We start from the raw sequence: 56,039 nt of genomic DNA on the forward strand, positions 1-56,039 counted from the left end.
AGCGTGAGTCGGGCGTGGGTGGTTTGTCGCAGCGTGAGTCGGCGTCGGGTGGTTTGCCGCAGCGTGAGCCGGGCGTGGGTGGTTTGCCGCAGCGTGAGTCGGCATCGAACGGCCTGCATCAGCGTGAACCGGTCTCGGGTGGTTTCCCGCAGCGTGAGCCGGGCGTGGGTGGTTTGTCGCAGCGTGAGTCGGCATCGAACGGCCTGCATCAGCGTGAGCCGGTCTCGGGTGGTTTCCCGCAGCGTGAGCCGGGTGTCAGTGGCCTGCCGCAGCGTCAGCCGGGATCGACTGGTTTGCCGCAGCGTGAGCGGGGAGCGACGGGTCTGCCCCAGCGGCAGTCAGCGCCGAACCTGCCGCAGCGTGACGCGACACCTGGTGGTTTGCCGCAGCGTGATTCGGCTCCGACTGGTTTGCCGCAGCGTGAGCCGAGTTCGGGTGCGTTGCCTGCTGTTCATGGTTTGCCGCAGCGTGATTCGGCTCCGACTGGTTTGCCGCAGCGTGAGCCGAACTCGGGTGCGTTGCCTGCTGTTCATGGTTTGCCGCAGCGTGAGCCGGCCGCGAATGGTTTGCATCGGCGCGATCCGGCCGACGGTGGTCTGCCGCAGCGGCCGTCCACGGCGGCGAGCCTGCCGCAGCGCGAGGCCGCGCCGACCGGTCTGCCGCAGCGGCGGCCGGGCGCCCAGGTTCCGCAACGAGAGCCGGTGCCGCCGGGCGTCGGCCTACCGCAGCGGGATCGCGACGCCGCGAACGCGAGCGGTGAGCAGTCCGCGGTCGCGCAGGGACGCGATCCAGGCAAGCACAGCTTCCGGTCCAACCCGGCGAAGACGGCATCTTTCTTCCAGACCAGGCTGCAGCCCGCGGCCGAGTCGGAGGCGTCGATGGGGACGCCGATCTTCGCGGAGATGATGTCGGCGTGGCTTTCCGATCCCAACGCCGACCGGTCCCAGGCAGCCGCGACCTTCGATTCGCCGGGTGACGAAGGCTGGCATGCGGCGCGCCGCGCGAGCGAGGTACAGCCCGAACGAAAGACGGCGGCGGGGTTGCCGCAACGCAATCCGGGCGGAAGGCTTGTCCCGGGCGCCGTCAACGGTGCGGTGGAGCGAGCTCCGCACCGCGACCCAGAAACGATCAGGTCCAGCTTGAGTCGTCACCAGCAGGGCGTCCGGGATGGCCGCGCAATGAGAGCAATGAACCTAACCGGAGATAAAGGAGACCGATGAACCCCGATCTAGGTGGTACGAATCGTCAGCTGGATTGGCTGGTTTCGAATTTTGCCAACGAGGTTCCTGGCGTAGCCCATGCTGTCCTGGTTTCGGCTGACGGCCTACTCATGGCCGCGAGCGCCCAACTGCCCGTCGACCGCGCCGAACAGCTCTCGGCCGTCACGGCAGGTCTGGCCAGCCTGTCAGTCGGCGTTTCGAACCTGTTCGAGGGCGGCACCGTGCTGCAGTCAGTCGTCGAGATGGAGCACGGCTACCTGCTGCTCATGGCAGTCGGCGACGGCTCGTATCTCGCGGTGCTGACCAACACGTCCTGTGACATCGGTCAGGTCGGCTACGAGATGGCTCTGTTGGTCGAGCGTGTTGGTCAGACTGTTCAGGCCACGCCACGCGTCACGATGGGTTCCTGATGGTGGGATGGACATAGAAGATCACCGCATGGGGAGCGTTGAGCCGAGCCTGGTACGCCCGTACTCGTTGACCGCGGGCCGTACCAGGCCCGCAGTGGAGTTGGCGTTGGAGGCGCTGGTCGCATCGCATCCAGTCGCCCTGGAGCGGCAGTTCGAGCTGACCAACATCGAGTCATCAATTGTGGAGTTGTGCAGAGAATCGCCATCCGTTGCCGAGGTAGCAGCCCGACTGGGTATACCCATCGGGGTGGCCCGCGTGCTCGTGGCCGACCTGATCGAGGCCGGGCACGTACGCGTGTCGGCAACTTTGAAAGACGATTCCAGCGACGATGAACGTCGCGAGCTGATCGAAAGGGTTCTCAGTGGACTCCGGCGTATTTAATTCGACGGCGCAGATGGATACCCGTACCAGCAAGCCGACCTCGGCGAAGATCGTGGTGGCGGGTGGCTTCGGTGTCGGCAAGACCACGTTGGTCGGTGCTGTCTCGGAGATCGTTCCGCTGCGTACCGAGGCATTGGTGACCAATGCCAGCACTGGTATCGATAATCTGACCGGTATTCCGATGAAGTCGACCACTACCGTGGCAATGGACTTCGGCCGCATCAGTCTCGCCGACGATCTGGTGCTGTACCTGTTCGGAACGCCGGGCCAGTACCGATTTTGGTTCATGTGGGACGATTTGATCCGCGGCGCCATCGGTGCGGTGGTGCTGGTCGACACCCGCAGGCTGGAGGACAGCTTCGCGGCGGTCGACTATTTCGAAGCGCGCGGCTTACCTTTCTTGGTGGCGCTCAACGAATTCGATGACGCACCGCGATACCCGATCGAGGACATCCGGCAGGCGCTGGCCGTTCCTGCCGATGTACCGATCATGTCCATCGATGCCCGTCGTCGTGATCCGGCCAAGCAGGCGCTGGTCGCGCTCACCGAGTACGCGCTGCGCAAGGTGATGCAGGGCTACTGACTTCTCGCGCGGCATCCCGAGCGCACCGGGTTCGTCCGGATAGGCTCGCCCGGTGCGTATGTCGGCGCGGGAACTGCTCGAGCAACTGCTCGATGCGGAGTCGTTCGTCAGTTGGGATCGGCCGCCGGTGGCGGTGGCCGCGACTCCGCAGTATCACGATGCGCTGCGGACGGCGTCGATCGCGGCGGGGACCGATGAATCGGTGCTTACCGGGGAGGGCCTGCTGCGTGGTCGCCGAGTAGCTGTCATCGCCTGCGAGTTCGGATTTCTGGCGGGTTCGATCGGGGTTGCCGCTGCGGAGCGGATCGTCCAGGCGGTCGAACGTGCCACCGGGCTCGGTCTGCCACTGGTCGCCTCGCCAGCCTCCGGCGGTACCCGGATGCAAGAGGGCACTGTCGCCTTCGTGCAGATGGTGAAGATCGCCGGTGCGGTTGCCGAACACAAGTCCTCCGGTCATCCCTATCTCGTCTACCTGCGTAACCCCACCATGGGTGGTGTCTTCGCGTCATGGGGGTCGTTGGGGCACATCACTTTCGCCGAACCCGGCGCGCTCATCGGGTTTCTCGGCCCCCGCGTCTACCAGGCTTTGTACGGCAAGCCATTTCCCGAAGGTGTACAGACCGCGGAGAATCTTTACCGCCGTGGTGTGATCGACGGTGTCCTCCCGGTCTCGATCTTTCGCCGAATCGCTCATCGTGCGATGAGTGTGTTCAGCGGCATCCAGCTGCCGGATTCCGTTGCAGCTCGGCGTGATACTGCGGCGGACCACGCACCGATCGCGCCGGGATCGCGTCTTGGGTGGCCGCGCGATGCCGGATCGCCAACGTCCGACGTGCACGTCGCCCCCGGCGACTACCTGGATGTCGGTGTGCCAGAACGGGATCAATCAGCGGAAATTCCGATTCGACCCATGGCCGAGACTGCGTGGCAGTCGGTTCTGATCTCGCGGCGCCCGGAGCGTCCTGGCATCCGTGAACTGTTACGTCATGTGACGCACCGGGTTCCGCTCAGCGGAACCGGGCAGGGCGAGTTGGATCGTACGGTGGTGCACGCCCTCGGGCGGTTCCGGGGAGAGCCATGCGTGGTGTTCGGCCACGATCGGCGCGGGCAACAGGGGGAGAACACCATGGGTCCCGCCGCGTTACGCGAAGCGCAGCGCAGTATGGCGCTCGCACAGGAGTTGCGACTGCCCTTGGTCCTGGTTATCGACACGGTGGGCGCGGCGTTGTCCAAGGAGGCGGAGGAGCATGGCCTCGCGCCCGAAATCGGGCGCTGCATAGCGGATCTGGTGACTTTGGCTACTCCGACCATCTCGGTACTGCTCGGCCAGGGTTCCGGTGGTGGCGCGCTGGCATTGCTGCCCGCCGACCGGGTGCTCGCCGCCACCCACGGCTGGCTTGCTCCGCTACCGCCGGAGGGTGCGAGTGCCCTCGTGTTCCGTGACACCGCGCATGCCGCGGAACTCGCCGTGGCGCAACGGATCAGCGCACCTGATCTGCTGGCCGACGGTGTGGTCGACCGTATCGTGCCCGAACTCGGCGACGCGGCCGACGAGCCAGTGGACTTCGCTCGCCGGATGGTGGCCGCGATCGCGAGTGAACTGGCGGACCTGCGCACTCGATCGGAACCGGAGTCGCTCGCGGCGCGGAAGGCGCGCTACCGCAGGTTGGGGATGCCCGGTATGACGGGTTGATCGAGGTGGCCGGAGGTATCGGGCGGCCTGAGTATTACCACTGGTAACTCCCGATGATCAGCAAACTATAAGACAACACGCCCGAGGGCGTGATTGACGGTTCGCCGCCACACTTCTACCGTCGGAATGTGACCTTCAAAAGCGAGACCAGCGCCGTTCCGTCGATCGTGCTGAACGACGGGAACGTAATCCCGCAGCTCGGCTTCGGGGTGTTCCAGGTGCCTGCCGAGGATGTCTTCCAGACCGTCAGCACCGCGCTCGAGACGGGCTACCGCAGCATCGACACTGCCGCGATCTACGGGAACGAAGAGGGCACCGGTCGTGCGATCCGCGAGTTCGGCCTGCCGCGTGACGAGATCTACGTCACGACCAAACTGTGGAACTCCGATCAGGGCTACGATTCCACGCTGCGTGCCTTCGACGCCAGCCTCGACCGGCTCGGCCTGGACTACCTCGACCTCTACCTCATTCACTGGCCGGTGACCGTCGCGGACCGGTTCGTCGACAGCTTCCGCGCCTTCCAAGTGCTGAGGTCGCAGGGGCGGATCAAGTCGATCGGCGTTTCCAACTTCACCATCGCGGCCCTCCAGCGGATCATCACCGAGACCGGTGAGATCCCGTCGGTGAACCAGATCGAGCTGCATCCCCGATTTGCCCAGGACGAACTGCGCGAGTTCCATGCGGCGAATGCGATCGCGACCGAGGCGTGGAGCCCGCTCGGGCAAGGCACGGTACTCGATGACAGCACCGTGGCCGCCGTGGCAGCCGCGGTCGAGCGCACTCCGGCGCAGGTCATCATCCGCTGGCACTTGCAACTGGGGAACATCGTCATCCCCAAGTCGGTCACGGCGTCGCGGGTCGCGGAGAACTTCGATGTGTTCGGCTTCGAGCTCAGTGCGGAGCAGATGGCGGCGATCAGCGCGCTGGACAGTGGCGCGCGTATCGGTCCCGACCCGGCGACGTTCACGGCGGGCTTGGTGAGCTGACCGGCGGACCACCGCTCGGCCCGTCAGCGCAAGCCGAGCTGGTCGGTGAGTTCGGCTGCCGCCGCGCGCCCCGCACGATTGGCGCCGACGGTGCTCGCCGAGGGCCCGTAGCCGATCAGATGAATTCGAGGATCGGCGGCCACCTGGGTGGCGAGTCGTCCGGTCATGGTGATCCCGCCGCCAGGTCCCCGTAGCCGCAGCGGCGCCAGATGGTCGAGTGCACTGCGGAATCCGGTCGCCCAGACGATCACCTCGGCTCGCTGGAACGAATTGTCTGCCCAGCGCACCCCGCCGGGCTCGATGCGCTCGAACATCGGTAGCCGCTCGAGCGCACCGCGCGCCTTGGCAGCCCGCAGCCGGTCGTCGAGTCGCAGGCCGGTGACCGATACCACCGAGCCGGGTGGCAGTCCGCGTCGCACCCGATCTTCGACCAGCGCGACGGCGGTGCGCCCGGCATCCTCGGTGAAGGTGGTCTCCCGGAAGCGCGGCGGCGTCCTTGTCACCCAGGTGGTCGTGGTGACCTGGGAGATCTCATCGAGCAGTTGCACTGCCGAGATGCCGCCGCCGACCACGACGACGTGCTTGCCCGCGAACTCCTCGGCGGTGCGGTACTGGCGGGTGTGCAGCTGGCGGCCGGCGAAGGTCTCCGCGCCCGGATAGTGCGGAATGAATGGATGCTCCCAGGTGCCGGTGCAGTTGATCAGGCCGCGTACCCGAATGGTGCCTGCCGTGTCGGTTTCGGCGTTGAGCACCGGACCACGTTGGGCGGGGCTGCCGTCCTCGGCGCGGTCGCAGACCACGGTGACCGACACCTGCCTGCGCACCCGTAAGTCGAACCGCTTCTCGTACAGCTCGTAGTAGTGCGGAACCGCGATCGCGGCCGGTGCGGTCTGCGAACCGGGTGGCAACGTCTCGGCGAATGACATGCCAGGCAGGTCGTGCACTCGGTTGACCATGTCCAAGGTCAGCGAGGGCCAACGGAACTGCCAGGCCCCGCCAGGGCCCGGGGCATGATCCACGATGAGAAAGTCACGTTCGCGACGCAGTCCGATGCGCTGGAGGTGGTAACCGGCCGACAGCCCCGCCTGACCAGCGCCGATCACCAGGATGTCGAAGTCTGTCGGCACAGCCGATGATCGTATCGCCCGGCATAGAATGGGCGGTCGACTGTGGCAGAGTGAAGAGACCAGATGGACTGTTCAGTTGGGGAGGTTGGATGCTCGGCGTAAGCCGCGATGGTGATGTGGTCACCATCGAACTTCAGCGGGAGGAGCGTCGCAATGCACTCAATGTCGAACTCGTGACGCTGTTGCGCGAAGCCGTCCTCGCCGCCGTCGCAGCCCAGGCGCGGGTCATCGTGTTGACCGGACGCGGCCCGATCTTCAGTGCTGGTGCGGATCTCTCCGGCGTGTACTCCGACGAGTTCGTCTCGGGGTTGGTGGCGATGCTCGACACGATCGAATCCGCGCCGGTACCGGTGATCGCCGCGATCAACGGCGGCGCGATCGGTGCGGGTGTGCAGTTGGCGCTCGCCTCGGATCTGCGGGTGCTCGCGCCCGAGGGATACATCGCGATCCCGGCCGCCAAACTCGGCATCTCGGTGGACCGCTGGACCATGCGCAAGCTGGTCTCGCTGATCGGTGGCGGACCGGCCAGGACCATGCTGTTCGGCGCCGAGCAGGTGCAAGCGGTCGACGCCTATGCCTTCGGGTTCGCCAACCGGCTCGGCAGTCTCGCAGATGCCCAGGTCTGGGCGAAGCACATCGCCGCGTTGGCGCCGCTGTCGCTGCGACACATGAAACTGGTGCTCAACGACGACGGCAGCCGTGACCCGGAGAACACCCGGCAGCGTGCGGCCCTGGAGGCGGCGTGGATGAGCGAGGACGCCAGGGAAGGGCGCCTGGCCAGACAACAGAAGCGTACGGCCGAGTTCAGGGGGCGATGATGGGCATTCGACGTATTGCCGGTGTGGCCGCGGGTGCGCTCGGTATCACCTGGGTGGTCCGGGCGGTATGGGGTATCCCGTCGGCGATGGGTGCTTCGATCTCGGCGATTCAGCCGTACGCGGCGGGCGCGACGACGTACCGCAACCGCCAGTTCCACAACTCCGAACCCAGCAGCCAGTTGGCCGCTGGTTCGGCACCTTCACTGCTGGTCTCGGCCCTGACCCGGCGCAACGTGGGCAGGCCATCGGGACCGGTTCCGCTGCAGACCACGCAAGCGCCACCGGAGGCGGCCGATCTTGCCGTCACCTGGTACGGCCACGCCACCACGCTGGTCGAGATCGACGGGTATCGGATTCTCACCGACCCGGTGTGGAGTGAACGGGTTTCGCCGTCGGCGATGGTCGGGCCGGCACGGCTGCACCCGGTGCCGCACCCGCTGTCCGAATTGCCGGTGGTAGACGCGGTGATCATCTCGCACGATCATTATGACCACTTGGACAAGGAGACGGTCCGAGAACTGATGCGGCGCCAGAGCGCTCCGTTTCTCGTGCCGATCGGCATCGGTGCGCATTTGCGGCACTGGGGTGTCCCGGAGGATCGGATCATCGAATTGGACTGGGGCGGTTCGGTGTCGCTCGCTGCTCTGGGGCGAGATCGGGACGGTGTCGATCTGACGATCACCTGTACCGAGGCTCGGCACTTCTCCGGGCGTGGTCTGCTCCGCAATACCACTTTGTGGGCGTCGTGGTCGATCGTCGGCCCGTCGCGGCGGGCCTATTTCGGCGGTGATACCGGATATACCAAAGCTTTCGGCGCGGCGGGCGCGGCGCTCGGTCCGTTCGATCTGACGCTACTGCCGATCGGCGCCTATGACGAGCGTTGGCCGGATGTGCACATGAACCCGGAGGAGGCGGTCCGAGCGCACGCCGACCTGTGTGGCGGCGATGGCGCCCACGGTCTGCTCGTGCCCATCCACTGGGCGACGTTCAATCTCGCTTTCCATGGTTGGTCCGAGCCGGTACAGCGGATGGTGGCGGCCGCGCGTGCCGCTGGTACCACTGTCGCGGTGCCGATGCCGGGCCAGCGTGTGGATCCGGCGGACGTTCCGCCAGGGGATGACTGGTGGGACAATATCGGCTGAACCAGTTCGGTTAGTTGGGCTACAGGAAGGAACGACGGCGATGAGTCTCGCGGACACTCTGAAGGGCCTGCTCGACAAGGGGAAGGAAACGGCGGCGAAGAACGCCGACAAGATCAACGACGCGGTCGACAAGGCCGGCGATTTCATCGACCAGAAGACGCACGGCAAGTACTCGGACAAGATCGAGAAAGGCAAGGAGGCCGCCAAGAAGGTGGTCCCGCCCGACCAGCCCGGGCCGCAAGCCTGAGGTCGTGGCGGGGGCCGAATAGCCGGTCCCCGCCTCTACACTGCGGCTATGGTGTCCCGCCGGAGGTTCGGTGGTGTCGAGGTTGAACTGAGCAACCTCGACAAGGTGCTGTATCCGGCGACCGGCACCACCAAAGGCGAGGTCATCGCTTATTATTCGGCGATCGCGCCCGCCATGCTCGCGCACATCGCCGGGCGGCCGGTCACCAGGAAGCGCTGGCCGAATGGCGTCGATGAGCCGTCGTTCTTCGAGAAGAATCTCGCGTCGCACGCGCCGTCTTGGCTCGAGCGGCACACGATGCAGCATTCCGACCGCAAGGTCGTCTACCCGGTCATCGATTCCGAAGCCGGGCTCGCCTGGATCGGGCAGCAGGCATCCTTGGAAGTCCATGTGCCGCAATGGCGCTTCGACGGAGATCGAGTGGGCCCCGCGACCCGGCTCGTGTTCGATCTCGATCCTGGGCCCGGAGCTGGGCTCGCCGAATGCGCCAGGGTGGCGCTGGCGGTGCGCGACATGGTCGAGGGGATCGGGCTGCCCGCATTTCCGGTCACCAGCGGTAGCAAAGGAATCCACCTGTACGTCCCGCTGGATCGGGAGCTGAGCCCGGGTGGCGCGTCTACGGTGGCCAAACAGGTGGCCGCGAATCTCGAGAAGTTGCACCCGGATCTGGTCACCGCGACGATGGCGAAGGCGGCGCGCGGCGGAAAGATCTTTCTGGACTGGAGTCAGAACAACCCGGCGAAGACCACCATCGCGCCCTACTCCCTGCGCGGACGTCAGCAGCCCAACGTCGCGGCGCCGCGGACCTGGAAGGAGATCGAAGACCGGAAGACGCTGCGACACTTGCGTTTCGATGAGGTCCTTGCCAGATACCGGTCAGACGGCGACTTGCTCGCCGGGCTGGATCCGCCGCTCGCGGCGAATAACTCCGCGACCGCGGAGTCCGGACCGGACGCGCTGGCGAAATACCGGTCGATGCGTGATCCGGCGCGCACACCGGAGCCGATTCCCGCCCAACGACCCGAACCGGGGGCCGACAACCGGTACGTCGTGCAGGAACATCACGCGCGGCGGCTGCACTGGGACGTGCGGTTGGAGCGCGACGGAGTACTGGTGTCCTGGGCGGTTCCCAAAGGCCCGCCGACTTCATCGGACCAGAATCGGCTCGCCGTGCACACCGAGGACCATCCGCTGGAGTATCTCGATTTCCACGGCGCCATTCCGAAGGGGGAGTACGGCGCCGGCGAGATGACGATCTGGGATTCCGGGACCTACTACACCGAGAAGTGGCGCGACGACGAGGTGATCGTCGAGTTCCACGGCAGGCGGCTCAACGGGCGGTACGCGTTGATCCAGACCAAGGGCAACCAGTGGCTGATGCACCTGATGCGGGAGCGGCAAGGGGATGCGGCGGACAAGGCGGACGACGCGGAGCACGCGGTCGCCGAAGTCGAGCCGTCCGGAGGGCACGTCATCCGACCGTCGAGCGGAGCGCCGGCGTTTCCGCGCGGCCTCGCGCCGATGTTGGCGACCCCGGGTGATGTCACGGAACTCGACGCCGACGAGTGGTGCTTCGAGGCGAAGTGGGACGGATTCCGCCTCATCGCCGAGATCAACTCCGGTGCTCTCACGGTGCGCAGCCGGGCCGGGAATGTGGTGACCGATCGCTACCCGGTGATGCGGGAGTTGGCCACGGAACTGGACGGACACCGTGTGGTACTGGACGGCGAGGCCGTGGTTTTCGACGAGCACGGGGTCGCCAATCTTGGGCTGCTGCAGGCTGGCGCGGCGCGGGCAGTCTTCGTCGCCTTCGATGTGCTGTATCTGGATGGCACCTCGCTGGTCCGCAAAAGGTATGCCGACCGCCGCCGGGTGCTGGAGGCACTGGCGGCGAACGCGCCGTCACTGCGGGTGCCGCCGCGATTGGACGGTTCGGGCGCCGACGCGGTGCGCTACAGCCGTGCGCAGCGGCTCGAGGGCGTGGTCGCGAAACGCAAGGACTCGATGTATCTGCCGGGCAAGCGCGGGCATTCGTGGGTGAAGCAGCGCAATTGGCGCACCCAAGAGGTACTGATCGGCGGGTGGCGGCGCAGCGCGGCCAGGAACTTCAAATCGCTGCTCGTCGGCATTCCGCACGACGGTCGGCTGTACTACGTGGGGCGGGTCGGGACCGGATTCGCTGAGCACGACTTGCGGGACCTGGCCGAGCGGCTGAGCAGACTGGAACGCAAGACCTGCCCGTTCGACAACGGCCTCACCGCCGAGGAGCGCAAGGAGGCGGTGTGGGTGACGCCGAAACTCGCTGGCACGGTGCGCTTCATGAACTGGACCGAAGCCGGGCGCCTGTGGCACCCGGCATGGCTCGGGTCTCGGACTGAGCGCTTTCCGCCGCGCGGTGACGCTGGGTAGGGTCGGTACGCGGTGGTACCCAGCGCGAGACCGAGGAGTGCACGGTGGATTTCAAGCATCTGGCCGGCAAGGCGATGGATTTGGCCCAGAAGAACGCGGACAAATTGGACGTGGTTATCGACAAGGCCGGAGACCTGATCGACGAGAAGACCGCGAACAAGTACACGAGTCAGGTCGACTCCGCCCAGGAAGCGGCCAAGAAGGCCCTGCGCGCGGAGTGACGCCGAACGGGGCACGGCATTCGCCGGATTCCGACCGGACCGCCGCGCCCCGTTCCCGCGTCAGTTCCTCGCGAGTAGCGGGGTGAGGGTGGCGATGTCGGTGACCAGTGTGTGGCCTTGGAATTCGAAGTCGTCGTAGGCCCGCGCCATGGCCGCTTTGTCCCGGCCGCCGCAGGCATCGCTGATCACCACCGGGATGAAACCGAGGTCGGTGGAATGCGTGACGGTCGGCGCGATGCCGATCTCCAGTGCGACACCTGCGATCGCATACGCGCCGATGCGCAGATCGCGCAGCATCGAGGTCAGCGGAGTGCCTTCGAACGCGGACATCGATGTCTTGTCGAACACCACCTCGTCCGGCCGCGGCTGCAACTCGGGAACCAGCTCGAAGGCGGGGGTGTCGCGCTGCAAGATGAAGCGCACGTCGTCCACCGAATCCACCTGTTGCCAACTCATGGCCATGCGCAGCGCGAAGGTGCCGCTGAGACGTTCGGGCAGGAAAAAGTGGCGTAGAAAAATTACTGGGTAGCCGCCGGCGCGCGCCGCGTCGACCACCCGGACGACGCGCTCGATGATCTCCGGTCCGTCCGGCAGCTGACTGAGCACGCCGATCTGCATGTCGTAGACGATCACCGCCAGCCGATCCGGTGCGCATACATCGGCGAGTCCTTCGGGAATATCCAGTCCGTTGCCATGACGCATACTCGGCTACTCCTCGTCGTCGCGCTCTCGTCGCGAGCGGAGCAGAGCCGCAGGGCGATTCGATTGCGCTAGGGACATTTTCGCACCACTGTAGCCAGCATCAGGGACATCCGCGGCGGTGGGCATGACCGGTGGTTGACCGTTGCCGCAGTGGTGACCCGAAAGTACGGTTGATGACCAGCTGGCCTGGAGTGACTCGGTGTGGACGATACCCGGCGCACTTTCGATCGCGCCTCGTCGGATTGGGGAGGCCCTGATGAGCAGGATCGATGGATCGCCCGCCGGCAGGCGGGCGAGGATCCGGGTTGCGCGCGTACTGATCTGGCCCACCGTGCTCGCGGCGCTGCTGTTCGTCTCGATGCCGTGCAACTCCCCCGCGGCGTCCGCCGACATCCCGCGTCCGGACGCCGACGCGTTCTACACGCCGCCCGCTGATCTCGCCGGGTATCCGAACGGCGCTGTCCTGGACTCGCGGTCGATCGCGGTGTTCGGTCTACCTCTTCCGATTTCAGCATGGCAGGTCGGCTATCGGACAACCGACGCGAGCGATCGTCCCGTGCACGGCATCGCGACCGTGATGGTGCCGATGCTGCCGTGGTTCGGGCCGGGCACGCGGCCGCTGCTGTCGTATCAGGTCGCCGAGGACAGTCTCGGTACGCGGTGCGCACCCTCGTTCGCACTTCGCGGCGGATGGGCGACCGGTGCGGTCAACACCCTGATCGATACGCCGTTCATGGCGGAGGCGCTCCGGCGCGGATGGGCTGTCGTGGTCAGTGACTACGAGGGGCCGCAGTCCCAGTTCCTGGCGGGGGAGAACGCCGGCCGCGGTGTGCTGGACGGCATTCGAGCAGCCCGGGACTTTCCGGCGGCCGGGCTCGGCCCGGCGACTCCCATCGGCGCGTGGGGTTATTCGGGTGGTGCGTTCGCCACGCTGTGGGCTGCGCAGCTGCAACCGTGGTACGCGCCCGACGTACGCTTCGCCGGGATCACCTCAGGCGGTGTGCCGGCGGATTGGCTCGCCATCGCCCGTGGGGCGGACGGCACCGTGCAAGCGGGGCTTGCGATGTTGATCCTGTTCGCGATCGTCCGCAACAATCCCGAGAGCGGTGTCCCGTTGCTCAACGACCGTGGGCAGGCCGCGCTGGCCCGCGACGGGGCGGACTGCGGGTCCGATCTGGTGCCGAAGTACTTCGGTGCGCGGGTCGACGACTTCGCGGCGGTCCCGGATCTCCTGTCGCACCCGGCCCTTCAGGCGGCGACCGCGGCGCAGGAACTCGGCAGCAGCGCCCCGATCGTGCCGATGTACTTGTATCACAGCACGACCGACGACGTGATACCCGTCGCCGGGTTCACCGATCTCGTCGGCCGATACTGCGCGCAGGGAGCGACGGTCACTTCGGTGCATTCGCTACTGCCGAATCACAATCCGACGGCGATCGGCGAGGCGCCGCGGGCGATGAGGTATCTGGCGGATCGGTTCGCGGGGGTGCCGGTGGTTCCGGGGTGTCATGCGGGCTAGTCAGGACGCAGCGCGGTGTCTCGATCGCGATGTGGGACCTGAGCATGGCGTGCACCGAACCGCCGGTGATCAGAGTTACGCCGAATGCACGTCGCGCGTCAGTTCTTCGGGTGGCCGGTGTCGTCCATCCACTTGGTGGTTCCTGGCGGCGCGTTGAGGGTGTTGACCAGGTCGATACCGGCGACGATCAGGGTGGGGCCGCCGACCGCGATCGTACCGATGATCGCGCCGATGCCCGCGCCCGCCAGCACGCTGGCGATCACGCCCGGTCCGGTGATGAGGAAGATCAGCCCGACCAGTCCACCGAGGACTGTGCCGATGAAACCGCCGATCGCAGTGGCGATGCCGAATTGCGATTGGAACGCGTTCATCGCCTGCTGGTTTTCGAAAGGTGACGCGACCGGCGTCGCGGCCGGACGCGCCTGCGCGGTGTCCTTGACAACGGTGAGCTCCAGCACCCGGCCCGCGTCACGCACGGCATACGGCAGCGGGAACTCCAGCCCGTCCTGCTGGAAGGCCAGCGGTAGCGTGATAGCGACGTTTCCGGCATCGTCCTTGACATCGACCGAGTTGCCGGCCACGTCGAACCGGCCCCCGGTCAGCGTCGTGATGATCCGGTCGCCGATCAGCTCGGCCCGGTACCCGATGTTCGACGCGGGTGCCGCGGGCGGTTCCGCATGGGTGGTGGCCGCGCTGACCGTCAGCGCGGCGACAAGCGGCACAACAGCCGCCGTGATTGTGCGGAGAATCATTCCGGTGTCCAATCTTCATCAGGTTTCAAGCACTAGAGAACGCGGCGCACGCCGAAATTCCTTCCCCCAATTGACGTGCGCATCCGTGATGTGATGTAGAAGACAACAACTCCGGTAGGTAACTGTACTGTGGCTACAGGCGTTTAGGCCTCGAATTGATGGGTAATCTTTCCTTCTTTATCGCGCCAAATCCGGTGATAGCTATGAGCTATTCGAGTGGTCGGGGTCGCTGCCCATCGGCGATCGCGCGGGACTGCACGCGGGCGAGCCGGATCACCGAAGGTCGGGAAATCTCCCACGTTGCATGGGGATGCAGTCAACTGGAATTCGGTTGCCCCAGGCGGTATCAACCGGCAGGCCCATCATCCGCTCTTGTTCAGAGCAGCAGTTGCAGGCCGATGGCGGCGAGGCATACCGCGACGACCAGGGCAAGGGCGACGGCGTCGCGGCGGCCGGGTGCGCTGGGATAAGCGGTGAGCTGTCCGGTGCCGCCGCGGGCGGTGATCGCCTCGCCGAGCTCGCCCGCGCGTCGAGTGGAGACGGCCATGGCCGCGGTGAGGATGTCGATCAGCTGGTTGTCGGCGGCGCGGACGAGCAGGTTGTCTTTGGGGCGGAGCCGGCGAGCGGCGCGCAGGATGCGAATTTCCTCCAGCAGCAGCGGAAGACCGCGCAGGGTCAGTGCGACGACGACAGCCCATTCGTCCACCGGCATCCGGAGTTTGCGCAACGGCGCGCCGAGTGTGGCCAGAGCGGGCGCGATGTCACTCATCGGCGTAGTCCACGCGATGAGGAACGAGGCGGCCACCAGAATCAGGGCGAACACCACCACCTGCGCGTAACGCAGCACCGCCGCGCCGCCGACCGGCACATTGATCAGGGCTCCGGCCGCGAGCAGCGCCCAGAACAACCACGGCAGCCGCGGCAGCGTTCCGAGCGGCAGCCGTGCGACCGCACCGACGACCACCAGGAAGGCGACCATCACACCGAGCACCGGCCAGGACGGCAGGAACATCAGCAGCAAACTGATCAGAAATGCCCCGATCATCTTCGTGCCGGCCCACAACCGGTGCACCGGACTGGCGACCGGAACCTGACGCAACAGCACAGTGCTCATCAGCGTGCTCCGAACTCACGCGGTGACCGAGTCGACATCAGCGACCTCCATGTTCGAGTCGCCACGCGGCGTCGCGGGGTGAGCGCAGCGGCGGGGAACTGTCGTGCGGCACAAAGCTGTTCGCGACCGGTGTGGACTCGTGCACGGACTCGGTCGCGTGCATCCGTCCCGACCGCAGATGCACCGTGCGATCGCAGACCGCGGACATGTCCGCCACGTCATGCGAGATGACGATCAGCGTCAGACCGGAATCCCGCAGCCGCGCAAGAAGTTCGACGATGTCGGCCCGGCCTTCGGGGTCGAGGCCCGCGAGGGGCTCGTCGAGCACGACCACGTGCGGATGGCTCGCTACGATCGCGGCGAGCACCACCCGCTTGGCCTGTCCGCCGCTGAGTTCCTCGATGGAACGAGCGGCCAGTGCCCGGTCCAGTCCCACCGCGTCCAGCGCGCGCCCGACCGCACCCGACCCGGTGGCTCGCCCGCCCCAATCCGCGATCTCTGCGCCGACGGTCTGCTTCTGTAGTTGCAGCCGGGAATGTTGGAAGGCGAGTTCGACACGTCCGATCTGCTTGGCGACCGACTTACCGCCGAGTTCGCACCGGCCGGCACTCGGTTCGATCAGTCCGGCCATGATCCAGGCCAGGGTGGATTTGCCCGATCCGTTCCCGCCGACGACGAGCAGCGCTTCGCCGCGCCGGACCGAAAGGTCAACGCCGTGCAGTGCCGGTGCCTCCCAGGGGGTTCCGCGATTGTAGGTGTGCCGGACATCATGCAGTTCGAGGATCGTCTCGCCCATCGGCCTTTGCCTGGTGTCGCGCACCGGGTGCGGCCAGGCGGGGAGGTGCTCGACCGACCGTCCGGCGGCCAAGTGCACCACTCGGTCGGCCGCGGCGGCGTCGGCCTCGTGGTGGGTTACCAGCACTACGGCCATCGGGTGTCGTTTCGGTAGGTCCGCAAGCAGGTCGACCAGCTCGCGTCGGCCATCCGGATCGATCATCGAGGTCGCCTCGTCGGCGATCAACAGGGCGGGGCGCCGGGCCAGCGCCGCGGCGACCGCGAGCCGCTGCTGCTGCCCGCCGGACAGCGTGGCGGTCTCCTTCGCGCCCATGCCGCTCAGACCGACCTCGCCGAGCAGCGCATCGACATCCACCTCGTCGGCACGCTCGGTGGGCAATCCCCACACCACGTCGTCGGCGACGAGCACGCCCAGGGTCTGGCTTTCTGGCCGCTGCAAGACCAAGGCGGTTCCGCCGAGATGCCCGAGCCCAGCCGACCCGGGCCGCTCGATCCTTCCCGAGGTGGGGGGGAGCCCCGCGAGCAGCCGGGTCAGCGTTGATTTGCCCGATCCGTTGTGGCCGACCACCGCGACGAACTCGCCGACCTCGACGGTGAGATCGATGTCGCGCAGTGCGTCCTGCGCTGCCCCCGGATAGCGGAAACCGACGCTGCGCAAAGTAGCCGGCAGCGGCGCGATGGGCCGACCGTCGCGCGCCGCGTCGAGTCGATCCCGTCCAGGCAGCCAGACGAGCCGGTCCAGCACCGAGCCGAGCACGAACCAGGAGAACACTCCGGTGGCGATCATCCCTAGCGCGACACTGCCGCCGACCCATACCCACCACCAGCGAAGCGCCGAGTCGGTCAGGTCGGCAGCGGCCCGGCCGAGCGGGGCCAGCTGCGACTGACGCGCCGCGAGATCCTGGATGCCGCGCGAGGCGTTGCGAATGTTGTCGAACAGTAGGTCGCGGGCCGCGGACATCGCCAGCAGTGACCCGATGACGAACGCCGCCCACACGAGTCCCGTCAGCGCCGAGAGTCCGAGCACCGCGACGACGCCGCCGCTGCGCCGCTTGACCGTGCCGATGATCCCGCCCACGGTCGCCGAGGCGACCAATCCGATCGCGGGCGCGACACCCGCCGCGACGAAGGTGACCAGCGTGGCCGCGATGCTCGCGGTGACCAGGGTGCGCAGCCGATGACGGTGCGCGATCAACCCCATCGGCACCGCGGCGACCAGTTGCAACGCGGCCGCGAACGGAACTATCGAGCCAATGGTGACGAGGCCGACGGTCGCGCCCCCCAATACGGCGCCGGTCGCCAGCTCGATCGGACGCAGCGCTCCCCGCGCACCCGGTTCGCCCGCACTGGGCACTTCACTCACGGCACAAGTCTGCCAGTCCGAGGGCCACAGCTGGCTGCGGCGAAAACTTTCGCTGGTGTGCCACGTGTCAGGCGACCGGGGTGAGGGAGTATGCGGTGGGGTCGAGTTTTCGAATGGATTTGCGGTAACTGGTCTGCGAGCCGGGCCAGTTATTGGTGATCTGGCCCGCGGAGTTGCGATACCAACTGGAGCAGAAGTTCCACGGGGTGCGGGCGAGGCGCTGTTGCAGGGCGGTGTTGAAGGTCGCCTCGCGGTCCGCGCGGACGTCGAGGCAGTGACCGGGGCGCTCGGCGAGCAACTGGACGGCCTGCCGAATGTAGCGGGTCTGCGACTCGATCATGTAGATGATCGAGCCGACTCCGAGGTTGGTGTTCGGACCGTAGACCACGAAGAAGTTGGGAAAATCCGGCACCGAGATGCCGTAATAGGCGTGCGCTCCGTCAGCCCAGGCGTCCGACAGCTTGCGACCCGCGCGGCCGTAGATGTTCATCGGCCAGAGGAATTCGGTGCCCTTGAATCCCGTGCCGTAGATGAGCACATCGGTGTCGTGCACGACGCTGTCGGCTGTGCGTACGCCATGGGAGGTGATCTCGGTGATCGCGGTGGTTTCCACCCGCACGTTCGGCTGGGTCAGCGCCGGGTAGTAGTCATTGGAGAACAGGACTCGCTTGCAGCCGACCGGATAGTCCGGGGCGAGTGTGGCCCGCAGCCGCGGATCCTTGACTTGCCTGGCCAGATGCCGGGACGCGATGTGTGCGACCAGTCGCGCGATCGCGGGGACTTCGACCAGTCCGAGTGAGAGGAACTCCGCGATCGACCACCATCCGAACCGCTCGATCAGCAACGCTCCGGGCACCCGCGCGAACAGGCGGTGTTGGATCGGCGAGTACTCGGTGTCGAACTTCGGGACCACCCAGGCGGGCGTCCGCTGGAACAGGGTGAGGTGGGCGACCTCGGGCTGAATTTCCGGGATGAACTGGATGGCGCTGGCCCCGGTGCCGATGCAGGCGACGCGTTTACCGGTGAGGACGACGTCGTGGTCCCATTCTGCCGAGTGGAACGACGGGCCGGTGAAGGTGTCGATGCCGGGGATGCTCGGCATCGCCGGGCGGGAGAGTTGGCCCACCGCGGAGATCACGATGTCGACAATCCGGGTGTCGCCGTCGGTACTGCGCACCGTCCAGCGGCCGGTAGTCTCGTCGAACTCCGCGTCGGTGACGCCGGTGTCGAACCGGATCATGTCGAGCACGCCGTGGCGTTGGGCGACGTCGCGCAGGTAGTCGTGAATGGCGACCTGTCCGGAGTACCGCTGCGGCCAGTCCGGTTTGGGTTCGTACGAGAACGAGTACAGCGGTGACGGCACATCGCACGCGGCGCCGGGGTAGGTGTTCTCCCGCCACACCCCGCCGAGGTCTGCGGCGCGCTCCAGGATGGTGATGTCGTCGAAACCGTTGCGTCGCAGCTCGACCGCCATGCTGATGCCGCCGAAGCCGGCGCCGATAATGAGGATCGTCGGCCGATTGCCCGCTGTCACCTTGCGCTCCTCGCTGGACCGTAGATGACTCCACTCTAGGTGCCTCCGACCGCGCTATCGAGAATTTCGGCCATAATGTCGACGTGCAGCGGGTGCAGGATCCGGGAATCCGCGATTGGAACTTTCCGCGCGGTGTCGCGAGTGTGGCGCTGATGGTCGGCTACGCGGCCGAGTGCGGTGTCGACATCGCGCGCATGCTGCACTCCACCGGGCTCACCGAGCGGCAACTGCGCGACCCCGACGCGCAGATCGACGCGCACGCCGAACTCGCGGTGGTCCGCAATCTCGTCCGAGCGCTGCCGGACCGGCCCGCGCTCGGTGTCGAGGTCGGCTGCCGTTATCGGATCACGACGTTCGGCATCTTCGGCTTCGCGTGCATCAGCAGCCCGACGCTGGCGGAAGCGATCAGGTTCGCGCTGCGTTTCCTCGACTCGGGCTTCACCTTCTGCCTGCCGGTCGCGGAGTGGGGCGAGGGTGAGTTCGTCGCGTGGGTGCACGACGAGTCGGTGCCCGTCGACGTGCGGCAGTTCCTGGTCGAGCGGGACGTGACAGCTATGCATCAGGTGATGAGTGACCTGCTCGGCACGCACCTGCCACTGACCAGGGCCGAATTCCGTTTTCCGATGCCAGGCCATGCCGACCGGATCGAGCAGATCACGGTGGTGCGGCCGCGATTCGACATGCCGCACAACCTGTTCGCTATCGATCCGACGCTGCTGAAGCGGCCATTGCCGCAGGCGAATGAACACACCTGGGCGATGTGCCTTGCTCAGTGCCGGGACCTGGTGCACCGGCGTAGGGCCCGTACCGGCATCGCGGCCGAGGTTCGGGAGCGTCTGGTGCCGCGTGGCGGTGTCGAGGGATTCATCGCGCCGCCCGGAATCGACCCCGTGGCAAGCGATCTCACTATGAGCACGCGCACCTTGCGTCGGCGCCTCGACGCGGCGGGGACCAGCTATCGTGCCCTGTTGGACGAAGTTCGACGTGCCTTGGCCGAGGAAATGCTCACCGCTACCCCGCTTTCGGTGAGCGATGTCGCCATTCGCCTCGGGTACGCGGAGGCGTCCACCTTCATCTACGCGTTCAGGCGGTGGACCGGAGGTACTCCCGCTGCCTACCGCCGCGAACGCGCCGGCCACGTTCAGGTCGCTTCGCCGCGTCCTTTTCGACTACCGGTGTAGGCCAGTTCGCGGATTCTGCCGATGGCCGAGGGGAACAGCTGAACCTCGGGCGGACGGTTGAGCATGGGATCGAAATAGTCCGTGCGGTGTTCGGCGGGCTCCTCGTGACGCAGCGTGAGTTCGGCCATCCGCCGGGACGGCCTGCCGATGCCGCTCGCGGTGAGGGTGAAGGTCACCAGGTGATCGCGCAGGTGCGTGTCCATCGCGTCCAGCGACGCCGACCCCGGCTGGCCGGCGTCCGGCTCGGCGAAGAACCAGGTCGGCATGGACTTCCCGACCTGATAGGGCATCAGGGTGCCGTATCGGGCGCTGGCCCAGCCACGGGCGGGCGTGATCACGAATCGGCTCACCACCCCGAGGCCGGTCGTGGCCAAGGCGAAGTCCCAGGGTTCGTTATCGCGGTCGAGCACCCGGAACGCGAACCCGAGGACATCGGGCAGGCCCGCCGGAATACCCGCCCCCTTGGACAGTCGCGCGATAACAGCACGTTCTCCGCTACCGAAGAGGGGTTCGAACTCGGTCTCTGCGTGCAGTCGGCCCGACAGATGCAGGCCATCGGGGTGGAACACTCGCGCGTGCCGGATCCGCGCTCCCGTCGCGAACACGCCTTTCACCACTGCGGCTGGCAGGTCGACCATGGCGGGACCTCCGGGGTAGACATCGCTGATGCCTCCCGATTGCCCGGCCTTCGGGCGGGTAAACCGGCTCAGTCCGGTTGTACCCCGATCCGGCCGCCCATCGGTACCGTGCGGAAATGGGTTGTCAGGCGGTGGTTCTCATCGATGACGTGCAGGGTGACCGCCGGGTCCGGCGCATAGTCCATGACATGGTCGGGCAGTTCGAGTTCCCAGGCGCCGCCCAACACCGACGCGGTACTCGGGGCCACCAGCAAGGGACGTCCGGCGAACATCGTCGCCGTCGCCGAGTGGGCATGCCCGGTGAGCACGCCGATGATTCGGTCGTCGCCCGCGACCAGGTCCGCGAACTGCTGCGGGTCGGCGAGTGAGATCTCGTCGACGACCGGGCTGAACAGGTGCGCGGGCGGATGGTGCAACGCGAGCAGGACCGGTTCGCTGTCCGGCGCCGCGGCGAGTACGCCGCGCAGCCAGTCGTAGGTCTCGTCGGAGAGTCGGCCGCCCGGCTCGCCGGGGATGCTCGAATCCAGTAGGGCGACGGTGAGGTCGCCGACCCGATGGGCGTGGTTGACCGGCGCGTCCGACGCGGGTTCACCGAGCAGAGCGGTGCGAAAGCTCGCGCGGTCGTCGTGGTTGCCGGGGATGGCGTACACCGGGATATCGGTGTCGAATGTGCGCTTGGCCGCGGCGTACTGGTCCGACGCACCGGACTCGGTGATGTCGCCGGTCACCAGGACGGCGTCCGGCTTGCGACGCAGGTCGGCGAGGAACGACATGACCCGCCGCACACGTTCGGCGTTGCGGGCGCCGCCATCGAAGTGCGTGTCGCTGACCTGAGCCACCAGGATCATCGGCGTTCACTTTCGCTAGGGGGATCGTTTCTTGCGCTGGAGTGTGCTCGCGTCGCATCCGCAGCACGTCATCAGGCTAGATGAGCTGCGTCTTCCGCGTCGTTATGAGCCTCGCCACCGAACGGGAGCAGCCCGCTGGTCAGTGGGCGCCGCCATGACGGTCGGCTGGTCTTGCGGGCACGGGATGCTGGGTGCCGCGTCGACGCGGTCGGTGGTCGGGGTCTACTGCTCGGTGACCGCGACGGAGAGGGTGTGCAGGGCGCGTAGGAATGCTCGCCGATCCGCGGGGGTGAGCTGACCGAGTAGTCGGTCCTCTTGTGCTCGGATATCGTGCTGCGCGCGATCGCGCAGTGCCCGGCCCGACTCGGTGAGCGACACCAGGCGGGCGCGGCGGTCGACGGGGTCGGCGTCGCGGCCGATGAGTCCGCGTTCTTGGAGTTCGTCGAGCACGCCGATGATGCGGGTTTTGTCCGCGTGGATCTTCTTGGCCAGTGCGGCCTGGGTGTAAACGGGCTCGTCGCCGAGGCCGAGCAGCACTGCGTAGCCCCACATGGTCAGGCCGTTGCGCTCGAGTATGGGCAGCTCCGCCGCGATGAGGGCACGGCCGAGCGGCGCGATCATCGCGGCGAGATCGGGGCGCTGCACTGCCGGCATGAGTAGAAAATACTGCTTGGCAAATGATATGCATACGCTTACGATAAGCGAGGACTTATTATCTGAGCCGCGATCGCCGGGTGTGCGGCGGTCTCGGTCGTGCCGTTCGGGCGGGGTGATGCCCCGCATATCGAGAGGACTCACATGACCACCCATTCCGACAACAGCACCGCCGCCGCTCTGGTGCACGAAGTCGACCCGCGGCAAGTCACGCGTGATCTGATCGCGCTCGACGCACAAGCGGTCCGGGCCAGCATCGACGTGGTATCGCACGTCACCGCGGCGGAGCTGGCCGAGCCGACGCCCTGCACAGGCTGGACCCTGCACGGCCTGCTTGTGCACATGATCGCCCAGCACTACGGTTTCGCGGCGGCTTCTCGTGGTGACGGCGATCCGGCGTGGTGGCGGCCGCGTTTCCTGGGGACAGACCCGGTGGCGGACTACCGCGCGGCCGCCGAACATGTGCTCGAAGCTTTCGCTGGGGACGGCGTACTCGATCGGATGTTCCCCCTGCCGGAGGTCGCTGGCTCGTTCGAAGTCTCCGGAGCCCAGGCTGTCGGTTTCCACTTCATCGACTATGTCGTGCACTCGTGGGACGTTGCCCGAACTATCGGCCGCGCAGTCGATTTCGAGGACGGCCTGCTCGCCGCCGCCCTTCCGATAGCCGAGGCCGTTCCCCGCGGCGAGGCGCGTATGGCCCCAGGGTCCCCTTTCGCCCCGGAATTCGCCTGGTCCGGCGAATCACCGCTCGACGAAATACTGGCCCTTCTGGGCCGCTCGCCGAACTGGCCGGAATAGGCGGTTATTCGCTTGCGGTGAGCGGTGATCGGCGGCCGGGCAGCATGGCGGCGGCGCGCTCGAGAATCGCTTCCGCGGCGTCCGAATCAGCCGGCACCGGTCGCCAGAAGTCCGGATCGGGCGTCGCTCGCAGCGCCAGTTCCGGTGGTGTGCGCCACGACGCGGCCAGGCCGAGCTGCCAGGAGTGCAGGTAGGTCCGGTCGTACCGGTCGGACTTGTCGAACAGTGGGTCGCCGACGATCGGGTAGCCGATCCAGGCCAAATGCACGCGGATCTGATGGCGACGGCCGGTGATCGGGCGTAGCGCCAGGACAGTGTGTTCGTCGGTGCGGTGGACGGCGGCGAACTGGGTCACCGACGGATAGTTCTTGGCGTCGAGTAGGTCGGCCTGGTCGACGAACCACCGTTGCGACTCCTGTCGGATGCATTCGCGCGGCGCCGCGATTCGCACCCGGTTCTTGCGTCCGACGCTCAAGGGAAGATCGATCACGCCGGTGTCCGGAACTCCGGTGGCCGCGACGACGGCCAGGTACGTCTTTTCGGCGGTCTGTTTGTTGAACTGCCTGGTCAGCTCGCCATGCGCACCGAGTTCCTTGGCGAACAGGATCAGGCCGGAGGTCGCCTTGTCGATCCGGTGCACCGGATACAGTGTCTCGCCCGCGGCGGCAGCGAGCTCCACGAGGTCGGTGTCGTGGCGTTCGCCGGTGACGGATATTCCGGCCGGCTTGTGCAACGCCAGAATCGTCGCGTCCTCCTCGACGAGGGAATGCGCGCGCAGCAGTGACCAGTCCTTCTCCACCTGGACGAGCCTAGGGGGCCCGGCACGACCGCGCCGCGGGACCTAGCTGCTCGTGCTGTTGTGGCGCAGCACGTGTGGACGGAGCCGGGTGAAGCCGCGTACCCGGACACTGCGCAGGTTCTTGACGCTGAACTCCGCATCGTCCGCCAGCGCGTCGGCGGCGATGTCATCGATCAGCACGGTGCCGGGTCGCGCGACTCCGGTGAGCCGGGACGCGATATTCACCACCGAGCCGTACAAGTCGCCGAACCGTTGCAGCACTGGCCCGTAGGCCAGGGCGACGCGCAACTCCGGATTGCCGCCGACCATCATGGTCGACTCCTGGATCGCCAGCGCGATCCGGGCGGCGTCGGCGGCGTTCGTCGCGGCGAACATCACTTCATCGCCGACATTCTTGACCACCCACCCGCCGTTCTCGGTAATGGCGGCGGTGGTGGTGGACTCGAATGCCTCGAGCAGCATGGACAACTCGTCGGGGTGCAGGTGCCTGGTCAGCCGGGTGTAGCCGACCATGTCGGCGAAGCCTACGGCCAGTTCCCGAACCGACTCACCCACCGTGGTCGCGGGGTCCAGCGAACGGGACACCGCCGCAGCGAGATGCCGACGCCAGGCGTAGGTGTTCAGTTGCTCCAGCGTGGCGATGGCGCCCTCGGTCGCAGCGCGCACCGTCTCGGCCGGGTCGGCGTCCGGTTCCGACTCGGCGATGCGTTCGGCGACCTCCGCGAGCAGCACATCGACCTGCCATTCCGCCAGGCGCGCCATGCCCTGCCCGAGCGTCCGCGCGGTGGCCGCCTGCTGACGTTTGTCGGCTGAGGAGAAGACGTTCATCCGCTGGAAGTTGCCGACCGCGGCGATGTCGGCGTCGGTGTAGTCGATCGCCTCCTCGTCCACGTTGGAGGGGAAACCGAGTGCCGTCCACAGCCGGCGGGTCAGTGCCTCGGTAGTCCCGGTCCGCTCGGCGACCTCGGCGCGGTTGTACCGTCGCGGTCCGTCGAGCAGGCACGACTCCACAACCGATTGCACCAATGCGGAGTTCTCTTTGGGCACCATGATCGGTACATTACGGGCGCGCGAAGGTCGCGTGACTTTGCCGCACGGTGTGCGCACCCTCGCGCTATCGTGCACGACCGCCGACCTTTCGCGGCGGATGCTCGTACGCGTCGGTGATCGGCGGCGTGTACACGACCTCCGCACAGTTGACGCAGACATGGAGGCGGTGAATGTCGCCCCCGGGTAAGCACGCCAACGAGCCGACGAGCATGCTCTTCGGCCTGAACTGTTGTCCGCAGTGCGGGCAGGTGCCGGGCCGCGGTACGGCCCATCTGCCATCGGGCACAGCGGTAGAGGCGCTGGGGCTCGACTCCGTCGGTGAGTCGGTAGACGGGCCGCGGGTCATCGAACATATTTTCGATTTGTCGCGGTCTGATTGATATCTCGTGTTTCGCGATCAGGCGGCAGCGTTCTCCCAGGCCAGCCGGATGCTGCGGATTTGATTGGGAGTGGGGTCGCCGGGCAGGTCGGCACAATATTGGGCCGCGATCAGCGTGCGCCGCAGCTTGGCGAGCATGTCGGGATAGCTGGGATGGGTCTTGGTCGTATGCCAGCGGGCATGCTCGGCAACGACGGCGGGTGAGTGCCCGGCCAGGTGGTACCAGAGGATCACCAGCGTCTGGACGAGCATCCCGAACGGGACGGTGCGCTCCACCGCAAGGCGGGTGCGGTTTCGGGCCGCCCCGGCACCGGTAATGATCTTTGCCTGAAAGAGCGCCACCTCGATGGCCCACCTCGCGGAGTACCTCTCGATGAGTTCGGCTGCCGCAGTGGTGGTGTCGGTGGTCAGCAGCATCATAGTCGGGCGGCGGGATTCGCGCACCACGATGACGCGCACCGGCTGGGAGCGGAAGGCGCCGTACCACAGGCAGCGGCGTTCGTGCACGATCACGGTGGCAGTTCGACCGTAGCGGGTCACCGTGACCTCGACCCCCGGCGTGGTGGCAGCCAGATCGGCCGGGGTGCCGATCCGGTCGCCCCGGGTGCGGGCCGCCCCCTCCTGCCGCGCATATTCGGCGGCTCGTCCACCTCGGGATGCACCTCGAACAGCGCAGCGTTGCGCGGCAGCGGCCGGTCAACGTCACATTCACTGGCAGCTGCCGCAGGGTGCTGCACACGTAGGCGCTGTCGGCGACGACATGGATAACACGGTCGGAGCGGGCCGCGGCGATCCGGGCGATCAGCTCGCGCGCGAGAACGGTCTTGGTGGGGCCACCGGGGCTCCACAGCCGGAACAGCACCGGCAACGTGATCGGACGGTCCGCGAACGGCAGCTCGACCAGCACCGCGGCGACCACGAACGTTGTGCCGCGGGAGAGTTTGGCCTGCCCTTTGGCGACCTGGCGGGAACCGTCGTAGGCCCACACCGCGCCGTGTACCTTTTTGCCGCTGCGCCGGAACAGCGTGTCATCGACCGCGATCAGCAGTGGCGCGCTGGTGGGGGTGAGCCAGCCGACGACCAGTCCTAGCATGATGAGGCCGACCTGGTCGAGACTCCAACGGGCAGAAGCGAAGTACCGGTGTGCGCGACTGTGATGCCCCCCATCCGGGCGGCGAGAAACATGCCACACATGGTGCGCTGGGCCGGTGCGGCGATCAACCCCACGACCAACGCGACGAACGTGACAAAGGTCGGCGTGGTGAAACACGGCCGGAACGCGTCTAGCAAGGGTCGCAACGGCTTCGGCACCGCAGGGATCGACACAAACCGCCGATCATCACCGCACCGACACTGTCGTGATCGCCCGACACGCCGACCAGGCCACCGCATGTCGCACACGTCAGCATGTCCCCCGGCGCCATGCACACTCTGAATACGCTAACTATAGTGATCTGTAAGCAGCCGATTTTCGTTATGTAGCCGGCGAACCCGGAGGCGAGTTCTCACGGTGCGCTCTGTAGTAGACGAGTTGTCGCTATCCATGGGCCGGTCGCTGTCCGGCGATGTGACTGGTTGTGATGGGTATCAGCGTGTCGGGTCCGGGAGCCGGTCCAGGAAGTCTGCGGTGTGCGAGGCGATCTCGGCCAGATGGGTTTCCAGGGCGAAGTGGCCGGTGTCGAACAGGTGTAGTTCGGCGTCGGGGACGTCGGTCAGGTAGGCGTGTGCACCGGGGGTCGGGAAGAAGGGATCGTTTGCGCCCCAGACGATCAGCGTGGGCGGGGTGTGCTTGCGCAGCCAGGCCTGCCAGGCGGGGTAGCAGGCGATGTTGGACTTGTAGTCGAAGGCGAGCGCCACCTGCGCTGCCTTGCGGCCGGGCAGATCGAGGAAATGTTGATCCAGCAGCCAGGATTCGGGCGAGAGCAGGTCGAGGTCGGCGACGCCGGTCTCGTACTGGCCGCGGGTGCCTTCGAGGGTGAGCAGGTCGCGAATGGTGCCCTCGGCTCCGTGCTGTTCGGGACGCAGCGCGGTGAATTCGCGTGCGCCGTCGGACAGCCCTGCCTCGTAGGCGTTCGCGTTCTGGACGACCAGACCCGCCACCCATTCCGGATGGCGCTGCGCGAGCCGCAAGCCCACCGGGGCGCCGAAGTCGAACAGGTACATGGCGAACCGGGTCAGGCCCAGCCGTCGCACGAAACCCTTGGTGATATCGGCCAAATGGTCGAATGTGTACTCGAAATCGACTGGCGCCGTGGTGTTTCCGAAGCCGGGGTAGTCGGGCGCGATCATCCGGTACCGATCGCCGAGCACGTCGATGAGCCGCCGGAACTGGTGGGAGGCGGACGGGAACCCGTGCAGTAGTAACAGCGTCGGGGCATCGGCACGAGTGGGCACGGACTCCCGGTAGAAGACCTCGACGCCGTCGATCTCGATGTGGCGGTGGTGAACCAGCGGCAGACTCACAACGATCACATGCTTTCTCTCGAAGATAATGCATTAGGTCTACCTGGCCAATATCTAATGTGTCAACCTACTCCTGTAGCATTAGTGACATGAGTGAGGTAGCGCCCTTGGTCGGTGAGCCGCTGGCCCTGGACCTGGTCAACACCCATCTGGCTGATACCGACTTGCTGTGCACCCCCGATCAACTCGCCGACTGGCTGCGTCTACAGGCCGATCGACTCCCCGAACCACCTCTCGAACATCCGACCGCCGCAGACCTGGACCAGGTCCGCCGAGTGCGCGAATACCTCGCGACAGTGCTGGACGCACTGCTGCACGACCGCCGCCCATCCGTGGCCGCACTGCACGGACTCAACCAGGTGCAATCCGCCGCACCAGCAATCCGGCACGTGGAATGGACCGACGGTGCACTCACCGCCACCGTGCGGCGCACGGGCCCGGCCGGTACCCGGTTGGCTGCCTTCCTCGCCGAGTTCGCCGTCGATTTGCTTGCCAACCAGGCGATATCCCGACTGAAGCAGTGCGAAGCCGAGGACTGCGTCCTGCTGTTTCTCCCCGCCCATCCTCGCCGCCGCTGGTGCTCGGCGCAGCGCTGCGGTAACCGAGTCCGTGTCGCCCGCTACTACGACCGGCACACCGCTAGAGATCGCGACAGCACCGTGTGAATCTCCGCGGCATCCCGACGCGTGACGCTCACCGGCAACCACGTACATGAACTGAGCAGGTTTGCCTTCACCGTCAAGGCCTTGGTCGGATATGTCTGGTCGCCTGTTCGATGCCAAGGTCGGCGAGATCGACTGAGACTGCCCGGCAGCCGCTTACGGATCGGTTTTACCTGGTCGCGGCGGAATCGTCCTGGTGGCTAACCGAGCCTGTATAGATCTATGCGCCCGATGTCGGGCAAGGCCGTCGTACGCATCGAACACCCGTTCCCCGAAAAGTGCGAAACTGGAGTTGATATGGCGAGACGGACGCACCACTGTGCGGGCGAGGTGATCCTGGGTCGATCACTTGCTCCGGCATCGAACGCCCGATTCCGGTCGGAGGACGCCCTGGCGACCAACCTCGACAACGTCATCCAGATCCCGCGCCGGGCGGACTCGTGATAGACGCGGTATGGGCGGTAGCACGAGCAATCCCCGCAATCGTCGTCATCGACCGACCGATTACGGCACAGCGCACCGGTCCGACTCGACCTGTGGGTCGGCGGTGGACCATTTCGCCGCGGCAACGGTGTACGCATTGATCAGGTGGGGTTCGTGGACCTGTCGCAGTTCGTACTTGTGGCCGAACCGATCTCGGTAGGCCTGAAACCAGGCGGCTTCGTCCGCGAGGAACAGGATGTCGTGCTTGGCCATATGGCGAACGACGATCAGTGGCGTCGGTGCGCGGTTGACGGCGAACTGCGGGTTGTGCACCGCCGGGGCGGGGCATTGTGGATGGAACTGCCCGATCATCAATCCCCTGGCGAGCGCCTTGTCCTTGATCTTTCGATGCACTTCGTCGATGAGGTGCCACTGGTTGTCCGGCATGGTGAGCAAGGCCACGATCAGGGCTTGCTTGCTCGTTTTAGAGACTTGCCAATCGGTTTCTTCGAACGCCGTGAGCGAGTCGGACACGATGCGTTCCAGGTGCTCGGGCGTGTGTCGCGGTTCCCAATCCGCGGTGCGGAACACGATGCCTCCTGCCGCCAGGGAGGGCTTCACGAACGGGCATACGGCGCCGCGCCGTCCCAATTCCGGATGTGGCTGTGTGACATAGCCCGTCAGCCACTCGCGCAGAACCTGTTGTGTCGCGGGGTCGATCTGGTCGATGATCGTCGCGGTCATCCTAGGTTCCGCCGTACATCGTGGTGTAACTCATCGATGATCTGTTCAGTCACGTGCGGCACGGTGACGATATGCGCCCGCGTTTCCTCGGTGGCCAGGTGGTATTTGCTGCATATCCACTCGGCGGGGCGGTCGAAGACGACGACGATCGATGCGGGATGCCGGGTCGGGCGCAACCCGGCGTCGGCCAGCTTCTTTGTGGCGTACTCGGCCGTGTCGAGGGCCCTGCGGGCATTGCGCTCCAGGCCCGCTATTCCCTTGGCCGCCAGGGCATACCAGAGCAGCGCACTGGCCAGTCCGCTGCGCGAACAGCTGAGGGTGGAGTCGGTGGCCCCGACATACTCACCTCCGACTCTGGAGTCGACCAGCTCCGATCGGCACAGCGCCAATGCACACGGCACCGGCATGCCGAGCCCTTTGTGCATGCTTACTGCGACGCTGCCGACTTCGGGCCGGGCGAACCCCCACGACTCCCGCTCGGCGGTGAACGGCACGATGAGCCCGCCGAGGGCGGCATCGGCGTGAACATAGACCTGGTCTGCTGCCGCGGTGGCCCCGATGATCGCGTCGACATCGTCGATCGCACCGGTCATGGTGGTGCCGATCGTCGCGACTACGACGGCGCCTCGGCCCGTGTGGTCGCGGCATTCGCGGGCGAGGGCATCGGCGTCGATCCGACCCTGGTCGTCGCACGCGACGACAACCAATTCCTTGCGCATCAGCCGGGCGCTCTTGTGAATGCTGTAGTGCGCTGCCGCACTGCAGTAGATCCTGGCTTCGGGAAGCAGCGTGCAGCCGCGGTCCAGCCCGAACTGATTGGCTTCACTGCCGCCGGCGGCCACATATCCATAAATCTGCCGTGGGTCGGCGTTGGCGAGCTCGGCCATGAACTCGACCACGGAACGCTCCATGACCTTGGCGCTGACATTCGACTTCTCGTCACTGCCCGGGTCGCCGACATTGTTCACGAAGATGTCGAGCAGACCGGCAAATCTGCTGAAACTGAAGTCGAGATTGCCGGGGAAGCCGAGTACGTAGGGCTCCTCTGCCCGCATTTCCGCGATGAAGGCATCGAGGGGCTCGAGCAGGTCTCGCTCGGGCCGGGGGGATTGCCCGATCCTGTATTGGTCGGACCGTGTCTGGTTCATTCGCACCAACTTGATTCGTCAATTCATAGAAGGCTGGCTGAGTGTGTCGGAGATTTGGCGACGCGACACCTCTCGTGCGGTGTCGGACATTGCTTCGCTCCGTGCGTCAGCACCGCGGATCGTGCACCGATGGCCTTTCGGCGGATCGAGGCAAGATTCGCGTGTCTGCTTTCGCGCCGATCGGATCGCGGCGGCTTCGTCCTCGTCGAGGTCGAAGCGTTGCCGTAGCGGGGAGTCGGCTTGTGTAGTGGCCTGACGTGCACGGATCGGCCTTGGGTGGCCGGGAATTCGAAACTGGCATGAAGTGCACAATGCGGCGTGGCCTGGTCGGTCTGCCACCTACTTTCACGCCGAACGGCCTGCGCCAATCGAGCTACCGCGGCCTGGAGCTCCGGGCCTGAACGTGAACCGGAAAATCGACTGGACGGTACTCTTTGAACTGCGCTGAGCTCAAAAAGCGAGTCTTCCCGCTGTCGAGAAGAAAGTTTGGACGCGTGTCCAGTGGCATCGGTCCACTGGCGCGCCAGCGCATCGTGGCGGCCCGGGCGATGCGGTGGCTGCGTGACCGGCGGAATCGGATAGATTGGGGCGAGAGTGCTGCCTTGGCGAGGTGGACCGCCGGGGGTGGACGGGAGGAGGCTCGGTGGACACGAATGCGGAGGCCGCTACTGGCCCCGCGACCTTCGACGAGCTGGTGATCGAACTCCGTGGTCGGATGGATACGTTGTCCAACTCGCATAAGAAGCTCGCGCAGCGAGTGTTGTCGGATCCCGAAGCGGTCGCGTTCATGACCGTCTCCGAACTCGCGAGCGCGGTCGGGGTCAACGAGGCCACGGTCGTTCGCTTTGCCAATGGGCTGGGGTTGAAAGGGTATCCCGGGCTGACCCGATTGTGTCGGGAACGGTTGCAGGAGCAGGCCCAATTGCTGCGCCGCTTCGACAATCTCGAACACCTCGCCGCCGAGGGGGCGGGCCTGCGTGAACACACCGTGGCGCTGGATCAGGCCAATATCGCCCGGACGTTCGCGCGCATCGATGACGCGATGTGGGAGTCGGTTGCTGAGCAGCTGGCCCATGCGCCCCGCGTGCATGTGATGGGTCTGCGCAAATGCCACGCGCCCGCGTATCTGCTGAGTTACTTGCTCGGCATGTTGCGTGAGGACGTGTCGACGGTCGATGCCAGCGCCGGATCCCTGACCGACGAACTTCGGCGGGTGCGTGCTGGCGATTGCTTCGTGGCGATGTCGATCCATCGCTACAGCCGCGACACCGTGCGTGCCGCGCAGTGGGCTCGACAGCGTGGTGCGCACGTCATCGCACTGACCGATACCGCCGTCTCGCCGTTGGCGGTGTCGGCGCACGACACGTTCTACATCGAGGCGTCCAGCGCCAGCGTGCTGCGCTCGATGACCGCGTTCACCTCCCTCGCCCAGGCGATGACCGGCGAGGTCGCCCATCTGCTCGGTCATCGGGTGCGCGCGACACTGCTCGAGGAGGAGAAACTGCTGGGCGAGTTCGGCGTCTACGTTTCCGATACCGCGGGCGAATAGCGCCGACCTACTCCGCCGGCGCCAGTTGTACCGCGGCCGTTCGACGCTGATGAATCAGGCCCGCGCCGACGGCAACGCCGGTGACTGTCAGGGTCAAGGCGAGCGGGGTCCGAGTGTCGGAGGTCGACGCCATCCCGCAGACGATACCCAGCAGAATTGCTCCGACCGCATAGGACAGGTACGGGGCGCCCCACATCCGCACCGGCAGATCGGCGATCTGCGCGGCGGTCTTGTTGCGGCGTCCGACGATTTGGGTAGCGCAGATGCACAGATAGACCATGACCGCGATCGCGCCCGAGGAACTGAGCAGGAACGTGAAAACCGCCCCGGTGGGCAGGAAGTAGTTCGCCACCACCGCGAGGAATCCGGCACTCGAGGCGGCGAGGACACCGGCGACGGGCACCCCGGAACGGGCGGTGGTACCGAGCAGGCGAGGGGCTTCACCGCGACGTGACAACGCGAACAGCATCCGCGAAGACGAGTACAGGCCTGAGTTCAAGCACGACAACACGGCGGTGAGCACGATCAGATTCATGATGGTCTGCACACCCGGAACTCCCAGCAGGTCCAGCACCGCGGCATAGGGGCTCTCGGTGACTTGGGTTGCGTTCCAGGGCAACAGCGTGACGACGACGAGGATGGAGCCGACGTAGAAGATCAGGATGCGTCCGGCGATACTGCGCATGCTCGCGCGCACCGCCTGGACCGGATCTGTCGCCTCGCCCGCGGCGATCGTCACCAGTTCGGTGCCGAAGTAGGAGAAGAAGACCGTCAACGATGCGACGAGCAACGGCGCGAGCCCATTCGGGAACAGGCCGCCGTTCCCGAGCAGGTTCGTCGTTCCTGGCGTGTGGAAGTGCGGGAACAGACCGCAGACCGCGGCGATACCGATTCCGATGAAGGCCACGATCGCAATCACTTTGATCATGGCGAACCAGAACTCGAAACGGGCGAAGGAGGTCACCGCCGCCAGGTTCACGCCGGTCAGTGCGCTCATGAAGATCAGCGAAAACAGCCAGGTCGGTAGTGCGGGCAGGAGCTGATTGGCGATCGCCGCGCCTGCGATGGCCTCGAAAGCGACGGTGACACACCAGTGATAGGCGTATACCCACCCGACCGATAGCCCCGCCCAGGAACCGAGTTCGCGGGAGGCGTAGCTGGAGAACGACCCGGTCTCGGGGCTGGCTGTAGCCAGTTCGGCGAGCATCCGCATCACCAGGATGATGACCAGGCCGGTGCACAGATAGACGAGGACGATGCCCGGTCCGACCGCGGAGATCGCCTTACCGCTGCCGACGAACAGTCCGGCGCCGATGACCCCGCCGATACCGATCATCGTCAACTGGCGAGTGTTGATGCTGTGCTGCAGATTCCCTGAGGTGGGCACGATGCCTTCTTCCGTGGCCGTGGGAGGTGACCCAGATAACTGATTGTGTGTCATGAAACACGGTCAGCACGGCGTGAGCAATAGATTTTGCATATACGTTATGCAATGCAATTTCTATGGCATAGTGTGGGGACGGCTCGTGACCGGGTGGACCCGGCCGCGGCCCGCGGTGGCTCGCGATCGGCTGGTCTGCCTGCCCCGCACCGTATTTCCATGCCGGAAGAAGAAGTGAGGCCCCATGTCGACTGTGCTGGTCAACAGATCCGGTTCTGTCGCGACACTTGCGCTCAACCGCCCAGAACGCCTGAACGCGGTCAATGAAGAGCTGTATCGCGTGCTGATCGTCGAACTGGTTGCGGCCGATTCCGATCCAGATATCCGCTGTGTCGTTCTCACCGGCACCGGACGGGCATTCTGCGTCGGCGCCGACCTGAAAGCGCACAAGTCGGGTACCAGGACTCCTGCCGAGCAGGCGCGCTACCTCGACCTCGGTCAGCGTGCCTGCGAACAGATCCAGACGATGGGAACGCCGGTGGTGGCGGCGGTCAACGGCTATGCCCTCGGGGCCGGCGCCGAACTGGCGGTGAGCGCGGACTTCCTCGTCATGGCCGAGGACGCGCAGATGGGGTTTCCCGAGGTGAGTATCGGCACCTTTGTCGGCGGGGGTGTGACCAACCGCCTTCCGCGCCTGGTCGGCCTGCGCCGCGCCACGGACCTGCTGATTCTCGGGGACCGGTTCACCGGCAAGGAGGCACTCGATTGGGGGCTGGCCCATTCCGTGACAGCCACCGACCTGCTGCTCGAGTCGGCCACTGAGCTGGCCGAAACCCTCGCGGCGAAGGCGCCGCTGGCAGTGGCTCGGATGAAAGCGGCACTGCGCCGCAACGATCCGCTCGACGTCGCGTTCGCCACCGAGCCGCGGGAGCTTCTCGAATTGATGGCGACCAGGGACTGGGCCGAGGGCGTCGCGGCGTTCGCCGAACGCCGCGCCCCGCTTTTCGAGGGAAAGTAGGCATGACCAGCATCGCCGAGCGCGGATTCAGGCGCGACACCTCCACTCGCACCGCATTGGAGCGGCTGTTCGACCCTCATTCCATCGCTATCGTCGGCGCGTCAACCAATGTGGCCAAGCGAGGGTTTCACGCCATTCGCGCTCTCCAGCAATCGGGCTACGCCCATCCCATCTACCCGATCAACCCGACCGCAACGCAGATCCTCGGCCTCGATGTGTACTCGTCGATCGATCGGCTTCCCTACGGTGTCGACGTCGCGCTCATCGCTCTGCCTGCGGCCGCCGTTCCCGACACGCTGCGTCGATGCTCCGCCGCCGGCATCGCCGGAGCTGTCGTGCTGGCCAACGGTTTCGGCGAACTCGGGGACGCCGGCGCCGAACTCGCCGCCGCGCTGTCGGCGGTGATCGCGGAAACCGGCATCAGGGTCATCGGCCCCAATACTTCGGGCCTGATCAACGTCTCCTCGGGTGCGAATCTTGTTGGACTCCAGGGTGTTCCGCGCGGCCCGATCAGTGTGATCACGCAGAGCGGGAACATGCTGCTCTCGCTGGTCAACGACAATCGCGCGATCAGCGGCCCCGGTTTCCACGCCTATGTGGGGCTGGGCAACCAGGCCGACGTCCGCTACGACGAATGCCTCACCGAACTGGCCGGCCACCCGGGCACCGGCGTGGTGGCGATTCATTCCGAGGGATTCATCGACGGCCGATCGTTCCTGGTCGCCGCCGCACGCGCGGTACTGGACACGCCGGTCGCCGTGCTGCGCGGCGGACGTTCGGAAGTCGGCCGCCGCGCGGCGCGCTCGCACACCGGCTCGATCGCCGGGTCGGACGCGGTGGCGGCGGCCGTACTGCGGCAGGCAGGAGTGGAACTGATCGACCGCTCGGACGAACTCGCGGTCGTCGCAGGTGCCCTCGCCACCTGCGCTCCGATCGCCCAGGGGGGCAAAGTCGCGATACTCAGTGATGGCGGCGGCCACGCGACGCTGGCCGCCGATGCCCTTGCCGCTCGCGGCATCGAACTGGCCGGGCTCTGCGCGCAGACTCGGCTGCGGCTACGACAACTGCTCGGCGACGCCGCCGCGGTGACCGATCCGGTGGATGTGGCGGGCGCTACCGACACCGACCCGATGGTGTTCGTCGACGCCGCCGAGGCGCTCATGCGTGATCCCGAGGTCGGTCTAGTGCTGATCATCGGCCTCTACGGCGGCTACCACCTGCGATTCGACCCCGGGTTACGTGAGATCGAGGACGCTGCGGCCGTCCACCTGCTCGAGCTCGTCGCCGAACGCGGTGTCCCCCTGCTGATCCAGAGCTGTTACGCCGGCGCCGAGATCGCCAACCACGATCGCCTGCGGGCAGGTGGCGTCCCGGTGCTCGGTTCGATCGATCACGCCGTGCGAGTAGTGGTCGCGTTGGAGCGGCGCGGCCGCAGGGTGGTCGATGCTCCACAGCGCTCCTCGCTGGTCCTGCCGCTTCCCGCCCCACCGATCCCAGGCTCGGGACTTCTCGATGAACCGACCGCACGGCGGGTGGTCGAGGCAGCCGGATTCGACATCGGCGCTTGGACTTTCGCGGGTACCGTCGCGGAGGTCGTCGCGGCCGTCGCCGACTATCAACGGCCCTGTGCGCTGAAGGTCGTTTCGGCGCAGGTGATCCACAAGTCCGACGTCGGCGGGGTCCGGCTCGGCGTGGTGGCCGCCGACGCGGCTCGACATGCCCAGGCGATCATCGATTCCGTTCGAACCCACGTGCCCGATGCCCATATCGACGGAATCATCGTCGCCCCGATGGCCGACGCCGGGGTCGAACTACTCGTCGGTGCGACGCGCGATCCGATCTTCGGACCGGTGGTGGCCTTCGGCAGCGGCGGAGTGCTGGTCGAGGCATTGCAGGATGTCACATTCCGGGCCGCGCCGTTCACCGCGCTGGAGGCGCACGAGATGATCGGCGAGACGATTGCCTCCCGCATGCTCGACGGTTACCGCCATCTCCCTGCGGTGGACCGCGATGAGCTGGCCCGATTGCTTGTCCGCGTCGGCGATTTCGTGGCCGAGCACCCGGAGATAGTCGAACTCGATCTCAATCCGGTCATCGCCTCCAGGTCCGGAACGGCTCCGGTCGATATCCGGATCGTATTGTCAGGGGAAACCCCTGGAGGTGGCCGTGAATGAACCGATCCTGATCGACCGCAGCGGTGACGTCGTCGTGTGGACGCTGAACAATCCGGCGGCTCGCAACCCGATCTCCGAAGCCGACACCATCGCCGCCATCGAGGACGCGGTGATCGCAGCCAACCGGGACCACGGTCTGCGGGCGGCGATTCTCACCGGCGCCGGGTCGGCGTTCTCTTCCGGCGGCAACGTCAAACACATGCGCGATCGGGCCGGAATGTTCGGCGGCACACCGGCGCAGCTGCGTCAGGGGTACCGACACGGCATCCAGCGCATTCCGAAAGCCCTGTACCACTGCGAGATTCCCACCATCGCCGCGGTCAACGGACCGGCCATCGGCGCGGGTTGCGATCTGGCGCTGATGTGCGATATGCGTATCGCCGCCAGCACCGCGGTATTCGCCGAGAGCTTCATCAAGGTCGGCATCATTCCCGGTGACGGCGGCGCCTGGCTGCTGCCGAGGGCGATCGGCATGGTCAGAGCCTGTGAGATGGCCTTCACCGGTGAACCGATCGACGCGCAGACCGCGCTCGATTGGGGCATGGTCTCCCAGGTCGTCGAACCCGACGCCCTGCTCGATGCGGCCCACCGGCTCGCCGCCCGGGTGTCCGCCAACCCACCGCACGTGCTGCGAATGACCAAGCGGCTGCTGCGCGAGGGGCAGCGGCAGAGTCTGGAAAGTCTCTTGGAACTGTCCGCGGCGATGCAGGCGATCGCACATCACACCGACGATCACCGCGAGGCAGTCGCGGCCATGCTGGACCGAAGACCGCCCGACTTCACCGGCCGATGAGCCGAGGGCCACTGCCGGCCCACAGCGACACGCTGGCGACTTCTGCGCGAAGTCGACCTGCACGGACCTGGCGACGACAGCTGACGAGACGAAGGCCGGTGTGGCAACCCCGCGCGGCCGAGCCCGACTACGGCACTGCGGGCGAGCCGCCCGCCACTACCGGCAATCCGGCCGCCTGCCAGGCTCGGAACCCCCCGATGAGGTCGGTGGCGTGCCGGAGCCCGATACGGCGAGCGTCGGCGGCGGCGAGACTCGACGCATAGCCCTCGTTGCACAGGATCACCACTGGCGTATCCGCGGTGAGACCCGGCAGGCGATGGTCGCCGGTGGGATCGAGGCGCCATTCCAGCACAATCCGCTCCACTACCACGGCGCCGGGGATCTCGCCCTCGGCGAGCCGGTTCGCGTGCGGCCGGATGTCGACGACCAGCGCCCCGTCGGCCAACATGGCTGCTGTTTGCTCCGGGTCAACCCGTGTCAGCTGCGCTCGTGCCTGGTTCAGCAACTCTTCGGCACTCATGATTGCTCCTTGTCGGCACTCGACGACGGCGTCCCGTTGACGCGCAGTTCCATCATGCCCGCCACGGCGTAGACCCTGTTCGCTCGCTCGCTCACACGCCGGCGAAATCCGTGAGCGTGCGGTACTCGCGGACCGGACGCAACGGCGGCGAATACGCATGCACCGACGCGGCCGGGCGCGAGTTGTTGTTGCGCAACTGGTGTGCCCGGCCCGGACCGAATGCGACGGAGTTGCCGGCCTGCCATTGCGCCGACTGCACCGATCCACCGGTGTGCAGGTACTGCTCGCCGAGTTCGCCGATGAACACCGTGAACGAGCCGGCGGCGCCACCGTGGTCGTGCGGTTCGGTGCTCTGTCCCGGCGTCCACGACAGCAGCCACAGCTCGACGCCCATGGTCAGCGCCAATCTGGCCCACCAACGCTGCTCGGTGTCGAACTGCACGATATCTCGCAGTGGCGTCGCCAACTCGGTGGCCACCGCACTGGTCAACTCGCGTAGTTCCGTGGGTGACCACAGCGTCCGCTCCGGCCGGACGGCGTCGTGTAACAGCGGTACGTCTACCCCGGGGTGAATGTCTTTGGCGTGCTTGAGATTCACCGGGAGTGACATCGTCACACTGTGCTCCTACGTGATCGTGCGGATAAAACTGGTGCACGGTGGCACCTTGGCGAACCAGCCGCCCGAATTATCCTTCGTCCGATCGCATTCGGCACTACCCACAATCACCGTGAGCAAAACCTGCCCGACAGGTCGCGACTCGGCGTGCGGTCGCCTACTCCTGCACTGGTCTGACATGCGGAAACGGTGCCTTAGCAGAGTGTCCTCGGCGTACTTCTCCAATCTGGGAACTGAGCGGTTCGGAGAACACCGTGATCCGGCCAGTCGTCATCGTGTTCGAACGCTCACCACCGAATTCACGAGCAGTGACCCACCGAGGCGAGGGAATTGCCCTGATCAGTCGGTGCCCGCGGAGGTGTGGCGGCCTGCTCCCCTTTCGAGCTCTCGCCGGATTCGTTCGCGGGCGGCGGAATAGCCGCTGTCGAGGTCGGTTTCGTGTATCTCGTGGCGGCGGCCGGAGGCCATGACGAAACGGGGGTGGTGCAGAGAGGCGATGTTCTGGGTGGGGTCACCGTCGACGGCGATCAGGTCGGCGCTCAGGCCGGACCGCAGCCGCCCAGTGACCTCGTCGAGGCCGCAGACCTCGGCGGCGATGTGGGTGGCGCTCGCGATCGCCTGCCTCGGGGTCATGCCTGCTTCGAGGAAGGTGTCCAGGCAGTCGGCGTACTGTTCGAAGTGCACCAGGGGAATTCCGGCATCGGTCCCAGCGACCACGATCGCGCCGAGTCCGACGAGCTTGCGCAGATTGCCGACAACGGCGTCACGTTCATCCCACGGGCACATGTAGTGCTCGGCGGTGCAGGCGCTGTTCATCGTGGGACTGACGGCGATCCCCCGTTCGACGATCATTCCGGCGATCCGGGGATCGAACTGGGTGCCGTCGGCGGTGACCCAGCCGCAGTGCTCGATGCAATCGACTCCGGCGAGTACAGCGCGTTCGATGCCCTCGATGCCCAGCGCATGTGTGGTGACAGGAAGCCCATGGGTGTGCGCTTCGGTCACGAGCGCGCTGAGTTCGTCGACGGTGTAGCGGGCTTGGGAAGGGTGGCTGCCCGGCGTCATGAACCCGCCGGTGGTCATCACTTTGATCAGGTCCACACCTTGTTCGGCGTGCCGCCGTACCTCCGCTCGGATCTCGTCCACGCCGTCGGCGACGCCACCCATCGATGCGGCGTGGCCTCCGGTGACGGTGATCGGAGCGTTCGCCGCGAGCAGGCGTGGCGTGGCGTGCGGCAAGGTGGTCAGCAGGTCACGCACGTCGGTTCCCAGCGCGCCAGGCGAGCCGAGGTCGCGGGCTGTGGTGACGCCGACATCGAGGAGTCGCCGCGCATTGGTCACCATCCGTCGGCGCAGCGCGTCGTCGTCGGTGGACATTTCGAGGGTGATCTCGCCGGAGGCCGGGTCCTGGCAGAGGTGGATGTGACAGTCGATCAATCCCGGCATCATGGTGGTGTCCCCGAGGTCGATGATCGTCTCGGTGGTGTCGGTGCTGGACGGCGCCGAACTGCGGGGCCCTGCGTAGGTGATGATGCTGCCCTCGACACACACGGCTGCATCGTGGATCAGCGGCGCGTCGGCGTCGGCCAGAAGCCGGGCGGCGACCAGCGTCGTGCGGGTGGTCATGCCTGCCTCCGGTAGTCCTCGATCGCCGCGCACAGCCGGTCGACGTCGTCAGTGGTGTTGTAGTAATGGAAGGAAACCCGGACGATCGATCCGCGCGGAGCGGTGACGATTCGGCGCTCAGCGAGAAACTCGGTCAACGCTTCCGGAACCGCATCGACTATCGCGACCTGCGGGCCGGGCCGGGCGTCGGGTGCGGGCAAGCTCAGGGTTTCGCCCGTCTCGGTCAGCCGGGCGGTGGTTTCGGTGACCAGGCTCTCGACGTGTTTCCATCGGGTGGTCGGGTCGATCTGATCGAGCACCTCGATTCCTGCCCGCGCGGCATACACCGCGGGAACGCCGGGGGTGCCGGACTCGAACCGTCGCGCCTCAACGGGGACGTCGAGGCTGGTCGGATCGAAGTCGAACGGATCGACCCGGCCGAACCACCCCGTCATCCGTGGTGGGTGCTGGTCTTGCACGCCGGACCTGGCGAACAGCACCGCGATCCCGGGAAGGCCGAGCATGTATTTCAAGGTGCCGGTGATCAGGTAATCGCAGTCGATCTCGGTGACATCTACCGGGTAGACGCCCGCGGCCTGGTATGCATCGACCAGAACCCGCGCACCGACAGCACGCGCGTGTTCGGCGATCGCGTTCACCGGCTGCAGGGACCCGTCGGTGTACAGCGCCAGCGGAATCGATACGAGTCGGGTCGAGTCGTCGATCTGCGCGCGGTAGGCCTCGACCACGCCGACTGTGCGCATCGAGTCTTGGCTGACCCACCGCATCTGGCCAGGCGCTGGCCGTTGCGCGTGCAGCGCCTGCCCGACGCTGGGGAACTCCGCACCCATCGACACGATCACGCCGTCGCTGCCGAAGTCGACCGCGGTGGCCACCTGAAACGCGGCATGAGATGCGGAGGGGACGAGGGCGATCTCTGCTGTGTCCGCATGGAGAAAGGCCGCAACCGTGGCGCGCAGGCGCTCGACCTCGGCCATCCACGGTCCCCATGGCGCGCCCTGATCCCGCAGCACGTAGGCCAGTTCGGCCAGCGCGGCGGTGACCCGGGTGGAAATCGCGCCCTGGCTGCACGACGCCAGGTGGGTGGTGTCGACCAAACTGGGGAACTGGGCCCGAAACCGGTGGGGATCCACGGATCGCCTCCATCGTGAAAAACGCAGAACAATGTCAGTCACAGTGAACAGTCGTCACTGTCAATGCGCAAGACTTTCGGGCAAAGATTCTCCCCTCCCTGGCTTGACGATGCGATAAAGGTCACTCAGACTGATGAAAATTCATTTGAAGTGAACATGAATAATGTTCTGACAGGAGTTACCATGTCTCGATCGGTAGCGCCCGAAGCCGGGCGTACGGCGCGCCGGCGCCGGCACTGGCTTCTGCTCGCGATCCCTCCCGTGTGGTGCATCGCGGCGATTCCCCTGGTCAATCGGGTCGACTACATCTTCGGTTCGATTCCTTTCCTGCTGGTATGGATGACGCTCGGTGTGCTGGTCGGGTCGGCCGCGATCGGAGTCATCTACGCCATCGATCGACGCAACGGCGAACTGGATCGGTTCTAGGAGCGCGAGATGGCATTGACTCTTGCCTTCGTGATCGCGGTCGGATCGATCGTGTGGGGCACCGTGGCGGCAGCTCGCGGCAGAACGATGAATATGCAGGAATGGTCTGTCGGTGGCCGACGCTTCGGCACCTGGCTGTTCTGGTTTCTGCTCGTCGGCGAAACGTTCACCACGTTCGCGCTGCTGGGCGCCTCCCAGGCAGTATTCAGCAATGGCGCGCCCGGATACTACGTCCTCGGCACGGTGGTGCTGACAGCGACGGTGGGCTATTGGCTCGTACCCAAAATCTGGCGCGCGGGCAAAAGCCGGGGGCTGGTCACCATGGCGGACTACTTCAGCAGCCGTTTCGACGCGCCATGGTTCGGTGCCCTGATCGCCGTCTTCGGCATCGTCGCGCTGCTGCTCTATACCCAGGTGCAGCTGACCGGACTGAGTCTCATCTTGGCCAGTTTGTTCGGCAGCGGTGTCCCCTCGCTGGTCTACGTTGTGGCCGGAGGTGTTCTGGTCGCCTTGTTCGTGCTGGTCGGGGGCATGCGCAGTGCTGCGTTCACGGCGATCGTCAAGGACATTCTGCTGATCCTGATCCTGCTCGTGATCGCAGTAGGCGCAGCGAATGCGGCCGGTGTCCATGGTCTGCTCGGCATCTTCGACGCGGTGAAACAAACCCACCCCAACGGTGCCACCCTGCCGGGTATCCATGGGGCGGCCGCGACCAACACCTGGTGGTGGATGAGTTTCCTGTTGCTCACCCCGCTCGGCACGTTCGCCCTCCCACATATGTTCCAGGTGTCCTACAGCGCCAAGGATGTGGCGACGATCCGCCGTAATCAGGTGATCCAGCCGCTGTACTCGCTGTTCTACGTCTTGATCGTCATGATCGCGCTCGCCGCGCTGCTCGCGCTGCCGAAGCTGACCGACAAGCAGGCGAACGCGTCACTGCTGATCTTTGTGCGCGAGAAGTATCCGGATTGGGTCATCGGGCTGCTCGGCGGTGCGGGCATCCTCGTCGCACTCGTGCCGACCGCGGTACTCATCCTCACGGCCAGCAGCCTGCTCACCCGTAACATCATCGGGGCGGTATCGCCGCGGTGGGCCTCGTCGCTCACGCTGACCCGGATCGGTGTCCTCGTGTTCACCGCACTGTCGGTACTGCTCGTCGCGCACAGCAATGCCAAACTCCTGAGCATCATGTCCAATGTGTACAGCGCTGTCGGCCAGTTGGCGCCCGCCCTGTTCTTCTCGATGATGTGGCGGCGAGTCACCGCGGTAGGCCTTGCCGCCGGTGCGATTTGCGGCGGCCTGATAGTCGGGGTGCCATCATTGGGCTCGCTCGTCACGTCCGCCCTGCCGCCAGGCACGGTGGTCGGACTCCCCGCACTGGTCGTCAATGTCATCGTCGCAGTAACGGTCAGCCTCGTCACGCGTCCACCGTCGGACCTCGCGGCTGATGTCGGGATAGGGAACAGCGCACCTACCGAGCCGGATGTGGTGATGGCGGACAGCCTGACCCGATGATCCGAGTCGGCACCGTTCTGTCCTGGTCGCCGGGCAAATCCGCCCGGCGATCAGAGCAGGGTACCCGTCGGCAGATAATGTCTCGGTGACCGTGACACGGATCCGTGAGTATCGAAACCTCCGGGGAATGACCGTCCGCCAACTCGCCGACCGCGCCGGGGTTTCCACCGGTCTGATCAGCCAGGTAGAACGCGGTGTCACCGACCCCAGCCTCGAAACCATGCGGCGCATCGCGGAGGTTCTCGACGTCCCCTTGTTCAGCCTGTTCCAGGACGGCGACGACCAGACCGTCGCGGTCATCCGGCACGACGACCGGTACCGGATCTCCTCACCGCACCATGCCATCACTTACACCCGCGCCTCTCCGGGCGGCGCCAAACTCGAAGTTCTCGAAGGTTCGCTCGAACCCGGCGCCGTCTCCTCCGACTCATTGCGCTCGCACCCGTCGGAGGAATGCGTCGTCGTACTCAGCGGACGACTCACCATCGAGGTCGGCGACCAAACCCACCTGATCAAAACCGGTGACAGTTGCTACTTCGACTCGCACATCCCGCACCGGTTCCGCAACGAAGGCAGGACCACCGTCCGCTTCATGATCAGCGTGACACCGCCCAGCTACTGACCTGCCGGCCAACCTCCGCAGGGATCGCTTGCTGGTCGGGTGACCGACCCCAATACGAATATTTTCAGGAGTTACCCATGACCGTGTTGTCCACACTGCAGTCGGCGTTGGCCGGAGGGGCGGTCCAGGTGGTCGATCTGACCGCGCCGTTGGAGGCGTCGACTCCGATTCTGCACCTGCCGGAACCGTTCGCGAACACTATCCCGTTCGGTCTCGAACGGATCAGCACATACGACGAGGTCGGGCCCGCGTGGTGCTGGAACAACATTCACACCGGCGAACACACGGGAACCCACCTGGACGCTCCGACGCATTGGATCACCGGCCGTGACGGCTTGGACGTCGCACAGGCGCCGGTGCAGAACCTGATCGCGCCCGGCGTCGTGATCGATATGACCGAAGAGGTCGAACGCGACGCGGACTTCCTGCTCGAGGTCGGCCATATCGAGCAGTGGATGGAGGAAAACGGGCCGCTCCCCGACGGCGGTTGGTTGTTCTATCGGACCGGATGGGACGCGCGCTCGTCGGATACCGAGTCTTTCCTGAACGTCGATGACAAGGGTTCGCACACGCCCGGCGTCTCGGCCGAATGTGCGAAATGGCTGGCGGAAGAGACCAGTTTGTTCGGCTTCGGTGTCGAAACGGTCGGTACCGACGCCGGCGCGGCAGCCGGGTTCGAGACGCCCTTTCCCTGCCACCACTATCTACTGGGCGCCGGTAAATTCGGCTTGACCCAACTCCAAAACCTGGCAACGCTGCCTGCGACGGGTTTCTTGGTCGTCGTGGCGCCGTTGCCGATCGTCGGGGGCTCGGGCAGCCCGGCGCGGGTCCTTGCCATGATTCAGAGGTGACCTCCGCGAACCACATGACCGTTGCCGACGTCGTCGGACGGACCCTGCAGCGACTCGGTGTCGGAGCCGCTTTCGGAGTCGTCGGAAGCGGCAACTTTCAGGTGACCAATGCCTTGCGATCCGCCGGCGTCGCGTTCTACCCCGCCCGGCACGAGGGCGGAGCCACGACGATGGCCGACGCCTATGCCCGCATGACCGACGGTGTCGCCGTCGTCACGCTGCATCAAGGATGTGGTCTGACCAATGCCATGACCGGCATCGGCGAGGCGGCGAAAAGCCGTACACCGCTGATCGTCCTGGCCGCGGACACGCCCGGCGACGCGGTGCGGTCGAACTTCCGCGTCGCGCAGGATGCTCTCGCGGCAGCCGTCGGCGCCGTCCCGGAACGGGTCTACGGGCCCGCCAGCGCGATCGCCGATACCGTCCGTGCCTTCCGCACGGCACGCGACGGCGGACGATGCGTCGTGCTGAACCTTCCGATCGACATCCAGGCGCTGCCCGCGGCGTGGGACACGCCACCCGTTCCGCCGACACCGCATCCGGTCCGGCCCGCGGATATCGATACGGATCGACTGACCGACCTGCTGCGGAACTCCGAGCGGCCGGTGTTCGTGGCTGGTCGCGGAGCCCGCCGATACGCCGCCGACCTTCGCCTGCTCGCGGCCTCGACGGGCGCCCTCCTGGCTACCTCAGCTGTGGCGAACGGACTGTTTCACGACGATCCCTGGTCGATCGGTATCTCGGGCGGCTTCGCCACACCGCTGGCCGCCGAACTGATCCGAGACGCCGACGTGCTGATCGGATGGGGGTGCGCGCTGAACATGTGGACCATGCGGCACGGTCGACTCATCGGTGACGACACCACCGTCGTTCAAGTCGACAACGATGTCAGCGCCCTCGGCGCGCACCGGAACGTGTCGATCGAGATTCTCGGCGACGTCGGCGAAACCGCGCGCGCGGTAACGGCCGCCTGGAAAAGGGAATCCGCTGAATCGAACCGCTATCGGATCGACGACGTGCGGGCGCGTATCGCCAACGGTGCCCGTTGGACGCAGGTCGCCTTCGATGATCTCTCGACGTCGGATCGCATCGACCCGCGCGTCCTGTCGATCGCGCTGGACCGCATGCTTCCCGAACAGCGTGTCGTGGCCGTCGATTCGGGCAACTTCATGGGTTATCCCAGCGCGTACCTCGCCGTTCCCGACCAATTCGGCTTCTGCTTCACCCAGGCGTTCCAGTCGGTCGGCCTCGGCCTGTCCACCGCCATCGGCGCGGCACTCGCACAGCCGGATCGGCTCGCGATCGCAGCGTTGGGTGACGGTGGTGCGCTGATGGGTTCGTCGGAGTTCGAGACGGTGGTGCGCCTCGGGTTGCCGATGGTCATCGTGGTGTACAACGACAGCGCTTACGGCGCGGAGGTCCACCACTTCGGCGTGGACAACGACCTCGCGACGGTGCGGTTCCCGACCACGGACTTCGCCGCGATGGCTGTGGGCATGGGGTATGAGGCGGCCATTGTGCGCTCGGTCAGCGACCTCGATCGGTTGGAGAAATGGCTGGCTGGGCCACGTGATCGCCCGATCCTGCTGGACGCGCGAATCGCCTCCGACGAGGGAGCGTGGTGGTTGCAGGAGGCCTTCCACAAACATTGAGGAGGCGGGCGGCGTTCCAGGAAGCACAACTGGAAGAGAATGAAAACAATCACCCGCGCCAGCTGGCCGCCCGAAAACGCACCCGCGCAACCCGCCGTGCCCAGCCGCACGGTCCGGCCCGGCGGTGACTTCTGCTGGAGAACACCCCGGACGCCGCTTGCCCGGACGGCCTGCACCTTTCGCAGGTATCGATTGCTGGCCGGTCGCGCAGCGCAACCTCGCTCGCTACTACTTCCCGCACCCGGGGACCGCGAGCTGTTCACCAACTGGAACACCCAGATCCGCGGCTGCGTCGCACGCCTATCAGCACTGGCCGGCACCGACCTCGATGCCCCCGACCTCGCACAGCTCGTAGGCGACCTCCTCTTGAAGAGCGAAGTCTTCGCCCGCCCGTAGGAGCGACGACGTGCGCGCCCGTCGCCCCGAACCCCACCCTCCGCTACCAGTCCATGCAACTCGACGGCCCCCCTGGCCACCGCCTCGTCGTCTACGACACCGACGCAGGAAGCCCCGACCACGACGCCATGGTCCTGCTCGACATGCTCGGCAATCAACACGCCCCGATCCCGAGCCGCCATACCAAGCGCACCCCCTCGTCACAGTGTCCGATCGACGCTAGTGCAATGGTGGTTTCTCTAGTCCTACGAACCACCATTCGACTACCGCCGGCGCTGCTCGGTTGGCGGTCGGAGTAGCAGCGTTCGGTGGTGGGGGAGGGATGCGAGTGCTGGTGGGGGCGGCCGTAACTCGATACTTCAGACCCACTGCGACAGCGTCGCCCGGCTGCGAACCTGGAGTGGTATCGAGGCACATCCCACATTGGTATTAAATGATACTATCACGATCATAACTATTGGGTGAGCTGTCGCGATGGGTGTGGCCTGTTGACCTCCTCCCGCTCGTGCAGCGCCGAGCGGGAGGAGTAGTCATGAAGATCGCAGTTGCCGGTGGTACCGGCGTGGCTGGACGAGTCGTCGTGGAGACACTGCGTGCTCGCGGACATACACCCGTGGTGCTGTCGCGCGGACAGGGTGTCGATCTGGTGAGCGGATCCGGGCTGGACGCCGCGTTGACTGGGGTCGAAGTGGTGATCGACGCCAGCAATGTGACCACCAATCGCAAGTCGGTGGCTGTGGGCTTCTTCGACAAGGCGGGGCGCAATCTCGCCGGCGCGGCCGAGCGCACCGGGGTGCGGCACCTCGTGACGCCGTCGATCGTAGGGGTCGACCGGGTCAAGCTCCCGTACTACTCGGGTAAGTTGCGGCAGGAGGAGATCATCCGGGGTGGGGCGGTGCCGTGGACAATCATGCGGGCGACGCAGTTCCACGAGTTCGTGGGTCAGGTGCTGAGCGGCGTCCCTGGGCCGATCGCAGTGGTGCCGACCGCGCCGGTCCAGCCCATCGCGGTACGGGAGTTAGCCGAAGCCCTCGTCGACCTGGCCCTCGAACCGCCCAGGGGAATGGCCCCCGAACTCGCGGGTCCGCAGGTCGAGTCGCTGGTCGACCTGGCCCGGCGCCTCATCGCCGCAGGCGGCGCGCGCCAACGCCCGGTCGTGCCCCTGTACTTTCCCGGCGGAATGAGAAACGGTGGTTTGCTGCCGACCGGCCCCGGCCCCCGCGGCACCCAGACATTCGCCGACTGGCTCGAGAAGCGAAGCCCGAGGAAGCCCGCATGACGAACGGGCTTCCCTGGCTGGCCTGACCCGTCGAGACTGCCACGGACACTCCGGCACTCGTCAGCAGTATCTTCGTTGATCGCGCTGGGCCCACCAACTCGGCGGGGGTGGGTTCGGCAATGCGTCGCTTTTCGTAGGAATTTCCCCCATTCCGCTCGATTCGAAGGGCTGAGAAGCTTTTCCGGTAGTCGAAGGACCTTCCTGAAGGTTGAAATGACGGACCAGAGCGACAGTGGACACATCCCTATCGACTCGCTCGGCAGGCGGATCTCCGTGCCTGCGTGACAACAGCCGCCGACATCGCAAGCCTTCTCGGCGATGGCGTGGTGTCAGGAGGATCGAGTGGGCGATACAGGATCGGAGGCCGGGCGGCGTGAGAACTGGGTTGTGCTGGTCGATCCGCGGTGGCGGTCGCCGCTGCGTCGGATGTGCCGCCGTCATCGATGATTGTGGGTGCCTGGAAGCTGAATAAGCGGCGCGGCGACAGCACACCGACCCCGCATTTGTCACGCAACGGGCGTAGGTCCGGGTCACGGCGGCGGTCGGGGGGATCGGTGTCTGGGGACTGTGGCGGATCGGTCGATTGCCAGGGCGGTGTGGTCGATGGGTTGCGGCTGCGCGAATCGTCTTGTTCGAGGCGGCGACCCTGGCCCCGGGTGAATGTCATGGTCTGCCCGGTAGAACGATCCCCGTTCTCGGCCGACGTGCCGACGTGCCGACGGCGCGACGGTCGGCGTCGCCGACTTTCATGCCGAATCGGTAGCCGCTCTCGGGTACGACACTGAATATGGAGCGAATGACATTGCAAGACACGGAGATTAGATGAGCGACGGATGGATGGTACTCGGGTGGGTGATCGTGATCGGTCTGCCTTCGGCGGTCGTGCTCGCGGTTACCCTGTGGCCGGAACGCATTCCGGAGGATCGCTCGGTCGAGACGATGCGGCGGCGCACCGAGGACGAAGACGGTCTGCCCACACACCATGCTGCCCAGTAGTATCGAATCGCAACGTCGGACTGAGCAGTCGACAGCCCTGGAATCGATCAAACATCGTGAAGGGCAATCGGTTACCTGTGCGTCGCGGGTTGGTCGCCCGCGTAGCGACAAGGGTCTTTCTCCATACCGAGGCGAATAACCATCACCAGTCGAAGGATCGCCGGCTGGAAGGGAGCCGTTCACGAGACAGGCCCACCCGATCCCGAGGAGTTCGAAAGGTCCACGCACTGGACTCGTCGGGAGATACCGGAAGGGCCGTCGGTTACGGTTGAGACGCGCAGGTCGCGCAGCCTTTGGATGGGGCGGTTGAGCGAAGTTGGCTTCGGTGGTGACGACCGTCGCTGCTCCGGCGGCGGCTTCGTTGCCCGAACCTCTCCCGCAGCGAAATTGAAGAATGCGCTGTCGCGGTGCGCGCAGCGTATCGGCTCGACGCAGCACGCACCGATTTCGCTAGCGCGTACTCTCTGCCTACCCGACCGGGGTTGCAGATCGTTCCAACGCCTGCCACATCGGGTTTGAGTCCCGTAGTCGTCTCGGCACTTGGCGTGTATGCCGAACCGCGAGAAATGCCTGGTCCGAAGTTCGACCACCAATGCGTGGGCCACGCCCGAACGGCGTGCCTCGGAGGCCACGCACAGGTGCGACAACATGGCCTGGTTGTTTCGGGGAAGCCGGAACAGTGCATAGCTCACAGGTCGACCATCGATCTTCGCGGCCCACCAGGACGCCTCGGTACGCGGCCTCCCAGAACGCGCCTGCCGGCATCATTTCCAGTGTTTGGCTGTACCGATTGCCCAACCTGATGAGCTCATCGACCACCGGATCGCCCGGCGGTCCTTCGCCAACCCAGAGCACGCGCATAAAACGATCACTCTACCGTTAACCGCCGAAGCCGAGTGATATTCAACTCTGCGCCAACGTGTCTCGCATGGGCTCGCCGCCGGGGGCTATGGCGATGGTGTCTTGGGAGTTGCGTGCACGTCTCCCGGGCGCAACAACCGTAACAGGGGCGGCGGAAGTCGGAGTTTTGCGGCGGAGGCGGTGATCGCTTCCCGGAGGTAGGGATACACCGCCATTACGCCGACTCGTTGAACGAATTCGGGGAGTACCGAATCTGGGAACGTGACCGATCGGCCGAAGTCGTATCGTGCGGCGGCGTCGCACACGTACTCGCCTCCGCCGCCGCTGACTCGGCACAGACAACGAACATCGATTCCGGTGCTTGTGGTTCGGACAGAGATTTCTATGTCGGTCGAATCGCCGGGTTCCTTCGCCGGGCTCGACGCAGTGCGTTTGCCGGTCACCTCAAAGAATACGATGTCGACGAGTTCGGCGATGTCGACGAGCTCGGCGATAGTGTCGACCTGAATCGGAGTTTCGGCGGTTTCGGTCACTGTGCGAGAGTCCAGGGTTCGAATTGCGCGGGGTCGACCGAGGGCTCGACCTGTGCGAACCGGGTCGAGTTGGCGATATACCCGATCTCTGAAAATGCCAGGGCATCAGCGGTTCTTGGGCAGTTCCGGTTGGAAAGCCACACGTCGATCTGAGCGAGTGTTTCGAGCGGGGGGTGGCCGATGGAATCATGTTCGAGTCCACGCGCTGCCAGCCACGTGTTTACATCGCGCCACAGCCACAAGCCACCTGCTGCGAGATTGGTCGGTGTGGGAAAGGGGTGATTCCCGCATCGTTCGCCACGCACCCAATTGCCGACTGCTTGGCGAGTGACCTCGGCGCGGTCGGCGATATCTTGTCTGGTGACAAGATCTGCATAGGCGCGCACAACGTCTATGCCTGCGGCTTCGAGGACGCGTGCAGCGTGTACACCGGCCGTGTATGCCGAGGTTCCAGGGGTGGTGACAGTCATCAAGGTCAGTTCGCCGTGGCGTTCCATGACGCAATCGAGGTGTTCCTCGACGCCTTCGACTCTCGGGTCGAAGGCGTCGGTGATGCCTTCGACAACGAACATGAACTCGAAGTTCGCGACATCGTGCGCCGTCATGCCCAAATGATGCCTGCTACCTGCTGTGTTGTCAAATGTAAACAGCCTAACGCATCAGGTCGTGCTGATCAGGGCAGCGCTTTGCTGCCCGTCTGATGCGTTTGGCTGCGACGTCGGCGTCCCGCACCGTGCCACCGATGGTGATGAACCTACCGTCGGGTCCGCACGGGCAGTACAGCGCGATCTTGTGTCCTTGGCGCCGGATGCGGAACCCGCGCTCCTCGACCAGTTCTGTGACCACTGCGTAGATCGATTTCTCGATCTCCTTGCGGATCTGATGTGGCGGGATCTCTTCCCAGCCGTCGTTCGTCACTACCGTCCGCTCCGGGTTGTTCGAGGGGGCTGCGAAACGCTTCAGGAGGGGCAAGCGTCGATCGGCCATCTTATGGGATCAAGCTTCGTGCCCGGGCAAGTTGCGCCGCGCGGATAACTGCATACACGGCAACAGTTTTCGACGATCGGGCACGGCAGCCACGATCTTCGCCGGGCCGTTGCTGCGCCCACCGGGCTTTGCCGCACCGTGGACCCTCCCAAACAGCGACTCGCTAAGCGGCGCTTTTGTCGGAGTAGTTCAAGATCCGGCCGAGACCACAAGGGCGGCGTGTCCGATGGCTCGTCGTTGCTGGATCAGATCGTGCCCGACGGTGTCGGCATGCTCACCGGGCGCCGCACCGGACCACTGTTCCTCATCAACCGGAAAGCGAAACCACATGTGGCCGTGGCCGATAGACCCAGGAACACATCGTGCGCGGCTGCCCTACCGACGCGCGGCCGAACTGTTCGACCACTACACCGCAGAGATGGTCGGCGCGCCGTTCACGCTGCACCACTTGCGGCACTCCCGCCTGACTCACACCGCCGAAGACGGCGCGTTCACGCCAATGCCGATGACCTTTCTCCGGGCATTCCTCGGTGCGGTGAGCGGGCCGCGCGGGAGCCAGCCGCTGAGTGGGTCCTGCCGGAGGTGCCGGGCAGTGTCTGCTCGACATGCCGGAGGCAGGCCGGTTCGCCGTCCTGACCAGGCGCTCGACAGACCTGAACCATGGTCTAACCGCTGATAACTCCGGCATACCGCCGCGTCACTGGCGATCCGGGCCGGAGCGTCCATCACGGTGCTTCAACGGATGCTCGGCCACTCGTCCGTAGCTCTCATGCTGGAGCGATACGGGCATCTGTTCGAAGACGAGTTCGATGGGGTGTGGCGGATCGGTTGGATGCCCGTCACTCGGCGGAATGTAGTCAGGATGTCGTTACGGGCCTGAAGTTGGTCGAGTGAGCGGGGCGGCGCGAGTCTCTGACCTGAATTGATGCTGTGCCCTCGGCAGGATTCGAACCTGCGACACCCGCTTTAGGAGAGCGGTGCTCTATCCCCTGAGCTACGAAGGCTGGTCTTGGTGGGCATCTCGGCCTACCCGGGACGTTCGGCAGTCTACCGGGTCGAGGGCGAACAGACCTCATCGTTGCACCGGAAAATTGGGCAGTACCAGGTCAGGCGGGGTGCTCTGGGCGATCGTCGTTGCTAGAACCCGCCGTCGAAACCCCCACCGCTGTCGAATCCGCCGCCGCCATCGAATCCACTCCCACCGTTGTATCCACCGGAGTCACCGCCCTGGTCGTACCCGGCGTCGCCTGCGTCCTGACCTCCGTCGTCGCCGGCGTTCAGCCCGTCTTGATACCCCTCCCCGTATCCGCTTTCGAACCCCTGCGCGCCGTACGCCACCCCGGACATCCCGGAGAACAGCGACGTGAACAGCAGTGCCGAGCCGAAGCCCCAGGCGCCGCCGACCAGGGCGGGCCGCCACCACGGCTCGGAATACCATCCTGCGGGCACCGGTCGTCCGGCGACTCTGCCGCCGGGATAGTAATTCGGAGTCGCCGCCGATGGCTCCGGCGAGGCGCCGATCTGCCTGCCGTCGTATTCGACGACGCGTTTCTCGCTGACCTGTCCGGCGGTGTCCTGGCCGTCGAGCGGCGCGACCGCGGGACCAGGGTCCATATCCATCGCGGTGCGTGCCGCCCTGATGTAGTAGAGCCCTTCCAGCGCAGTCTGCTTCGCCAACCGCGCTTGTGCGGGGGTGCGTGCCTGATCGAGTTGCGAACCCGCCGCGATATGCCGTTCGGACGCGTCGGCCAAGGCTTGGGTCGCCGGGGGGTTGCTGCCGGTGAGGCTGTAGACCTGGCCGCCGAGTCGCTCGTTCACCTGCCGAGCGTCGGCGAGCGCGTCCGCCAGTGCGGTGGCCGCGCGTTGTTTGCCGCGTGTGGCTTGCCATACCAGCAAGGCGACGAGAACCACGAGAACCACGACGATCAGCACCCACAACATGGTGTACCTCTTCCACTGCCTGGACGGATCAAGGCCAGTTTACTGATCGCTTGCTGATAGCAGGCTGAGGGCGGATGGTCAGGCCGCGGTTGCGGGCGCCTGCGCCTCGTCGTAGTCGGTCGGATCGAAAGTCCTTGTCTTCCATCGGTAGAGCGCGGTGGCGCCGGGCCAGTTGTTGGTGATCCGGCCTGCCGCATTCCGGTACCAGTTCGAGCAGAAATTCCACGGTGTCCCGTTCAACCGCTGCCGCAGCCAGTCATCCCGGCTCCGCTCCGTGGCGCCGCGCGAGTCCGCCGAAACCGGCTCCGATAATGATGATGGACGGCGTCGTCATCCCCCGAGCGTAAGTCGCGAATCCGCAGGTCCGAAGATATTCCCGGTCAAGTAATCGGTATTTTCGGCCACGCTGGACGACTACTGTCCGGCCAGCTGGCGCGCGATGACCAGGCGTTGGATCTGGTTGGTGCCCTCGAAGATCTGCATGACTTTGGCCTCGCGCATATAGCGCTCGACCGGGAAGTCCTGGGTGTAGCCGTAACCGCCGAAAACCTGGACCGCATCGGTGGTGACCTTCATGGCGGCGTCGGTCGCGACGAGCTTGGCGACGCTGGCCTGGCGTGCGTAGGGTAGGCCGGCATCGCGGCGGCGGGCTGCGTCGAGATAGGTGGCGCGAGCGGAGTCGACGGCCGCGGCCATATCGGCCAGGACGAAGCCCAGGCCCTGGTGATCGATGATGTGACGGCCGAATGCCTCGCGTTCCTTGGCGTAGCCGACCGCCTCGTCCAGGGCGCGTTGCGCCAGACCGGTGGCGACCGCGGCGATACCGAGCCGGCCGGAGTCCAAGGCACTGAAGGCGATCGACAGACCTTGTCCTTCCGCGCCGATCAGTCGCTCGCTGGGCAGGAACGCGTCGTCGTAGGCGGCGGTGGTGGTCGGCACCGCGCGCAGGCCCATCTTCTCCTCGGGCTTGCCGAAGACGAGACCTTCGGTGTCGCTCGGAACCAGAAAGCAGGAGATACCGCGCGAGCCGTCGCCAGTACGGGCGAACAGGGTGTAGAAGTCGGCGCGGCCGCCGTTGGTGATCCAGGCCTTCGCCCCGTTGATTCGGTAGCCGCCCTCGACGGGAGTCGCCCGGCAACGCAGTGCGGCGGCGTCGGAGCCCGCGTGCGGTTCGGAAAGGCTGTAGGCGCCGATGGTTTCGCCGGAGAGCAGGTCGGCCAGCCAGCGCTGCTTCTGCTCGTCGGTGCCGAAGGTGAACAGCGGATGGCACGACAGACTGTGCACACTGACCGCGACCGCGACGGCGGCCCAGCGGGCGGCGAGTTCCTCGAGTACTTGCAGATACACCTCGTAGGGTTGGGCGCCGCCGCCGAATTCCTCCGGGTATGGCAGGCTCAGCAGCCCGGCCGCGCCGAGCGCCGGAAAGACGCCGACGGGGAACGTCCCGGTCTTCTCGCAGTCGACCACCCGCGGCTCGAGCACCTTGTCGGCGATGTCCCGGGTCAGCTCGAGCAGATCCCTGGCCTCGGGGGTGGGCAGGATTCGGTCCACTGGCATGTCGTCTACTCCGCGGGTCGTTCGGTGTGCTTCGTGATTCACAGTAAACCGCGCGGGATCCGGAGCCCGGTTTCCTGCTGTCGGCGGCGCAGAAGTGATACGAGTCGTAGTCAACCGGTTCGGCGACAGTCGCCGTTGGCGTTCGATCGCGACAAAGCCGTGCCTCGCGATCCGACCCGGCCGGCCGGGACCAGGTGGGTAACTGAATCGCGACCCGCTCGAGCACACTCACCCATGTGTGTCTGTGTGGGTGTCGCCGCTACGCCGATCCGGAGTGGGTGCGACGGTCTGGTGTCCAGCACATGCACTGCACTATTATCTGCGTATGAATGCAGATAGCCAGGAAATCCGACCTCCGCTCGCCGAAGATCAGGTCGGGCTGGTTGTCGAGGTCTTCCGGATGCTGGCCGATCACACTCGCGTGCAGCTGCTGTGGGCCCTGGTCGACCGCGAACTATCGGTGAACGACCTGGCCGAGCAGGTCGGCAAGCCCGCCTCCTCGGTGTCGCAGCATCTGGCGAAACTCCGGATGGCGCGACTGGTGAACACCCGTCGCTCAGGTACCACGATCTTCTACCGCCTGGAGAACGAGCACGTCCGGCAGTTGGTGGTGGACGCGGTGTGGAATGCCGAGCACGCCGGACCCGGCGTGCCCCCGCATCATCGCGGCGATGCCGCGGTCCGGGAACTTTCCCGCCGAGCCCGAACGGATGTCCGATGAGCTGCGCGAAACATGATGCCCGAGGGCGTGATTCACGCGTAATGCCGGTGCATTCGCACGAACACGGTCTTGTCCGTGGCCATCAACA

General features: G+C 65.9%; 55 protein-coding genes, 1 tRNA gene and 3 pseudogenes (1 of these 59 only partly in view). 30 read left to right on the top strand and 29 right to left on the bottom strand.

What is annotated here, in order from left to right; translation table 11 throughout:
- From AB0C34_RS13225 to AB0C34_RS13250, 6 genes and pseudogenes are all read left to right on the top strand, one after another.
- A pseudogene (locus tag AB0C34_RS13225) lies at positions 1 to 1,220 on the top strand (histidine kinase); the annotation flags it as partial.
- Entirely contained in the window at positions 1,217 to 1,630 is a 414-nt protein-coding gene (locus AB0C34_RS13230) for a roadblock/LC7 domain-containing protein (protein ID WP_011207200.1), read from the top strand. The pseudogene AB0C34_RS13225 and the gene AB0C34_RS13230, both read left to right, overlap by 4 nt.
- 7 nt (positions 1,631 to 1,637) lie before the next feature.
- Positions 1,638 to 2,012, top strand: coding sequence for a DUF742 domain-containing protein (locus AB0C34_RS13235; RefSeq protein ID WP_357070873.1), 375 nt, complete (start codon positions 1,638 to 1,640; stop codon positions 2,010 to 2,012).
- Between the two features lie 13 nt (positions 2,013 to 2,025).
- Positions 2,026 to 2,595 (top strand): ATP/GTP-binding protein, encoded by a 570-nt coding sequence (locus AB0C34_RS13240; protein ID WP_357070876.1) that lies wholly within the window; start codon positions 2,026 to 2,028, stop codon positions 2,593 to 2,595.
- 58 nt (positions 2,596 to 2,653) lie between these two features.
- Complete coding sequence (locus AB0C34_RS13245; protein ID WP_357071357.1) at positions 2,654 to 4,288, top strand: carboxyl transferase domain-containing protein; 1,635 nt, start codon at positions 2,654 to 2,656, stop codon at positions 4,286 to 4,288.
- A 128-nt stretch (positions 4,289 to 4,416) separates the two neighbouring features.
- Positions 4,417 to 5,274, top strand: a complete 858-nt coding sequence (locus AB0C34_RS13250; protein ID WP_357070879.1) for an aldo/keto reductase — start codon at positions 4,417 to 4,419, stop codon at positions 5,272 to 5,274.
- Between the two features lie 23 nt (positions 5,275 to 5,297).
- Here the strand turns inward: AB0C34_RS13250 and AB0C34_RS13255 are convergent, their stop codons facing one another.
- Positions 5,298 to 6,401 carry an NAD(P)-binding domain-containing protein gene (locus AB0C34_RS13255; protein ID WP_357070882.1) on the bottom strand — a complete coding sequence of 368 codons (1,104 nt, stop codon included), beginning with the start codon at positions 6,399 to 6,401 and terminating at the stop codon, positions 5,298 to 5,300.
- A gap of 89 nt (positions 6,402 to 6,490) precedes the next feature.
- Between AB0C34_RS13255 and AB0C34_RS13260 the strand changes: the two genes are divergently transcribed.
- The 5 genes from AB0C34_RS13260 to AB0C34_RS13280 are packed head-to-tail and all read left to right on the top strand — an operon-like array spanning position 6,491 to position 11,238.
- A complete protein-coding gene (locus AB0C34_RS13260) occupies positions 6,491 to 7,219 on the top strand; it encodes an enoyl-CoA hydratase (RefSeq protein ID WP_357070885.1) in 729 nt (242 codons plus the stop codon).
- A complete protein-coding gene (locus AB0C34_RS13265; RefSeq protein WP_357070888.1) occupies positions 7,219 to 8,361 on the top strand; it encodes an MBL fold metallo-hydrolase in 1,143 nt (380 codons plus the stop codon). The genes AB0C34_RS13260 and AB0C34_RS13265 overlap by 1 nt, the downstream gene beginning before the upstream one ends.
- A 40-nt stretch (positions 8,362 to 8,401) precedes the next feature.
- Entirely contained in the window at positions 8,402 to 8,608 is a 207-nt protein-coding gene (locus AB0C34_RS13270) for an antitoxin (protein ID WP_357070891.1), read from the top strand.
- A 48-nt stretch (positions 8,609 to 8,656) separates the two neighbouring features.
- Entirely contained in the window at positions 8,657 to 11,017 is a 2,361-nt protein-coding gene (locus AB0C34_RS13275) for an ATP-dependent DNA ligase (protein ID WP_357070894.1), read from the top strand.
- A 44-nt stretch (positions 11,018 to 11,061) separates the two neighbouring features.
- Positions 11,062 to 11,238 carry an antitoxin gene (locus tag AB0C34_RS13280; RefSeq protein WP_357070896.1) on the top strand — a complete coding sequence of 59 codons (177 nt, stop codon included), beginning with the start codon at positions 11,062 to 11,064 and terminating at the stop codon, positions 11,236 to 11,238.
- Positions 11,239 to 11,298: 60 nt separating this feature from the next.
- Here the strand turns inward: AB0C34_RS13280 and AB0C34_RS13285 are convergent, their stop codons facing one another.
- Positions 11,299 to 11,940, bottom strand: a complete 642-nt coding sequence (locus tag AB0C34_RS13285) for an isochorismatase family cysteine hydrolase (protein ID WP_357070900.1) — start codon at positions 11,938 to 11,940, stop codon at positions 11,299 to 11,301.
- Between the two features lie 256 nt (positions 11,941 to 12,196).
- On the opposite strand from AB0C34_RS13285, the gene AB0C34_RS13290 reads away from it, so the two are divergent.
- Complete coding sequence (locus AB0C34_RS13290) at positions 12,197 to 13,459, top strand: lipase family protein (RefSeq protein WP_357070903.1); 1,263 nt, start codon at positions 12,197 to 12,199, stop codon at positions 13,457 to 13,459.
- A 98-nt stretch (positions 13,460 to 13,557) separates the two neighbouring features.
- Here the strand turns inward: AB0C34_RS13290 and AB0C34_RS13295 are convergent, their stop codons facing one another.
- The 4 genes from AB0C34_RS13295 to AB0C34_RS13310 form a co-directional block, all read right to left on the bottom strand.
- Positions 13,558 to 14,211 carry an ammonium transporter gene (locus tag AB0C34_RS13295; protein WP_357070906.1) on the bottom strand — a complete coding sequence of 218 codons (654 nt, stop codon included), beginning with the start codon at positions 14,209 to 14,211 and terminating at the stop codon, positions 13,558 to 13,560.
- Between the two features lie 376 nt (positions 14,212 to 14,587).
- Positions 14,588 to 15,325, bottom strand: coding sequence for an energy-coupling factor transporter transmembrane protein EcfT (locus tag AB0C34_RS13300; protein WP_357070909.1), 738 nt, complete (start codon positions 15,323 to 15,325; stop codon positions 14,588 to 14,590).
- A 37-nt stretch (positions 15,326 to 15,362) separates the two neighbouring features.
- A complete protein-coding gene (locus AB0C34_RS13305; RefSeq protein ID WP_357070911.1) occupies positions 15,363 to 17,483 on the bottom strand; it encodes an ATP-binding cassette domain-containing protein in 2,121 nt (706 codons plus the stop codon).
- A gap of 67 nt (positions 17,484 to 17,550) precedes the next feature.
- Positions 17,551 to 19,017, bottom strand: coding sequence for an NAD(P)/FAD-dependent oxidoreductase (locus AB0C34_RS13310; protein WP_357070914.1), 1,467 nt, complete (start codon positions 19,015 to 19,017; stop codon positions 17,551 to 17,553).
- 83 nt (positions 19,018 to 19,100) lie between these two features.
- Here AB0C34_RS13310 and AB0C34_RS13315 point away from each other — a divergent pair, with 83 nt between their 5' ends.
- Positions 19,101 to 20,198: an AraC family transcriptional regulator gene (locus AB0C34_RS13315; RefSeq protein WP_357070917.1), complete on the top strand. Its 1,098-nt coding sequence runs from the start codon at positions 19,101 to 19,103 to the stop codon at positions 20,196 to 20,198.
- Here the strand turns inward: AB0C34_RS13315 and AB0C34_RS13320 are convergent.
- The 3 genes from AB0C34_RS13320 to AB0C34_RS13330 all read right to left on the bottom strand — a co-directional run bounded on the left by AB0C34_RS13320 (position 20,159) and on the right by AB0C34_RS13330 (position 22,338).
- Positions 20,159 to 20,836, bottom strand: coding sequence for a phosphodiesterase (locus tag AB0C34_RS13320; RefSeq protein ID WP_357070920.1), 678 nt, complete (start codon positions 20,834 to 20,836; stop codon positions 20,159 to 20,161). The two genes, AB0C34_RS13315 and AB0C34_RS13320, sit on opposite strands and share 40 nt — an antisense overlap.
- Positions 20,837 to 20,904: 68 nt before the next feature.
- Positions 20,905 to 21,684 (bottom strand): metallophosphoesterase, encoded by a 780-nt coding sequence (locus AB0C34_RS13325; protein ID WP_357070923.1) that lies wholly within the window; start codon positions 21,682 to 21,684, stop codon positions 20,905 to 20,907.
- A gap of 222 nt (positions 21,685 to 21,906) precedes the next feature.
- The gene (locus AB0C34_RS13330; protein WP_357070927.1) at positions 21,907 to 22,338 is read right to left on the bottom strand and encodes a MarR family transcriptional regulator; all 432 of its coding nucleotides are present in this window, start codon (positions 22,336 to 22,338) and stop codon (positions 21,907 to 21,909) included.
- A 144-nt stretch (positions 22,339 to 22,482) separates the two neighbouring features.
- On the opposite strand from AB0C34_RS13330, the gene AB0C34_RS13335 reads away from it, so the two are divergent.
- The gene (locus AB0C34_RS13335) at positions 22,483 to 23,136 is read left to right on the top strand and encodes a TIGR03086 family metal-binding protein (protein ID WP_357070930.1); all 654 of its coding nucleotides are present in this window, start codon (positions 22,483 to 22,485) and stop codon (positions 23,134 to 23,136) included.
- A gap of 4 nt (positions 23,137 to 23,140) precedes the next feature.
- Here the strand turns inward: AB0C34_RS13335 and AB0C34_RS13340 are convergent, their stop codons facing one another.
- From AB0C34_RS13340 to AB0C34_RS13360, 5 genes and pseudogenes are all read right to left on the bottom strand, one after another.
- Positions 23,141 to 23,935: an RNA pseudouridine synthase gene (locus AB0C34_RS13340; RefSeq protein ID WP_357070933.1), complete on the bottom strand. Its 795-nt coding sequence runs from the start codon at positions 23,933 to 23,935 to the stop codon at positions 23,141 to 23,143.
- A 42-nt stretch (positions 23,936 to 23,977) separates the two neighbouring features.
- Positions 23,978 to 24,982, bottom strand: a complete 1,005-nt coding sequence (locus AB0C34_RS13345) for an adenylate/guanylate cyclase domain-containing protein (RefSeq protein WP_357071360.1) — start codon at positions 24,980 to 24,982, stop codon at positions 23,978 to 23,980.
- A gap of 400 nt (positions 24,983 to 25,382) precedes the next feature.
- Entirely contained in the window at positions 25,383 to 25,904 is a 522-nt protein-coding gene (locus AB0C34_RS13350; protein WP_357070936.1) for a hypothetical protein, read from the bottom strand.
- A 112-nt stretch (positions 25,905 to 26,016) separates the two neighbouring features.
- A pseudogene (locus AB0C34_RS13355) lies at positions 26,017 to 26,634 on the bottom strand (transposase); the annotation flags it as partial.
- 317 nt (positions 26,635 to 26,951) lie between these two features.
- Positions 26,952 to 27,827 carry an alpha/beta hydrolase gene (locus AB0C34_RS13360; protein ID WP_357070939.1) on the bottom strand — a complete coding sequence of 292 codons (876 nt, stop codon included), beginning with the start codon at positions 27,825 to 27,827 and terminating at the stop codon, positions 26,952 to 26,954.
- A gap of 89 nt (positions 27,828 to 27,916) precedes the next feature.
- Between AB0C34_RS13360 and AB0C34_RS13365 the strand changes: the two genes are divergently transcribed.
- Positions 27,917 to 28,492, top strand: coding sequence for a CGNR zinc finger domain-containing protein (locus AB0C34_RS13365; RefSeq protein ID WP_357070942.1), 576 nt, complete (start codon positions 27,917 to 27,919; stop codon positions 28,490 to 28,492).
- Between the two features lie 294 nt (positions 28,493 to 28,786).
- Positions 28,787 to 28,933, top strand: coding sequence for a hypothetical protein (locus tag AB0C34_RS13370; protein WP_357070945.1), 147 nt, complete (start codon positions 28,787 to 28,789; stop codon positions 28,931 to 28,933).
- Positions 28,934 to 28,993: 60 nt separating this feature from the next.
- Here AB0C34_RS13370 and AB0C34_RS13375 read toward each other — a convergent pair whose 3' ends face one another.
- Together AB0C34_RS13375 and AB0C34_RS13380 are read right to left on the bottom strand one after the other, a co-directional pair.
- On the bottom strand, positions 28,994 to 29,656 hold the full coding sequence (locus AB0C34_RS13375; RefSeq protein ID WP_357070948.1) for a DUF6875 domain-containing protein: 663 nt from the start codon (positions 29,654 to 29,656) through the stop codon (positions 28,994 to 28,996).
- On the bottom strand, positions 29,653 to 30,804 hold the full coding sequence (locus tag AB0C34_RS13380) for a histidine decarboxylase (RefSeq protein WP_357070951.1): 1,152 nt from the start codon (positions 30,802 to 30,804) through the stop codon (positions 29,653 to 29,655). Before AB0C34_RS13380 ends, AB0C34_RS13375 begins: the two co-directional genes overlap by 4 nt.
- 643 nt (positions 30,805 to 31,447) lie before the next feature.
- Between AB0C34_RS13380 and AB0C34_RS13385 the strand changes: the two genes are divergently transcribed.
- Positions 31,448 to 32,353: a MurR/RpiR family transcriptional regulator gene (locus AB0C34_RS13385; protein ID WP_357070954.1), complete on the top strand. Its 906-nt coding sequence runs from the start codon at positions 31,448 to 31,450 to the stop codon at positions 32,351 to 32,353.
- A 7-nt stretch (positions 32,354 to 32,360) separates the two neighbouring features.
- On the opposite strand, the gene AB0C34_RS13390 is transcribed toward AB0C34_RS13385, so the two are convergent.
- Entirely contained in the window at positions 32,361 to 33,740 is a 1,380-nt protein-coding gene (locus AB0C34_RS13390) for an amino acid permease (RefSeq protein WP_357070957.1), read from the bottom strand.
- Between the two features lie 238 nt (positions 33,741 to 33,978).
- Between AB0C34_RS13390 and AB0C34_RS13395 the strand changes: the two genes are divergently transcribed.
- From AB0C34_RS13395 to AB0C34_RS13405, 3 genes are read left to right on the top strand one after another with little or no spacing between them, the layout of a single operon-like run.
- The gene (locus AB0C34_RS13395) at positions 33,979 to 34,752 is read left to right on the top strand and encodes an enoyl-CoA hydratase/isomerase family protein (RefSeq protein ID WP_357070960.1); all 774 of its coding nucleotides are present in this window, start codon (positions 33,979 to 33,981) and stop codon (positions 34,750 to 34,752) included.
- 2 nt (positions 34,753 to 34,754) lie between these two features.
- Complete coding sequence (locus tag AB0C34_RS13400; RefSeq protein WP_357070963.1) at positions 34,755 to 36,926, top strand: acetate--CoA ligase family protein; 2,172 nt, start codon at positions 34,755 to 34,757, stop codon at positions 36,924 to 36,926.
- Positions 36,919 to 37,719: a crotonase/enoyl-CoA hydratase family protein gene (locus AB0C34_RS13405; protein ID WP_357070966.1), complete on the top strand. Its 801-nt coding sequence runs from the start codon at positions 36,919 to 36,921 to the stop codon at positions 37,717 to 37,719. The genes AB0C34_RS13400 and AB0C34_RS13405 overlap by 8 nt, the downstream gene beginning before the upstream one ends.
- Before the next feature lie 127 nt (positions 37,720 to 37,846).
- On the opposite strand, the gene AB0C34_RS13410 is transcribed toward AB0C34_RS13405, so the two are convergent.
- From AB0C34_RS13410 to AB0C34_RS13425, 4 genes are all read right to left on the bottom strand, one after another.
- Positions 37,847 to 38,239: a rhodanese-like domain-containing protein gene (locus tag AB0C34_RS13410; protein WP_357070969.1), complete on the bottom strand. Its 393-nt coding sequence runs from the start codon at positions 38,237 to 38,239 to the stop codon at positions 37,847 to 37,849.
- Between the two features lie 91 nt (positions 38,240 to 38,330).
- A complete protein-coding gene (locus AB0C34_RS13415) occupies positions 38,331 to 38,849 on the bottom strand; it encodes a cysteine dioxygenase family protein (RefSeq protein ID WP_357071364.1) in 519 nt (172 codons plus the stop codon).
- A gap of 345 nt (positions 38,850 to 39,194) precedes the next feature.
- A complete protein-coding gene (locus tag AB0C34_RS13420) occupies positions 39,195 to 40,481 on the bottom strand; it encodes an amidohydrolase family protein (RefSeq protein WP_357070972.1) in 1,287 nt (428 codons plus the stop codon).
- Complete coding sequence (locus AB0C34_RS13425; protein ID WP_357070975.1) at positions 40,478 to 41,614, bottom strand: aminotransferase class V-fold PLP-dependent enzyme; 1,137 nt, start codon at positions 41,612 to 41,614, stop codon at positions 40,478 to 40,480. The genes AB0C34_RS13420 and AB0C34_RS13425 overlap by 4 nt, the downstream gene beginning before the upstream one ends.
- Before the next feature lie 183 nt (positions 41,615 to 41,797).
- On the opposite strand from AB0C34_RS13425, the gene AB0C34_RS13430 reads away from it, so the two are divergent.
- From AB0C34_RS13430 to AB0C34_RS13465, 8 genes are all read left to right on the top strand, one after another.
- Positions 41,798 to 42,040 (top strand): DUF3311 domain-containing protein, encoded by a 243-nt coding sequence (locus AB0C34_RS13430; RefSeq protein ID WP_357070979.1) that lies wholly within the window; start codon positions 41,798 to 41,800, stop codon positions 42,038 to 42,040.
- A gap of 9 nt (positions 42,041 to 42,049) precedes the next feature.
- The gene (locus AB0C34_RS13435; RefSeq protein WP_357070982.1) at positions 42,050 to 43,555 is read left to right on the top strand and encodes a sodium:solute symporter family protein; all 1,506 of its coding nucleotides are present in this window, start codon (positions 42,050 to 42,052) and stop codon (positions 43,553 to 43,555) included.
- An 85-nt stretch (positions 43,556 to 43,640) separates the two neighbouring features.
- Positions 43,641 to 44,177 (top strand): XRE family transcriptional regulator, encoded by a 537-nt coding sequence (locus tag AB0C34_RS13440; RefSeq protein WP_357070984.1) that lies wholly within the window; start codon positions 43,641 to 43,643, stop codon positions 44,175 to 44,177.
- 77 nt (positions 44,178 to 44,254) lie between these two features.
- Positions 44,255 to 45,028 carry a cyclase family protein gene (locus AB0C34_RS13445; RefSeq protein WP_357070987.1) on the top strand — a complete coding sequence of 258 codons (774 nt, stop codon included), beginning with the start codon at positions 44,255 to 44,257 and terminating at the stop codon, positions 45,026 to 45,028.
- 14 nt (positions 45,029 to 45,042) lie between these two features.
- A complete protein-coding gene (locus tag AB0C34_RS13450) occupies positions 45,043 to 46,680 on the top strand; it encodes a thiamine pyrophosphate-binding protein (protein WP_357071369.1) in 1,638 nt (545 codons plus the stop codon).
- A 39-nt stretch (positions 46,681 to 46,719) separates the two neighbouring features.
- Positions 46,720 to 47,076 (top strand): hypothetical protein, encoded by a 357-nt coding sequence (locus AB0C34_RS13455; RefSeq protein ID WP_357070990.1) that lies wholly within the window; start codon positions 46,720 to 46,722, stop codon positions 47,074 to 47,076.
- 532 nt (positions 47,077 to 47,608) lie between these two features.
- On the top strand, positions 47,609 to 48,355 hold the full coding sequence (locus AB0C34_RS13460; RefSeq protein ID WP_357070993.1) for an NAD(P)H-binding protein: 747 nt from the start codon (positions 47,609 to 47,611) through the stop codon (positions 48,353 to 48,355).
- An 822-nt stretch (positions 48,356 to 49,177) separates the two neighbouring features.
- Entirely contained in the window at positions 49,178 to 49,351 is a 174-nt protein-coding gene (locus AB0C34_RS13465; protein WP_357070996.1) for a hypothetical protein, read from the top strand.
- Positions 49,352 to 49,530: 179 nt separating this feature from the next.
- Here AB0C34_RS13465 and AB0C34_RS13470 read toward each other — a convergent pair.
- From AB0C34_RS13470 to AB0C34_RS13480, 3 genes and pseudogenes are all read right to left on the bottom strand, one after another.
- Positions 49,531 to 50,073: pseudogene (locus tag AB0C34_RS13470) on the bottom strand (GNAT family N-acetyltransferase); the annotation flags it as partial.
- Between the two features lie 668 nt (positions 50,074 to 50,741).
- A complete protein-coding gene (locus AB0C34_RS13475) occupies positions 50,742 to 51,350 on the bottom strand; it encodes a hypothetical protein (protein ID WP_357070999.1) in 609 nt (202 codons plus the stop codon).
- A gap of 46 nt (positions 51,351 to 51,396) precedes the next feature.
- Positions 51,397 to 51,732 carry a hypothetical protein gene (locus AB0C34_RS13480; protein WP_357071002.1) on the bottom strand — a complete coding sequence of 112 codons (336 nt, stop codon included), beginning with the start codon at positions 51,730 to 51,732 and terminating at the stop codon, positions 51,397 to 51,399.
- A 730-nt stretch (positions 51,733 to 52,462) separates the two neighbouring features.
- Between AB0C34_RS13480 and AB0C34_RS13485 the strand changes: the two genes are divergently transcribed.
- Positions 52,463 to 52,612, top strand: a complete 150-nt coding sequence (locus AB0C34_RS13485; protein ID WP_357071005.1) for a hypothetical protein — start codon at positions 52,463 to 52,465, stop codon at positions 52,610 to 52,612.
- Positions 52,613 to 52,663: 51 nt separating this feature from the next.
- Here the strand turns inward: AB0C34_RS13485 and AB0C34_RS13490 are convergent.
- From AB0C34_RS13490 to AB0C34_RS13505, 4 genes are all read right to left on the bottom strand, one after another.
- A tRNA-Arg gene (locus AB0C34_RS13490) sits at positions 52,664 to 52,736 on the bottom strand.
- Between the two features lie 133 nt (positions 52,737 to 52,869).
- Positions 52,870 to 53,673 carry a DUF1542 domain-containing protein gene (locus AB0C34_RS13495; RefSeq protein ID WP_357071008.1) on the bottom strand — a complete coding sequence of 268 codons (804 nt, stop codon included), beginning with the start codon at positions 53,671 to 53,673 and terminating at the stop codon, positions 52,870 to 52,872.
- Positions 53,674 to 53,751: 78 nt separating this feature from the next.
- Positions 53,752 to 53,913 carry a hypothetical protein gene (locus tag AB0C34_RS13500; RefSeq protein ID WP_357071011.1) on the bottom strand — a complete coding sequence of 54 codons (162 nt, stop codon included), beginning with the start codon at positions 53,911 to 53,913 and terminating at the stop codon, positions 53,752 to 53,754.
- A 174-nt stretch (positions 53,914 to 54,087) separates the two neighbouring features.
- Positions 54,088 to 55,230: an acyl-CoA dehydrogenase family protein gene (locus AB0C34_RS13505; RefSeq protein ID WP_357071014.1), complete on the bottom strand. Its 1,143-nt coding sequence runs from the start codon at positions 55,228 to 55,230 to the stop codon at positions 54,088 to 54,090.
- A 325-nt stretch (positions 55,231 to 55,555) separates the two neighbouring features.
- On the opposite strand from AB0C34_RS13505, the gene AB0C34_RS13510 reads away from it, so the two are divergent.
- Entirely contained in the window at positions 55,556 to 55,951 is a 396-nt protein-coding gene (locus AB0C34_RS13510; protein ID WP_357071017.1) for a metalloregulator ArsR/SmtB family transcription factor, read from the top strand.
- Between the two features lie 32 nt (positions 55,952 to 55,983).
- Here AB0C34_RS13510 and AB0C34_RS13515 read toward each other — a convergent pair whose 3' ends face one another.
- A protein-coding gene (locus AB0C34_RS13515; RefSeq protein WP_357071394.1) for a hypothetical protein crosses the window boundary here: on the bottom strand, positions 55,984 to 56,039 show its 3' end. 100 nt of this gene lie beyond the right edge of the window; 56 of the gene's 156 nt are visible here — the last part of the coding sequence; its start codon lies off the right edge, out of view; its stop codon occupies positions 55,984 to 55,986.

This window comes from Nocardia sp. NPDC049220 (assembly GCF_040647855.1).
Lineage (GTDB): Bacteria > Actinomycetota > Actinomycetes > Mycobacteriales > Mycobacteriaceae > Nocardia.

Excerpts from the sequence above, each read along its gene's own strand:
- AB0C34_RS13480 (WP_357071002.1), bottom strand. The coding sequence starts at position 51,732 with ATGGCCGATCGACGCTTGCCCCTCCTGAAGCGTTTCGCAGCCCCCTCG.
- AB0C34_RS13370 (WP_357070945.1), top strand. The coding sequence starts at position 28,787 with ATGGCGAGACGGACGCACCACTGTGCGGGCGAGGTGATCCTGGGTCGA.
- AB0C34_RS13460 (WP_357070993.1), top strand. The coding sequence starts at position 47,609 with ATGAAGATCGCAGTTGCCGGTGGTACCGGCGTGGCTGGACGAGTCGTC.
- AB0C34_RS13445 (WP_357070987.1), top strand. The coding sequence starts at position 44,255 with ATGACCGTGTTGTCCACACTGCAGTCGGCGTTGGCCGGAGGGGCGGTC.
- AB0C34_RS13395 (WP_357070960.1), top strand. The coding sequence starts at position 33,979 with ATGTCGACTGTGCTGGTCAACAGATCCGGTTCTGTCGCGACACTTGCG.
- AB0C34_RS13230 (WP_011207200.1), top strand. The coding sequence starts at position 1,217 with ATGAACCCCGATCTAGGTGGTACGAATCGTCAGCTGGATTGGCTGGTT.
- AB0C34_RS13260 (WP_357070885.1), top strand. The coding sequence starts at position 6,491 with ATGCTCGGCGTAAGCCGCGATGGTGATGTGGTCACCATCGAACTTCAG.
- AB0C34_RS13375 (WP_357070948.1), bottom strand. The coding sequence starts at position 29,656 with ATGACCGCGACGATCATCGACCAGATCGACCCCGCGACACAACAGGTT.
- AB0C34_RS13330 (WP_357070927.1), bottom strand. The coding sequence starts at position 22,338 with ATGCCGGCAGTGCAGCGCCCCGATCTCGCCGCGATGATCGCGCCGCTC.
- AB0C34_RS13380 (WP_357070951.1), bottom strand. The coding sequence starts at position 30,804 with ATGAACCAGACACGGTCCGACCAATACAGGATCGGGCAATCCCCCCGG.
- AB0C34_RS13285 (WP_357070900.1), bottom strand. The coding sequence starts at position 11,940 with ATGCGTCATGGCAACGGACTGGATATTCCCGAAGGACTCGCCGATGTA.
- AB0C34_RS13365 (WP_357070942.1), top strand. The coding sequence starts at position 27,917 with ATGAGTGAGGTAGCGCCCTTGGTCGGTGAGCCGCTGGCCCTGGACCTG.
- AB0C34_RS13295 (WP_357070906.1), bottom strand. The coding sequence starts at position 14,211 with ATGATTCTCCGCACAATCACGGCGGCTGTTGTGCCGCTTGTCGCCGCG.
- AB0C34_RS13235 (WP_357070873.1), top strand. The coding sequence starts at position 1,638 with ATGGACATAGAAGATCACCGCATGGGGAGCGTTGAGCCGAGCCTGGTA.
- AB0C34_RS13455 (WP_357070990.1), top strand. The coding sequence starts at position 46,720 with ATGAAAACAATCACCCGCGCCAGCTGGCCGCCCGAAAACGCACCCGCG.
- AB0C34_RS13270 (WP_357070891.1), top strand. The coding sequence starts at position 8,402 with ATGAGTCTCGCGGACACTCTGAAGGGCCTGCTCGACAAGGGGAAGGAA.
- AB0C34_RS13400 (WP_357070963.1), top strand. The coding sequence starts at position 34,755 with ATGACCAGCATCGCCGAGCGCGGATTCAGGCGCGACACCTCCACTCGC.
- AB0C34_RS13415 (WP_357071364.1), bottom strand. The coding sequence starts at position 38,849 with ATGTCACTCCCGGTGAATCTCAAGCACGCCAAAGACATTCACCCCGGG.
- AB0C34_RS13275 (WP_357070894.1), top strand. The coding sequence starts at position 8,657 with ATGGTGTCCCGCCGGAGGTTCGGTGGTGTCGAGGTTGAACTGAGCAAC.
- AB0C34_RS13430 (WP_357070979.1), top strand. The coding sequence starts at position 41,798 with ATGTCTCGATCGGTAGCGCCCGAAGCCGGGCGTACGGCGCGCCGGCGC.
- AB0C34_RS13510 (WP_357071017.1), top strand. The coding sequence starts at position 55,556 with ATGAATGCAGATAGCCAGGAAATCCGACCTCCGCTCGCCGAAGATCAG.
- AB0C34_RS13335 (WP_357070930.1), top strand. The coding sequence starts at position 22,483 with ATGACCACCCATTCCGACAACAGCACCGCCGCCGCTCTGGTGCACGAA.
- AB0C34_RS13505 (WP_357071014.1), bottom strand. The coding sequence starts at position 55,230 with ATGCCAGTGGACCGAATCCTGCCCACCCCCGAGGCCAGGGATCTGCTC.
- AB0C34_RS13450 (WP_357071369.1), top strand. The coding sequence starts at position 45,043 with ATGACCGTTGCCGACGTCGTCGGACGGACCCTGCAGCGACTCGGTGTC.
- AB0C34_RS13325 (WP_357070923.1), bottom strand. The coding sequence starts at position 21,684 with ATGATCCTGGTGGCTCAGGTCAGCGACACGCACTTCGATGGCGGCGCC.
- AB0C34_RS13475 (WP_357070999.1), bottom strand. The coding sequence starts at position 51,350 with ATGACGGCGCACGATGTCGCGAACTTCGAGTTCATGTTCGTTGTCGAA.
- AB0C34_RS13420 (WP_357070972.1), bottom strand. The coding sequence starts at position 40,481 with ATGACCACCCGCACGACGCTGGTCGCCGCCCGGCTTCTGGCCGACGCC.
- AB0C34_RS13240 (WP_357070876.1), top strand. The coding sequence starts at position 2,026 with ATGGATACCCGTACCAGCAAGCCGACCTCGGCGAAGATCGTGGTGGCG.
- AB0C34_RS13465 (WP_357070996.1), top strand. The coding sequence starts at position 49,178 with ATGAGCGACGGATGGATGGTACTCGGGTGGGTGATCGTGATCGGTCTG.
- AB0C34_RS13435 (WP_357070982.1), top strand. The coding sequence starts at position 42,050 with ATGGCATTGACTCTTGCCTTCGTGATCGCGGTCGGATCGATCGTGTGG.
- AB0C34_RS13320 (WP_357070920.1), bottom strand. The coding sequence starts at position 20,836 with ATGGTCGACCTGCCAGCCGCAGTGGTGAAAGGCGTGTTCGCGACGGGA.
- AB0C34_RS13290 (WP_357070903.1), top strand. The coding sequence starts at position 12,197 with ATGAGCAGGATCGATGGATCGCCCGCCGGCAGGCGGGCGAGGATCCGG.
- AB0C34_RS13495 (WP_357071008.1), bottom strand. The coding sequence starts at position 53,673 with ATGTTGTGGGTGCTGATCGTCGTGGTTCTCGTGGTTCTCGTCGCCTTG.
- AB0C34_RS13245 (WP_357071357.1), top strand. The coding sequence starts at position 2,654 with ATGTCGGCGCGGGAACTGCTCGAGCAACTGCTCGATGCGGAGTCGTTC.
- AB0C34_RS13265 (WP_357070888.1), top strand. The coding sequence starts at position 7,219 with ATGGGCATTCGACGTATTGCCGGTGTGGCCGCGGGTGCGCTCGGTATC.
- AB0C34_RS13300 (WP_357070909.1), bottom strand. The coding sequence starts at position 15,325 with ATGAGCACTGTGCTGTTGCGTCAGGTTCCGGTCGCCAGTCCGGTGCAC.
- AB0C34_RS13410 (WP_357070969.1), bottom strand. The coding sequence starts at position 38,239 with ATGAGTGCCGAAGAGTTGCTGAACCAGGCACGAGCGCAGCTGACACGG.